Below are 57,671 nucleotides of genomic sequence, written 5' to 3'. Positions count from 1 at the left end.
GCGGAACGCATCCGCATGCACTGACACGAAAAGATCGGCGTTGTATTTACGGGCCAGAAGCGTGCGATTACGCAGGCCAATGTAGTAGTCGCCGGTACGGGTCAGCTTGGCGCTGTAACCCGGGCGGCTGTTGATAAGGTCGTGCAGGGTCTTGGCCATGTTCAGCACCACGTCTTTTTCACGAGTACCGCGGGGCCCGATAGCGCCCGGATCTTCACCGCCGTGGCCAGCGTCAATCACTATGACAATGTCTCGTTTACCCGCGGAGTTGTGGGTAATGGTCGGCTTTGCCGCCTTGGCCCTATCAACGCGGGTGCCGCCCTCGTCAATAAGGTCTACCACTAAACGGTGGCCGTATTGCTGGTTCGGTGTTAATAAAAAACTGCGAGGTTTCACGCTTTTTTTCAGGTCCAGCACAACCCTCAGATCTTTACCATTGCGCACCGCGCTGCGAATACGGCGGATAGGGCTGCCAGACAAGTCCAGCTTGTCCAGGCTCGCCTGCAACCGGGTGTCTTTCAAATCAATAACCAGCCGGTCTGGGCCCGCCAGCGCGAAAATAGTGTGATCTACTTCGCCGGCCGTATCGATGACCAAGCGAGTGTGATCCGGCGCCGGCCAGATTCGCAGGCCTTCCACACGGGTACCTGCCTGCGCCACCTGCATGAGAAGTAGCAGGTTGAGGGCCAGAAAAGCCAGCACGGTTTTACTGCAGATCCTGTTATAGAAATAAGCCATTGAACATCCCTTTGTCACGAATCGGTATGGTGCGCATCTTCCGGGCCAATTATTTCCAGCTCATTCAGCATATCGGCGCCTACCTGAGAGCCAGCGCGCAAGATGGCCGAGCGACCATTGCCCTGAGATTCCAGATGCACTGTCAGGTCCGCAGTGGGCAGTAACTCTTCGCCCCTTTCCGGCCACTCCATCAGGCATAAATTATGATCATTGAAATAATCACGTATGCCCATAAATTCCAGTTCTTCCGGGTCTTTCAGACGATACAGGTCAAAGTGATACACCGGCGGCTGCAAATTCTCGTAAGGCTCCACAATGGTGTAAGTCGGACTTTTTACCGCACCCTCGTGCCCTAACCCGCGCAGCAAGCCTCGGCTGAGTGTGGTTTTGCCCATACCCAGATCACCACCCAGATAAATCGCCAGCGCGTTTTCTGCACGCTGGACCAAGCGAGCCAGCTCCCGGCCCAAGCGTTCGGTTTCACTGTCATCCGCCAGGAACAGCCGGCGCTCATTGCCAAAAATTGTCATAGGTCCTCCGGTGTACCGCGAACTCGTTTACACAACGCTCCGTTCAATTACTGTTCAATTCAATGCCCTGAGCAGGCTAACACCCGGGGCAAAGCATCAATAACATCGGTTGGCTGCAGGCCCATATAGCCAAACTGCTGAGTTGCCATGTTAGCTGCCGCCAGGTGCAGGGCTGCAGCCGTCACGACTGCCTGGGTCGAATCCGTCAGCTGAGCCAATAAACTACCAGCAATACCCGCCAGTACATCCCCCATCCCCCCGGTAGCCAACCCCGGATTACTGCCGCTGACCACAAATATTCGACCGTGCAGGGTCGCAATCACGGTGCCGGCACCCTTAAGTAGAATGGTGCCTCCGTACCGCGACTGTAACTTGCGCGCTGCGCTTAACCGGTCAATCTCCACCTCCGCAACGGTGCAGCCCAAAAGGCGCGCAGCCTCCCCAGGGTGAGGGGTCAAAATACGATTGTCCGCGGCTACCGACGCTTTTTTCGCCATCAGGCCGCCCGCCATCAGATTCAAGGCGTCGGCATCCAGCACCTGCGGTTTGTTACATTCCAACACCTGCTGCAGCATCTGTTGACCCCAGGCCGACTGGCCAAGGCCTGGTCCACAAACCACCACGGTTGCCGCCGCTAGCAGAGGCGCCAACTCAGAGCCATGCACAACGCCGTGGCTCATTACCGCCGGGCACCGGCTCAGTGCTGCAGCCACATGCTCTTGCCGGGTCGCCAAGGAAACGAGCCCTGCACCGCTGCGCGCAGCGGCCTCGGCCACCAGCAACCCCGCACCACCAAAACCGCGATCGCCCGCAACCACTAACACATGGCCAAAATTGCCTTTGTGAGCGTTGGCAGCGCGCTTCGAAATACCCAAAGTAACGGAGGACCAGTCCGCCCGTGTGGCTAACACCGGCTCGGTACAGCCACCAAGCTGCTGGGCGACACCCAAATCTTCGAAAACCACCTCACCGCAAACAGCAGGACCGTGACCGGTGAACAGGCCGGCTTTCAAACCTATAAATGTTACCGTAGCATCCGCAGCAACGACATCACCCGCGGCTGCACCGGTGGTGGCATTGAGCCCTGAGGGTACGTCCAGCGCCAAAACGCCCGCGGCTGATTGATTGCAAAGCACAATAACTCGCGCGAATTCACCCCGTGGCGCGCCATTCAGGCCAGTGCCCAACATAGCGTCTACCGTAACATCGGCCTGTTCCAGAAAACTCGTCAAATCCGTGTCAGCCGACTGTGCTGCGGTCACCATACTGATCTTCTGGTCGCTCGCCCGCTGCCAGGCTTTACGGGCATCACCCTGCAGTTTGGCGGGATCTGACAGCACCAGGCAGGTTACGCCCAAACCGCGGCGCAGAGCGCAAGTCGCCAACAGATAACCATCGCCGCCATTATTACCCGCACCGCAGAGCACCAACACGCGGCGGCACTGGGGCCAGCGGCGCAGGAGCTGCCGAAAAGCACTGCGGGCAGCGGCCTGCATCAACTCAAAGCCATCGACTCCTTGTTCGTCAATCAAGTACCGGTCCAGATTGCGCACCGAACCGGCGCTGTACAAAGCCGGAGGCAGACCCGCACCTTGCCCTGCGGGCGCTGACAGATCAGGCTTTGATAGACTCGGCTCTGATAGACGGTACTCTGATAGACTGTGCCTTGCTGACCACGACATCGGACACTCCAAGCCAAAGAAACCGGTTTAAGACAAATTGCCAGCTATCTGTAAAGCATAGCAAAATCACAAAAAAGGTCACAACTTAATCAAATTAAATCTGCACGCCAACGCCAGCAAACCCCAGATTCGCCCCACACACACGGCCGGCCAATGACAGCATCACCTGCAACATCAACAACCTGCGCAAAAAACAGTCACCAGAAGGCGAATTTGCAGGCATTGGTGCAACAGATTCGCGACTGGGCCCAAGAGCTGGGTTTTGCCGACCTGGGCATCACCAGCGCCGATACAGGCGAGCACGCGCAACGCTTGCAACACTGGCTGGAACAGGGCTACCACGGCACCATGGATTACATGGCAAACCACGGCGACAAACGCTATACCCCGGCATCGCTGGTTCCGGGCACCGCGCGCGTCATTTCCGTGCGCATGGACTACCTGACGCTGCCCGACAATCCACAACAGGCGCTCCGCAATCGCGAAAACGCGTACATCAGCCGTTATACTCTGGGCCGCGATTACCACAAGCTTATGCGTAAGCGCCTGGCGCAGCTGGCCAAACGTATCGACAGCGCCCTCGAAGGCCACCAGCATCGCGCCTTTGTGGACAGTGCTCCTGTGCTCGAACGCGCTCTGGCCCAGCGTGCCGGGCTTGGCTGGATTGGCAAAAACAACATGGTGATACACCCCAAAGCGGGCTCGTTCTTTTTCCTCGGGGAGATTTATACCAGCGCGCCCTTGCCCGTAGACGCGCCCTTTACAACAGACCACTGCGGCAGCTGCTCGGCCTGCCTGCAGCTGTGCCCTACCAATGCATTTGTAGACGCACACATGCTGGATGCGCGGCGCTGCATAAGCTATCTGACCATTGAATTGAAAGAGAGTATTCCGGAAGAGCTGCGCCCGCTGATGGGCAACCGGGTGTTTGGCTGCGACGACTGCCAGTTGGTGTGCCCGTGGAACAAGTTCAGCAAACATTCAGAGGAAGACGACTTCAAACCCCGCCACGGTCTGGATAACACGTCTCTGGCAGCGCTGATGATGTGGAGCGAAGAACAGTTTTTGCAGCGTACAGAAGGCTCGGCTATTCGCCGCACCGGTTATCACGGCTGGTTGCGCAATCTGGCGGTCGGGCTGGGCAACGCCCCTACCACCATTCCGGTGTTAGAAGCGCTGCGTGCGCGTCAGGATTACCCGTCTGAGATGGTACGCGAGCATGTGGAGTGGGCGCTGGCCCAACACGGCCTGGCGCCTTGAGCGGCAGCAGTTGCACCCTGAGCGCTCGTATGGCTTGAGCGCATCAGAATTTAAACGATCTTACAGTTTGAAAAAGTGCTCGCGATAATGGCGCAGCTCGTTAATAGAATCGCGAATATCGTCCAGCGCCAAATGATTGCCCTGTTTCTTGACTCCGTCCAGCACATCCGGGCGCCAACGCCGCGCCAGCTCTTTGATGGTAGACACATCCAGATTGCGGTAATGGAAGAACTCTTCCAGCTGCGGCATGTACTTGACCAAAAAGCGCCGGTCTTGGCCGATACTGTTGCCGCACAGAGGAGAATCACCCGGCTCCAGGTGTTCGCGCAAAAACGCCAGGGTTTGCTGCTCGGCTTCGGCTTCGCTGATGCGACTGTCTGTTACTCGTTGGGTCAGACCACTTTCACCATGGGTACGGGTACACCATTCGTCCATCGCGCCCATCAGAGTGTCAGACTGATGTACCGCAAGCACCGGGCCTTCGGCAATCAGATTGAGTTCGGAATCGGTAATCAGGGTAGCCATTTCGATAATGCGCTCCTGCTCCGGATCCAGACCTGTCATTTCCAAGTCAATCCAGACCAGGCGATTGCCCTTTGCCATCGGTATTTCTCCTGCGTGGTGCTAACGGTAAAATCCGGAATTTATCAGCGCAACAGTCGGTAGTGCAGTCGCTAAACCGATAGTATGCCAAATAATATGCCAATATGATGACACAGCAGCTTTGAAACAACCCCGAAACTTTACCCGGTTAATGAAAACTTTATGGCAAAACGGCGACTCAACAAACAGCAACAATGGCGCATCGAAAAAATTCAGGGCGAACGGACAGCACGCGCCGCGCGCAAGGAAGAACAGGTAAAAGAGCAGGTCGATGCGGGTGAGTTAGGGCCGGAAGTTCAAGGTTTGATTATTGCGCACTACGGCCAGCAGCTGGACGTAGAAGCTCTTGAAGGCGAGCACCAAGGAGCCGTTGTGCGCTGCTTTGTGCGCGCCAATATCGACAGCTTGGTCACCGGCGACAAAGTCATCTGGCGCTCCGGTAAAAATCTGACCGGCGTAATCGTCGCTCGCTGCGAACGCATCAACCTGCTGCAACGGCCGGACAACTTCGGCGCGCTGAAACCGGTGGCGGCGAATATTGACTATATTATTCTGGTGGTTGCCCCCGAGCCCGAGCCCCACGACAACCTGATTGACCGCTATCTGGTGGCGTCAGAAACCACTGACATTCCAGCCATACTACTGCTGAATAAGACTGACCTTATCAACGACGACAACCGCAGCGCCATAGAAGCGCTACTGGCGCGCTATGAAGCACTGGGCTATCAGGTGGTTCGCACGTCTGCCGCCCTGGCCGGCAACCAGCCACCGCCAGAGCTGGAAGCCCTGGTGAAAGATCGTACGACGGTGTTTGTGGGCCAGTCTGGGGTGGGTAAATCGTCCATTATTCAAACCCTGTTGCCCGATGAAGAACTGCGGGTGGGCGCAGTGTCGCAGAGCACCGGCAAAGGCATTCACACCACTACCACCGCCAAGCTGTTTCATCTGCCCATCGGCGGCGACCTGATTGACTCGCCGGGCATTCGCGAGTTCGGCCTTTGGCACATGACACCGCAAGAAATCGAGTACGGCTTTCGCGAAATTCGCGACCTGATGGGCTACTGCAAGTTCCGCAACTGCCGCCACGCCGGCGACCCCGGTTGCGCCATTGATGCTGCCGCGGAAGACGGTCGTCTAAGCCCGGAACGCAAAAGGAGTTTCCACCGCATCTTACAGGCTATGGCAGAGCAGCAGGCTCGCGGCCTAAAACTGGACCAACCCGGAACACGGTAGCGCCGGAAATCTTGTGCGTTGGGGTATAAACCTTTTGATGAAATAGGCCGTTTGCTAAACTTCGCGCCATCGTAGCCAAAGGATTTTTCTGATGATGGAAAAGCTGTTTGTTCTGAGCCAGTATATTGCGCCCCAGCTCTCACTCTCCCGTCTAGCTGGGCGCATGGCTAACAGCACCGGTACGCCAGCCTTACGCCACCGCTTCATACGCTGGTTTATTAACCGCTATGGCGTAAACATGAGCGAAGCTGAAAACAGCGACCCCGATGCATACGACAGCTTCAATGATTTTTTTACCCGGGCACTCAAGCCTGGTTTGCGACCCATTGAGGGTAACGAAAGCACGCTGGTTAGCCCGGTAGACGGTTGCGTCAGCCAGTTGGGCAATATAAACGGGGGCCGCATCTTTCAGGCCAAAGGCCAATCGTTCAGCTTGCTGGAACTGTTAGGCGGTGATCAGCAACGGGCCGATATCTTTGCCGAAGGTGAATTCGCCACCATTTACCTGGCCCCCGGTGACTATCATCGGATTCACATGCCGATGGCCGGACAGCTGCGGGAAATGGTGCACGTGCCCGGCCGATTGTTCTCTGTAAATCCGGCTACCGCAGCCATCATACCCAACCTGTTTGCCCGCAATGAACGCGTCGTATGCATGTTTGATACCGCGACCGGCCCAATGGCGCTGGTATTGGTAGGCGCAATGATTGTCGGCAGCGTGGAAACACCCTGGGCCGGCGTCGTGAAACCCGGAGCGGCGCCAGGCGATGGCGGTGTCAGCCAGCAAAGCTACAGCGGCGAGCAGGCCCTCAAGTTTGCACGGGGTGAGGAAATGGGTCGCTTCCGCCTGGGCTCTACGGTCGTGATGGTGATGCCAAAAGGCCGAACTCAGTGGAGTAACGCCCAAAAACCCGGAAAAAAAGTGAAGTTAGGCGAAATTTTCGGCGAGGTCGAAGCCTGAAGTTTGAAGCTTGTATTTGGAGACGATCGCGCTCAGGCCCTGGCGAAGGGGAAGGCCAGCACCTCATCAATCGAGCTGGCACCCAGTTTCAGCATCAACAACCGGTCCAGCCCCAGGGCAACGCCGGCGCAATCGGGCAAACCGCTGTCCATCGCGGCCAAAAAAGCGTCGTCTTGCTCCATGGCTGCCTGGCCGCGTGCCTGACGCAGCCGGTTATCCGCTGCAAAACGCCGGCGCTGCTCATCCGCGTCCGTCAGTTCCCAGTAGCCGTTACACAACTCCAGTCCATTGATATACAGCTCAAAGCGATGAGCTACCGCGAAACCGCCAACTTGGCTGGTGCGCGCCAGCGAGGCCTGTGACGCCGGATACTGGTGGATAAACACCGGGCAATCCAGCCCTAACCGGGGCTCCACGGCAAAACTCATCAGCAAGTCCAGGCAGTCATCGCGACTCATTCCCACAAGCTGCTGCGGCTCCATCCATTGCCCGCAGCGAGCGTGCAGCTGCGCATCGGTGCAGGTGAACGGATCAATATGCGCCCAGCGGCGAAGCGCTTCGCGATAACTCAGGGTGTGCGGTCGCAAGCAGTCAAGCCAGGAACAGACCAAGTCCGCTACTTCGTTCATTAGGGTCTGGTCATCAAAGCCGCAGCGGTACCATTCCAGCATGGAAAATTCGGGGTTGTGCCGGCGCCCGCGTTCACCGTCGCGAAACACTTTTGTAACCTGGTAGATATCGCCACAGCCGGCCGCCAGCAAGCGCTTCATGTGATATTCCGGGGAAGTCTGCAACCACCCACCTTGACGGCCCGCTGCGCTCACCCGGGCAGCAATACTGCTCAGATTGGGATCGGTGACGCCGCAGCGGCCAAGCACCGGGGTTTCAACCTCCAGCACTTGGCGCTGCGCAAAAAAGCCGCGCACAAACGACAGTTGTTGTGCGCGGCTCTTCAGGGCTCGGCTGGCAGCGCTGGGCTGCCAGCTATCAGCGTTGCTCATCAACGCCCTAGCTTTTAACCCGGTTCATATATTCACCGGTGCGAGTGTCTACTTTTAACACTTCACCAATGGTGATAAACAGCGGCACGCTAACCACGGCGCCAGTGGACAGAGTGGCCGGTTTGGAGCCGCCCTGGGCGGTATCGCCTTTCATGCCCGGATCGGTTTCGACCACTTCCAGCTCGACAAAATTCGGCGGCGTAATCGTCAGCGGCGCACCGTTAAACAAGGTAACCGTGTAAACGTCCTGTTCTTTTAGCCATTTAAGGGTATCGCCCACGGCTTTTCCATCTGCCGCGTACTGCTCAAACGAACCATCGGTGAGCATGAAGTGCCAGAATTGGCCATCGGTGTAAAGGTATTCCATATCCTGATCCATCACGTCGGCACCTTCCAGGCTTTCGTTAGACTTGAAGGTACGGTCCCACACCCGGTTGGTCATCAGGTTACGCAGGCGCACCCGGCTGAAGCCCTGGCCTTTACCGGGTTTTACAAATTCGTTTTCCAGAATGATGCAGGGGTCGCCTTCAAACAAAACCTTAAGACCGCCGCGAAATTCGTTGGTAGAATATGAAGCCATGAAATGTCCACCTGCCAATAGGCTATTCAGAATTTTAAGGCCGCTATGATACAGCGAACCCCCGTACGTATAGAAGCCCGCGCTTACCCGGAGTGTGGGGAAAGTTCAGAGTCCGCCAGCTGGCAACAGATTTTAGCCAACTCCATCGACCGTCCGGTAGAGCTGCTGGAACGCCTGGGGCTCTGCCCTGAACAATGGATGGCCGGTGCCGATGCCGGGCACCTGCTGTTTTCGATACGGGTGCCCGAGCCTTTTTTGGCGCGCATGGAATATGGCAACCCCAACGACCCCTTGCTGCGTCAGGTACTGCCATTGGTCGACGAAACCCGCACCCTGGCCGGATTTGTCGCCGACCCACTGGCCGAAGCCGACGCCATGGCAACAACAGGGCTGATCCGCAAATACAAAAGCCGTGCCCTGCTCATGGTGACGGGGCAGTGCGCCATTAATTGCCGCTACTGTTTTCGTCGCCACTTCCCCTATGACGAGCAACGGCTAAAACCGCAGGACCGCCAAACCGTGCTGGACACACTGGCAAACAGTCCGGAAATTAACGAAGTGATTTTCAGCGGTGGCGACCCTCTGGCCGCCAACGACAAATTACTGGCGCAATGGGCCAAGGCCCTGGAGCAAATCCCTCACCTACGCCGACTGAGGATTCACACCCGGCTGCCGGTTGTAATTCCACAGCGGGTTTGCGATGCGCTTCTGCAATGGATTCGCGCTACCCGTTTGCGGGTGGTTGTGGTGCTGCACATCAACCATCCCGCGGAAATTGACCAAGCTACTGTTCAGGCCCTGCAAAGGTTAACCGAGGCCGGCGTGACCCTGCTGAATCAGAGTGTTATCCTTCGTGGTGTGAATGACAGCGTCGATGTACTGGAACAACTTAGCGAGCAGTTATTCGATGCCGGTGTGCTACCTTACTACTTACATGCGTTTGACCCTGTAGCGGGGGCTCACCATTTTGCAGTCCCGGACAGCGAGGCCAAAGCTCTGACACGAGAGTTGCTTGAGCGCCTGCCAGGTTTTCTGGTGCCGCGTTTGGTGCGCGAGTTACCCGGTGCTGGCAGCAAAACGCCTCTTGATCTGGAGTAAGGCAAAACCGCTTGTTTTGTAAAAAATTGTCAACTCGGTGATTTTCGCTTTCCGTATTTGCTTTGCTAGCTTACATTACGTAGTGAATCTACACACTTTTTCCCCTCCGCACTGGCGCTCACTATGGAAGGCACCTCTCTGAAACCAGATATCCGGGTACCGGAGCAAAAAACCGCGAGCCTTTCGTTCTGCGACACCGCACCCAAAGCCTTCAAACAATGGGTGGGGTTGCTGCCTATAGCCAACATTGGCGAAGTGTCGCGTCAACTCTATCACGCCATTATTGAACTGAATCAGCTTTTTTTGCCGCCACAGCAGCGTTTGCAACTGCTCGAACTTATTCGCGAAAAAATTCACTTTGTGTGCGCAGAACTGTCCCGCCACTTCATCGGCACCGCGGTATCACTGCCGGAAAAGCAGCGCAAAATCGCCAATCTGGCGCAGGCGCTGCAATTACACATGTCCGGAGGTTACAAACTCTGCGTGATGGAACTGCTGAATGCCGGCAATCCGGATAAAAACCGCAAAGTTCTGGTCATCGCCATGCACCGCAGCATTGCCGAGCTGTCCGGCACCATACTGCGGGCGTATCAGCTTTACTGCCCTACCCCCCCAAACAGCTGGCTGGATTGCCATAAGCTTTACAAATTTGCGCTCGCGCACCAGCTAACCGCTATTGAGGTCGACGATGCCACTCTTAGCCAGCGCAATTCAAGCAGCATTGACGATGCCTACAAACGCATTTTATTGTTGGGTTGCGCCCGCCCTAGCCAGTTGCGCCAAACGGAGCTGAGCCAGCTTTTTACGATGTTGGAACCCTGGACCGATCTGACAGATTTCGTGCCCGGCGCCCAAGGTGACAGCTTGTTTGTGGTAAATATGCGCGCAGACAAGTCGCCGGTATACCGCGGCCTGCTGGGCAGCGCCGAAGAAGGCGACTTTTTCAGTTTCGACAGCCGCCGCCTATCGGCCCAAATTAGCCAGGCCACTCAAACAGCTGATAACAAAGAAGCGAGCGAACTGACGCTGCCTCCACATACCAATGATGCCCTGCTGGCGCACCTCACCCAGGCGCTGGGCACGCTTGCCAAACGCAATTTCAACCGCGTAACCAACCATGGCAGCCTCGAACTGTGTGTCGGGCTAACCGCGGTGCACTATTTTATGGCGGGACGCAAAACCCTGAACGACTTCACTCGACAGCCCGAGGCGGAAGACACCGAAGACAACATGTTTATCCGCAGCTCCACTCGAAGAAACGACGCTTGGGCCGGCGCGCACGATGCCGGTAGCAGAGACAAGGGCATGTTGGCCGGCAATGCTCCTATCAACTTCACCAGCGCCAGGACCCGTGCCAGTGCGGCACTCAAAAACGCGCCCTGCGCCTGTCGCGCAAAGATGGTCAATACCAGCCCTGGCGGCTTTTGCATTGCCTGGGACAGCCAAATACCCAGCAGCCTGCAGACAGGCGAAATTCTCGGCGTACGCGAGCAGAGTTCACAACCCTGGAGTGTTGCCGTGGTTCGCTGGATTCGCCAGATTAAAAACGAGGGCACGCAGATTGGTATTGAACTACAGGCACCCAAGGCGACACCTTGCGCTGTGCGCCTGATTCAGAAACTGGGTAACAGTAGCGAGTACTTACGCGGGCTGATGCTGCCGGAAATCAGCGTCATCAACCAGCCTGCCACGCTGATCGTGCCGCGGCTGCCCTTTCAATCTGGAAACCGTATTACCCTGCTGATTGATGACCAGGAAGAACAAGGCCAGCTGCTGAAAAAAATGACAGCGACCGGCAGCATCAACCAATTTGAAATAAAACTTCAGAGTAGGCCTGACGCTAAAACCAGCACCAATAGACCCGGTTCTGCTACCAGCGAAGATGAATTTGATTCGCTCTGGCCCTCGCTGTAATACGCGCAAACGCTTGGACCTGATTGCGTAATCAGAGCTCCGTCTGTCTCAATTCAGCGCCACGCCCGTGCCGGACTTGTTATTACCCGGCAACCTCTTCATCATTCACACTCATCCAAGAGCCGGGCTTTGTCAGCGGCCCGGCTCCGTCAGTGTGCAGCACGAGATTGTCGAGTCATGCAGAAGAAAGCCTCCACCGTTCATATGCTTATTCTGGATCCGTCACTGAATGATGCGGAAAACCTGATCAGCCTGTTACGCAACTCCGGTCGCGCTACCCGGGCCCATCGCATTACCTCCGAGGAAGACCTCGAAGAGGCCCTCAAAAATGGCAACTGGGACATAATGCTGGCGCGTGACACTGAACAGGAATGCCCGGTAGACGCAGCCTTAGCCATGTTGCGGCGGCTTGGCAAAGACATTCCCTTCATATTGCTGACCGATGACTACGACGCGGCCCGCGCCACGGCCGTTCTTAAAGCCGGCGGACAAGATACAGTACCCTACACTGAACAGGCGCTGCTGGTGCTGGTCGTGAATCGCGAACTGATGGACCTTGACGAGCGCCGCCGCCGACGGCTTTTGGAATCTCACCTGCGCGAAGCCGAACAACGCTGCCAACGCCTGTTGGAAAGCTCAAAAGACGCCATTGCCTATGTCATTGAAGGCATGCACGTTTACGCCAACGAATCCTATCTGGAGTTTCTGGGTTACGACGACATCGACCAGCTGATGTGTATCCCGGTACTGGACACCCTCGGCAGCCAGAGCCAAGACGACTACCGCCAACTGATCAAGGGCTTTGCCGACCAAAGCAACGAACGGGTTAGCCTAAAAGTGACCGCGCGGCGCAGTGACAGCCACGAACTGACCGCCAATATGCAGGCATCAGCCGCTACCTTTGACGGCGAACGCTGTACCCAGATTGTGCTACGGCCGGAACACAACGGCGAAGAACTGGAAGAAAAGCTGAGGCAAATCAGTAATCAGGACCTGCTTACCGGCCTGTATAACCGTCCATTCTTCATGGCCTCGCTAGCGGAAGCTATTACCCAAGCCGGCGCCAGCAGCGAATCTGGCTCGCTGGCTTATATTTCATTGGATAACTTCGCGCCGCTGAAGCGGGACGTTGGCATTACAGGCGTCGATTTTCTGCTGCGCGATCTGGCCACTCTGCTGCGCGAGCAGGTAGGTGCAGACATGACCTTGGCGCGCCTGGGTGACGACTCGTTCGCACTGCTGTACCTGCCGTACAGCGAAAATGACATGGTCAGCCTGGCACAGAAAATCTGTACAGCCATTGAGGGTTCGCTGTTCGATGTCGACGGCCACTCGGTGCAGCTCACCGTGAGTATCGGCGTTGCGGCCGTCACCGAAAAGGCGCCCAAAGCCGAAGAGTTGATGGCCCGCGCGCACCGCGCTTCAGCCGAACTGAAAAAACAGAACGAGCAGACCCACGGCAACGGCGTGCGGGCACACAATGCCGCCGAACACCGAATACTCAACGATAGCACCGCCATAGACGGCATACATCGTGCGCTGGACAACGATCAGTTTCGCCTGCTATTCCAGCCTGTTATCAATCTGCGCGGGGAAAATGAAGAACACTACGAAGTTTACGTACGCATGCTGGACGACAAAGGCGAAGAGGTTTCGCCCTACGACTTCTTGCCACCCCTAGGGCCCACAGACACGGCTATGAAGGTCGACCGTTGGGTCTTTTTGCAAGCCATAAAAAAACTGGCTGCGCGCCGTGTGAAGGGCCAGAACACCCGGCTATTTCTGAACGTGACCGCCGAAACCCTGCACGACAAAACCTTCACACCCTGGCTCAGTGTGGCTCTGAAAGCTGCACGCCTGCCTGGTGACACGCTGATATTCCAGCTCCGCGAATGCGACGCCAATAATTTCACAAAACAGGCAAAGGACTTCGCAAAAACTCTGCACCAGCTGCATTGCAAGGTGTCCATCACCCAGTTTGGCTGCGCCTTGAACCCGTTTCATGCGCTCAACCATATCGACACCGACTACGTAAAAATAGACGGCTCGTTTACCGAGGAGCTGCAGAATGATCACAACGCCCGCGAACATCTCAAGGAAATGGTGCAGTCACTGCAAAGCGCCGGCAAGCTGTCGATTGTGCCGTTGGTAGAAAGCGCCGGCATACTGGCAACCCTGTGGCAGGCCGGGGTAAATTACATTCAGGGCTACTATTTACAACCGCCCACGCCCGAAATGACCTACGATTTCAGCGACAACTGATCCCCAGGCACTAGTTATAGCCCTGTGTCATGGTCCCGTGGCGGTTGCACCTGTTGATTGGTTTCGCTTTCACGAAAGCCAATCAGGTACAGAATGGCGTCTAGTCCGAGTGTTGAAATGGCGTGGCGGGCAGATTCCTTCACCACGGGTTTGGCACGAAACGCCACGCCCAATCCAGCTTCGCTGAGCATGGGCAAATCATTAGCGCCGTCACCCACTGCGATCACTTGTTCGTGGGAAATGCGTTCTTTTTTCGCAATTTCCAGCAATAGTTCGGCCTTGCGCGCACCGTCTACAATGGCGCCAGACACCCGGCCGGTTACCTTACCGTCCACAATCTCCAATTCGTTGGCGTAAACATAATCAATGCCCAGTTGGCGCTGAAGGTTGCGGGCGAAGTAGGTAAAGCCTCCCGACAGAATCGCAGTCCGGTAACCCAACGCCTTCAAGCTTCGAATAAGGTGCTCGGCGCCTTCTGTCATCTTCAAGCGCGCTGCAACCCGCTCCAGAACCGACTCATCCAGCCCCTTCAACAGCGCAAGACGCTCGGCAAAGCTCTGGCTGAAATCCAGTTCACCTTGCATGGCGCGCTCGGTGATGGCCGCCACCTGAGGCCCTACACCAGCCTCCAGCGCCAACTCGTCAATCACCTCGGCTTCAATCAGGGTGGAATCCATATCGAATACCACAAGGCGGCGGTTGCGGCGGAAAATAGAATCTTCCTGGAACGCAATATCCACGTTCATCTCGCTGGCCAGATGCAGAAAGTCGGCTCTCAACTGCGCCAGATTGTCTGGCGTACCACGCACGGAAAATTCTACACAGGCAGTGCGGTTTTCATCCACGTTCAGTGACGGCCGCGCCGATAGGCGCGTGATGTTGTCGATATTGAGCTGGTGGCGCGCGGTAATCGCCGACACCCGCGCAATCTGCTCGGCGGTTATGTCCCGCGCCAGCAACGTTACAATGTAGCAGGCGCGGTTGCGGCCCTGAGCCCACTGTTGGTATTCCTCGGGCGTAATCGGCGCAAACCGCACCTGCAAATCCAGGGCGTGCAAGCAAAATAAAAGATCACGGATCACCGGTGACGAGTGCGACGCATCAGGAATCTGGATCAGAATCCCCCACGTCAGGTAATCGTGAATCACCGCCTGGCCGATATCCAGAATGCGCACCTCGTACTGGCCCATGATACCGGTAATCTCGGAGGTCAGGCCGGGCTTGTCGCGCCCGGAAACGTTGATCAGAACCAGTTCACTCACTGTCTGCTTGCTCCTGTTGATGGGCCGCACCGGTTGCCGCCACCACCACAATACCGTCAACTCGCTGCAGGCCCCGTGGCAACTTGTGGCCTCGACGGCCACGCTCGCCCAGATAATGCTCAAGATCGCTGAACTGAAGGCTCATTTTGCGTTTTCCGGCGTGGATTTCGAGCTGGTCGCTGTGGGCGAATACCGCCACCGCTACCACAAACTCATCACGGGACTGCACCCGCGCCGAAGGAATACTGATCAACTTGTTGCCTTTGCCTTTGACCAGTTCCGGCAGTTCTGTGAGCGGAAACACCAACATCCGGCCTTCGTTAGACACCGCGGCCAAGTATAGGGTTTCGCGGCTTTCAGGCGCCATCACCGGCACCATCACCGGCGCCATAAGGTGGGCACCCTTAGGCACACTGACCAGAGTCTTACCGTTGCGATTCTTGCTCAGCATGTCACCCAGCGAGGTTGCAAAGCCATAACCTCCATCGGTCACCAGCACCACCTTGCGCTGGCTGTCGCCCATCAGCAAGCCGCAGAATTGAGCGCCCGGCGGCGGGTTGATGTGCCCGCTCAGCGGTTCGCCCTGACCTCTCGCTGACGGCAGGCTGTGAGCCATCAGGGCGTAGGCGCGCCCGGTCGAGTCAAGAAAAATAACCTGCTGGTTATTGCGCCCGTGTGCCTGCAAAGAAAACTTGTCACCGGCCTTGTAACTCAGACCCAGCGGATCGATATCGTGGCCTTTGGCCGCTCGCACCCAGCCTTTTTCAGACAGCACAACGGTGACCGGATCGTTGGACACCAGGTCAATATTACTAAACGCCCGCGATTCGCCACGTTCTACGATCGGTGAACGGCGGTCATCGCCGTAAGTTTCGGCATCTTGCTGTAATTCAGTTTTAATCAACTGGCGCAGCTTTTTCTCAGAACCCAGAATGGATTGCAAGTGGTCGCGCTCGATAGCCAATTCATCCTGTTCGCCACGAATTTTCATCTCTTCCAGCTTCGCCAGGTGGCGCAGCTTCAGCTCAAGAATTGCCTCGGCTTGGTCCGCCGACAACGAGAACCGAACCATCAACTCGGCTTTAGGCTTGTCCTCATAGCGGATAATTTCGATTACTTCGTCCAGATTCAGATAAGCAATCAGCAGCCCTTCCAGCAGGTGAAGTCGGGCCAGCACTTTATCCAGCCGGTATTGCAGGCGCCGGATAACCGTGGCACGGCGGAAGGTCAGCCATTCAGTCAGCAACTGCACCAAGCCTTTCACCCCTGGGCGGCCATCGTTACCAATCACATTAATATTCACCCGATAAGGCTTTTCCAAATCGGTACTGGCAAACAGATGCGCCATCAGGCCTTCGGCGTCTACCCGGTTTGAACGGGGCACAATCACCAGCCTGGTGGGGTTTTCGTGGTCTGACTCATCGCGCAAATCTGCCACCATTGGAAGCTTTTTGGCCTGCATCTGCTGGGCAATCTGCTCCAGCACCCGGTTACCGGATACCTGATGGGGCAAATCAGTGATCACCAAGTCGCCGCCTTCATTCACCCAGCGCGCACGCATGCGCAGCGAACCGCGACCGGTTTCGTACATTTGCAGCAGGTCTTTGCGCGGGGTAATAATTTCCGCTCGAGTGGGATAATCCGGGCCCTGGATGTATTCGCACAGCTGTTCTACCGTGGCATCGGGCGCGCTCAGCAGGTGAACACAGGCAGCCGTAACTTCGCGCACGTTGTGCGGCGGTATGTCGGTCGCCATGCCCACGGCAATGCCCGTGGTGCCGTTGAGCAACACATGGGGCAAGCGCGCCGGCAGTATCGAAGGTTCGTCCATGGTGCCATCAAAGTTGGGCACCCAATCAGCCGTACCCTGGCCCAGCTCGCTAAGCAGCACATCGGCAAATCGCGCCAGGCGGGATTCGGTGTAGCGCATGGCAGCGAACGACTTTGGATCATCTGGCGAGCCCCAGTTGCCCTGGCCATCCACCAGCGGGTAGCGGTATGAAAATGGCTGCGCCATCAACACCATGGCTTCGTAACAGGCGCTGTCGCCGTGGGGGTGGAATTTACCCAGCACGTCGCCCACGGTGCGAGCAGACTTTTTGTATTTGGACGTCGATTTCAGGCCCAGTTCCGACATGGCGTAAATAATGCGCCGCTGAACCGGCTTCAGCCCGTCCCCGACATTGGGAAGAGCACGATCAAGAATGACGTACATGGAGTAGTCAAGATAGGCTTTTTCCGTATAGTCCCTGAGCGCAACCCGCTCAAAGCCTTCATCCGTTGTCTGAAACTCTGGCATGGATGCCTCTTTTTTGCCCGTACTGCCTAATGTTTAAGGAGCCCGTGATGCTACCCTGTGCGCTCGGAATAATCACGACCCGTTAGCGCGAAACATTATATGGAGCAGCACGCGGATACACCAATAACCTGTGGCTCCGCGCATCAAAGCCTTTGGCCAGACGACGCCTGGCCAAAGGCCAAGCGCTCAAAAAATTGTATAGCCCTCTCCAAACAGGCGGCATTTCATCAATTTCCCAACGCACAATCAGAATTCTGCAGACAAAACGCATTTTTTGGCGCATTTTCCGCCCTTTCGGCAGAGTTTAGGCACACTGATACCGCTTCAGTCTCCGTGCCAGTAAAAGATTGGCCCAAGGCACAACGTGCTCCACTTCTGCAAGGAACCGCTCACGGCGAGTGGTCTTTCTTTTGGCAGAATATTTAGCTTGGGCGAAACTCGTTTGCTGCATGGCAGTTCCTGGTCAAGGTAGTGGCAGAAGCCCTTATTTTACTGGAAACTGTGTCAATGAGGAATTAATCAGCGTTTCCTTAAGTGACTGCTCTAGACTCACTGAGTACATTTAAACCCTTACAGAAAAAGATAAATAGCGGTTAAAAATATTACGTTTAGAAAACTCTCATTATAGTAAAACTCCGACGGAGTTATGCTCGGTCGATTGATCGTTAAGCCATCTCATAAAAAGTGAATGGTTGAATTATTCACCTGCATATAATGAGAAAGGCTTTAGAAAGAGTATAATATTGGACGCATCTTCGGTCATGAAGGCATCTTTTCGCTCAGCCCAACTGAGCAGCGCATCGTAGATGCTTGGCGCGATCATCGCGCTGATAATTAATCGGCAGATAAAGAGAGTTTTATTTTGAATATCAAGGCGTTAGAAACTTTTTTTTGGATTTCAAAACTAGGCAGTTTTCGAGCCGCAGCGAAAAAATTGTACGCGTCACAACCGGCTATTTCTGCACGCATTTCAGGCCTTGAGGATGAGCTTGGTATTGAGCTTTTTGACCGCTCGGGGCGCAATGTAGTACTGACGTCAAAAGGTCGGCAGGCTTTGTTTTACACCGAAAAAATTCTGCAACTCCACGCGGAATTACTGGAAGCCGTTGCAAGCTCTGACACCATTAAGGGCAGCATTCGTTTGGGTGCTGCGGAAACGATTGCATACACCTGGCTGCCTGAACTGATAGAGCGAATTAATGAAACCTACCCAGCTATTAACCTGGAATTGGATATTGATATTTCGGTCAATCTTGCGGAGAAGCTGATAAAACGAGAAATTGATATTGCCTTTCTGATTGGAGAAGTGAAACAGGAGGGCTTCTTTTGTACCCCGTTTTATAATTACCCGCTAATATGGGTTGTCAGCCCGAAACTGACGTTACCCCCTGAACCCGTAAGCCTTTTTGATTTGGCAAAACTGCCGATTATCACTTACCCCAGAATGAGCGAACCCCACGTAAACATTCGCGCTCTGGTCAATGAAATGAGCAATTCCGCTCAGATTCATTCTAGCTCGTCTTTATCCACCATCATCCGCATGGCTCTGGATGGGATCGGGGTGAGCGCATTGCCCAAAGAAATTATCAAAAGAGAGCTTGCGAGTGGGCAACTCCGCGAGTTTCAAGTTGAGGCCAGTATTCCCAATCTGATTTTCAATATGGCCTATTGCGCTGCTCCGGGTGCCAATGTTGTGCGGGCCGTGGCAGACCTTTCGCTCAAAATTGTGACGCAGAAATCGCTCTAAAAACCTCCCTCTTTCGCTAACTGATCAGTTTTTTCGATCAAAGTTGATATTAAAATTCGATTTGTACTTATCATTGTTTCTGCGCTAATTTAATGAAAAGTAAACTAGGGCAGAAAAATGGTTGCTACAGATCACCCTCAAATTTTTTCAAGACCAAATGACGTCAGGCTCGCTGCACGTAATGGTTCCTATGTTGGCCCGACCGCAGGTATGGCGAGCAGATTTGTGCAAGTTAACCTGGTCATACTACCGGAAGAACAAGCCAATGGTTTTCTGCGTTTCTGCCAGGCAAATCCCAAGCCCTGCCCGGTACTAGCGGTCAGTGAGCCGGGAAGCAGGCAATGCAATGCGCTAGGTGACGATCTGGACATTGCTCGTGATGTGCCTTCTTACCGGGTTTATCGCAATGGAAAATTCGCCAGTACGCAGAACGACGTTGCGGACGTGTGGCGCGATGATCTGGTTACCTTTGCCCTGGGTTGTTCATTCAGTTTCGAACATGCTTTGCTGCAAAATGGCGTGCCGGTGCGGCACATAGAGGAAGGCCGCAACATTCCCATGTACAAAACGTCGATTCCGCTGCAACCGGCTGGGGGGTTCAGTGGCAACATGGTTGTATCCATGCGCCCTTTCAAGGCTGCCGAGGCCATTCGAGCTATTCAAATTACCACGCGATTTCCTCAGACCCACGGCGCTCCGGTACACCTTGGCGATCCATCACTCATTGGTATCGCGAATCTGGGGTCACCGGAATACGGCGACGCGGTTTCGGTAGCAGATGATGAAATACCTGTGTTCTGGGCTTGTGGTGTTACGCCGCAGCAGATCCTTATGGACTCGGGCATCGAATTTGCGATCACTCACACCCCGGGTCACATGCTGGTTACGGATATCCCCGAAAGTCAGATAACTTTGTTTTAACCCTACAACAATGAAAAAAGGAACGTGGCAATGATTAAAAGAACCTATCTTGCATCTGCAATTACCGCCGCACTGATGGTAGCAGCGCCCCAGGCGATGGCTCAAAACCTGGACAAGACCAGCATTGCCTATGTTGGAAGTTGGAGCAGCCTCTCTTTGTATAAGAATTTTGAAAAACCCTTTTGGGAGACACATGTACCCGAAGCTTCCGCTGGAAACATCTCAACCCAAGTATCTACCTTTGACCAAATGGGCCTGGGTGGCGGTGAGGTGTACCGTTTGATGGCGCGCAACGTTATCGAAGTAACCTCCACTGTTGCGGATTACGCGGTTGCGGATGCCCCCGAGCTTGAAGGCCTCGATATGCCAATGATGGCTCCGGATGTGGAATCGGCGCGGAAAATAGCTAACGCCTATCGCCCCGTTCTGACCGATGCCTTTGCCGAGCGTTTTGACAATGCAAAGCTGCTTGCCATTGTGCCGTATCCGTCCCAGGTGGTGTTCTGCAATACAGAAATTAACGGGCTGCTGGATCTTAAAGGCAAGAAAGTTCGCGCCAGCGGGCGCACCACGGCAGAGTTTCTGCAAGCCATTGGCGCTGAAGGCATAACCCTGAATTTCAGCGAAGTGCCAGGTGCTTTGCAACGTGGTGTTATTGACTGTGCAGTGACCGGATCGCTCTCGGGTTACAGTTCAGGCTGGCATGAGGTGACCACGCATCTTTACCCGCTGCCTGTCGGCGGCTGGGATCATGTAATAACCGCGATGAACGGCAAAAAGTGGGCGTCCTTGTCTGAGGAAACTCAGGAATGGCTGCAGAATGAAATTCAGGTCAACTATGAAAACCCGGTTTGGGAGTCTGCCGTAGGTGAGACTCTCGAAGGCATCGCTTGCTTGACCGGCCAGGGCGAGTGTTCGCGCGGCGAGCCTGGAGACATGGTTCTGGTTAAAACCACTGATGCAGACTTCACCGAAGTATCTCGCCATCTTCAAGAAACATTGCTGCCCAACTGGGCAAACCGTGTTGATCAGCGCTGGGTTGATCGCTGGAATGAGACTATCGGCGAGGTAACTGGCCTTACTGCAAAAAAATAAGGCGTTGGTTAGCTGATGGAGCCAGGGCTGCCTAGTGCAGCCCTGGCTCGCCCTGGAGAATTCTATGTTGCAACAGATTAATAGCGGTCTTGATCGAATACTTGTCGGTGTAGACACAGGTTCGTTATGGATGGCGCGGGCAGGAGGCTTACTGATTCTTCTGACGGTCGGCCTGGTAACAACAGAAGTGCTTTCGCGTCAGTTTTTCGGTCGGTCTGGTGTTCACGCGACCGAGATAACCGGCTACATCATGGCCATCAGCTCAAGTTGGGCTTTCGCTTACACCTTGATGCGCAAAGCTCACATCCGCATCGATGCTCTGTACCTGACGCTTCCCACGAGTGTGCGTAGCGTGCTTGATCTCATTGCGCTGTTGTCTCTGGCGCTTTTTTGCATTCTGGTTGTTGGTGCGGCGTTTGAAGTGACCCAGCTGTCATTTACCGGGGGCGCCAGAGCGAATACGCCTCTTGGCACGCCTATTTGGATACCCCAACTGCTTTGGCTGATTGGCCTGGCCTGGTTTGGCCTTGCTGTTGTTCTGCTATCTCTTCGTGTGCTGTTTGGTTTGTTAAGCGGCAACATGGAAGACGTGCAAAGAATTGCCGGCAGCCCAACGCTGGATGAGCAGGTTGCTGAAGAGAATAGGGAAACGGCCTCATGATTCTTATTTCGCTGGTTGTTCTGTTGGTTCTGCTGATTTTGAGCGTTCCGGTTGCCGCCACATTGATTGTGCTGGGGCTGTTTCTGGATGAGTTCTTTTCTCCCTTCCCGCTGGTTAACGCGATGGGGGATGTGCTGTGGTCGGCTTCCGACAGCTTTCTGCTGATCGCAATCCCACTGTTTATATTGCTGGGCGAAATACTGGTTCGCACCGGCATCGCCAAGAGCACTTACCGGGCGCTTGAAAGCTGGCTGTCTTGGCTACCTGGCGGTTTGCTGCATGCCAATATTGCTACTGCCACGCTGTTTTCCGCAACGTCAGGCTCCAGTGTTGCGACTGCGGCCACCATTGGCACGGTTGCCATTCCGCAAGGCAAGGCGATGAATTACGACCCCAAGCTTTTCACCGGTTCGATTGCGGCTGGTGGCACTTTGGGAATCATGATCCCTCCGTCGATTAATCTGATTGTTTACGGCTTTTTGACCGAAACGTCGATTCCCAAATTGTTTGCGGCTGGGCTGGTGCCAGGCTTGCTGCTGGCATTGCTGTTTGCCGTAGGCACGGCGTTGATTTGCCTGTGGCGGCCATCGCTTGGCGGGCCTAGCACCTATCACAGCTGGCGCGAGCGTTTTGTCGGCCTTATCAGCCTGGTTCCGGTGTTGGGGCTGTTTGGTATTGTCGTCGGCTCGATTTATGCCGGTTGGGCAACGCCCACCGAGGCGGCCTCTCTGGGTGTTATAGGCGCGCTGCTGATTGCTTTATTCATGGGTAAGCTCAGCGGCCGTGTGGTTATGGAAGCTCTTGAGGGCACCATGCGCACAACCGGCATGATTGTGTTGATTATCATCGCTTCGTATTTTCTCAACTTCGTACTGGCCTCAGCGGGGATCACCCGGGAACTGAGTTCGTTTCTGGAGTCAGCCGGGCTTGGGCCTTATATGACGCTGCTTCTGATTATTGGCCTGTACATAGTGCTGGGCTTTTTCATCGAGACCCTGTCGTTGATGGTTATTACCATCCCGATTGTCGCACCGGTCATTATTGCCCTGGGTTTTGATCCGGTCTGGTTTGGCATCTTGCTGATTCTGCTGATTGAAATGGCTTTGATTACACCGCCGGTGGGTCTCAACCTGTATGTGGTACAGAGCGTTCGTAAGGGCGGCTCGTTCAACGATGTAATGATTGGCGCCATGCCCTACGTGGCCTTCATGATGATTATGGTCGTGCTGCTTGTCGCCTTCCCATCGCTGGCTTTGTATCTGCCCGAAATACTGAACTGATTATTCACCCATAAATAGCAATAACAGGATTCGTTCATGACAACATTTTATATGGTAGATACCGATGAAGCTCTTGAGGTCGACATCCAAGAGCTGATTATTGCCGGATGGGCCGGCCGTGAGCAGGCGGGAATTGATGAGCACATTGAAGAACTCAAGGCGATTGGTGTAACCCCGCCTTCCAGCACGCCTTTGTTCTACCGGGTAGCGGCGGATCAGCTAACCACGGCGGCGACCGTTCAGGTATTGGGTGGCGAATCCAGCGGTGAAGTAGAAGTTGTGTTGATAGGAGCCCCGCAGGGCACGCTCGTTAGCATTGGCTCTGACCATACCGACCGCGAAGCCGAAGCCTGGTCAGTGGCACATTCCAAGCAGGTCTGCGCCAAGCCGGTGAGCAGACAGGTATGGACGCTGGAAAGCGTGATTGATCATTGGGATCAGCTGACCATGGCCTCCTACGCAACGTTCAATGGCGAAGAAGTGCTTTATCAGCAAGGCGGCGTAACTGGGTTGTTACATCCCCAGGAGCTCCTACGCCGGTTTGGTCTGGACCAAACCCAGCTTGCTCCTGGCCAGGCCATGCTCTGTGGCACCTTGCCGGTCATTGGTGGTGTGCGCCCGTCCGAAGCCTTCCGTGTGGTGCTTGAGGACCCGGTAACCGGCCGCAAAATCGAGCATTTCTACAACACAAATACATTATCGGTGGTGAAATGATGCAGCAGCCGGGCCTCGCTCCTGTAGATTTGGGGAAAGCGACGGTGGCCTCTTTGCTGGCGGATATAGGTCAGAAAAAATGGCAGGCAAGCACTCTTCTGGAAGCTTGCCTGACCAATGCCGATCTGCACGATGACCCTCGCAATCAGGTGTATACAGCCCGTTTTGATCCTACCGCGAAAGCCGAAGCGGCGGCCATTGATGCTCTCCAAAAAGGTGGCGTGCCGCTGGGTGAGCTGGCCGGGTTGCCGATCGCACTCAAGGCTCTGTTTGATGTGGCTGGTGAAGTGACCCACTCGGGATCCAAGTGGTGGAAGCAGATAGCGCAAAGTGACGCGCTGATTGTGTCCCGCTTGCGCAGTGCGGGTGCGGTGGTTACCGGGCACACCAATATGACAGAATTCGCCTATTCCGGGCTGGGGCTTAACCCCCACTATGGATCGCCGGCAAACCCCCTGGCCCCCGGGCGCATCTGCGGTGGTTCGTCGTCGGGAGCGGCGTCGGCGGTGGCTCAGGGCATGGCGGTTGCGGCGATCGGCACCGATACCGGTGGGTCGGTGCGTATTCCGGCGGCGTTCTGCGGCTTGGTCGGGTTCAAACCGTCCCAGCAGCGCATACCCCGGCAGGGTGTATTTCCGTTATCTAACACTCTGGATTCCATCGGTCCAATTGCCCGCAGCGTTGAGTGTTGCGCTCGTATTGACGCGGTGCTTGCTGGCCAGCGCTGGCAACCCAGCGCGCCTGTGGGCCTTCGCGGTCGCCGCTTTGTGGTGCCCACCAATTTCATGTTGGACGATGTGTCAGTGGCGGTTTCGGCCGCTTTCTCCCGCAGCCTTCAGCAATTACGCGACTGCGGTGCCCAGATTGTAGAGGCGCCAGCGCCGGTGTTGGATGCACTTCCCGAACTGCTGGCTGGCGGCGGATTTACCGCGGCGGAAAGTTACCATATCCATCGGGACTGGTTGCAGCAGCATGGCGACGAATACGATCCCCGTGTGCGAATGCGTATGGAAAGGGGCGCGGGTATCAGTGCCGCGGACTATCTGGAACTGGTGCGCTGCCGGGCCGCGCGCATAAAACAGGCCGATGAGTGGCTTGCATCTTACGATGGGCTGCTTGCGCCTACTGTTCCTATTGAGCCGCCGCTGCTGACAGAGCTTGAGACCGACGAAGATTATGCGCGCCTGAACCTGTTGATTTTGCGTAATCCAACGGTGGCAAACCTGCTGGATTTGTGTGCGATCACCTTACCTAATCATCGCTCCGGTGATGTCCCCAGTGGGCTTATGCTGGTCGGTCGCAATGGTGCTGACACCGCATTGCTGAACACGGCTCAGGCAATGGAAAAGGGTCTAGAGCCATAATACTGGTGGTTATTGCAGTCAAACTGATTGCCAGGTCGGGGTGGTTTGACCTGCTTTTGCGTGGTTTATTGGCCGGGGTGCTGGTGAGTATAGCGACAACCGTTGCTGCCAAGTCTGGCCCGCTGCTGTCCGGAGTGCTGGTCGGCTTCCCCATAGGGCTATTTACAATTGGTTGGACTCTTCACGAGCGTTACGGCTCACATGTGGCACGGGCAACCGTGACCATTGCTCAAAAAGGCATGCTAAGCCTGGTTGCCTTCAGTGTGGTAGTTGCGCTTACGGTGGATAAGCTGGTGCCCATGACGACCTTCACAGTGGCACTGCTGGCTTCGCTGGCTGTCAGCGCCGCTCTGTTTCTGATCAGTCAGCGGCAGCATCGACGCGCTTTTGCCCGTGAGGCAGCCATAGACGCGCGTGCGGGATAGCAGCAACGCTCCCTTTGCCGCCGCCATCTACGACTATTAAAGATCAACCATTAGCCGCAGACCCGCTATACACAGTTCAATGCTCGAATCCGCCAGGCTGGACACCCGGCGGCTGGAACGATGTGAGCCTTTATAGCAAAGTGCCATTCATTGCCTTTTTTAGTTTGGCGCATCTCCGGATCCCGTGCCTTGACCCGGCTCTTCGTAGATGGCGGTGCGGCAATAATGATGGCGTCTACGATCGTGCCTTCGCGCGAGCATGCCGCACTCGGCCCGGGCATACCACTGCTGAACAAAATACATCCGCAGAATACGCTTCAAGGAAATTGGCGGACGTCCTCGCTTGCCGCGGGACGCGGGATAGTAATAGGGCGAGAGCGCTTTTAGCAGCCGCGACCAAGGCACCACCTGTTCCATCTCCGCCAGAAACCGCTCACGCCAGGTCTTCTTTTTCTTGGCGGCGAACTTGGCTTGGTCGCGCAGATGTCTTATGTCGATGCACGAATAAATTCCGAGGATGGCTCCCGTTTTCTTTTGGCATTCGAGGAAAACACCAATCAGGCCAGAGAGCTCTGTCTCTATACTGGTGACCATAGCTTTGGCACTCGGGGGCAGCATAGCGCTGTTTATCGTTTTTATGCGAATGATTATCTTTTCAACTTCATCCGCAGCCAGATCGGAAGAGATTAATGCGACCAGCCACGCGCTGAATGGTTATGCCCGCGAACTGGAGAAGCAGACGGGCAAGTTCCGGGTATAGGCTCGGAGCCTGAACATACCAATTCCAATAGCGGAATTCCCGAATGGAGCGGTTTCCGTAATCATCGTATGCTCCGCGGCAGTAATAGAAGACCGTTTTTTCTTTCACCTAAGCGGACCACTATGAAGCCAAACCTGAAAGCCTGCGGGCAAGCCATGATGACTGCGTTGGTTAATGCAGTGCTAGCGTTAGTGCTGATGTTGTTGGTGGAGTTTGCCATCAGCGGCAGCTTCCGCGTTCCGGCGGCGTATCTGTGGGCCGGTCTGGTGATTTGGCTGGTTATTTTTGTCGGTCAGTTCTGGCGTATGCGCTACCTGTGCCAATGCAGTGAACCGCGCCACAAAGAAGCCTGAGCCCGCTGACCAAAAGCCTAAACAAAAATGGCGGAGCCACACAGCTCCGCCATTTTTTTGCGCCGATTTATTGCACTCGCTATTTGGAGATTACTGGCGGATACCTTCCACCGAGATCTCCAGAGTAACAACCTCTGACGCCGGGCCCAAATTGGTGGGAATACCAAAGTCAGCAAGCCGAAACTCAGTTTCTGCCTCAAAACCCATGCGGTAACCACCCCAGGGATCGGCGCCGTGGCCAATCATTTCTACATCCAGGACGACTTCACGGGTAACACCGCGCAACGTCAGATCGCCCACAATATCAGCTTCTCCTTCTTCGTCCAGACGAATGCCGGTACTTTTGAACGTCGCTTGCGGGTATTCACCGGTGTAGAGAAAATCTTCGTCGCGGAGGTGTTTGTCGCGCTCGGCGTGGTTGCTGTCAACACTGGTGGTATCGATGGACACCGACACCGAGCTGTTCTGCGGATTTTCGGCGTCGTACACAAACTGACCGTCGAAATCGTTAAAGCGCCCGTACAGCCAGCTGTAACCCAAGTGTGAAATACGGAAGTTGATAAACTGGTGAGCACCCTTTTTATCAAAAGCGTAGGTGCCGGAGTGGTCTGCGGCCTGAGCGCCACCGACCAGAGCCAGAGACACAGCCGATGCCAAAAATAATCGTTTCATAAGAGACTCCTCATCCGGTAAATGTCAGTACCGGAAATTTTCAACGCCCAAACATACGGCGCAAAGTATTGTCCCGGTCAATAAAATGGTGTTTAAGCGCACCAAGCGCATGAATACCCGCTAATACGACGACACTCCAGGTTACCCAATAATGCACCACACCGGCGGTGTCTTCCATGCCCTTGATACGACCCGTGATGGAGGGCACATCAAACCAGCTAAACACACTTACCGACGAGCCGTCGGCGGTAGAAATCAGGTAACCGCTGACCATGGCAACAAATAGCAGGACATACAGCAAACCATGGGCCAGGTGCGCCGCGACAAGCTCCCAACGCCGATGACCCGGCATCGGTTCCGGCCGCGGATTCATCAGGCGCCACACAACCCGCAGCAGCATGGCAATAAATAACAACACGCCTACACTGCGATGAATATCCGGCCCCTGTTTGTACCAGGCGTCGTAATAAGTAAGCCCTACCATCCAATAACCCAAGCCAAACATGCCCACCACGGTTAAGGCCACCAACCAGTGCAGAAACACCGCCACCAGGCCATAAGTCGCCTGACTGTTACGCAGTTTCATAGCGCTTCACGCTCCTTTTCCGACATAAGTCATTTGCCGTATAGGGCATTTACGGATTGTTCAAAAATAACCCAGCGCTATGATGGTCATACTGCACCCCAATAAACAGAAAAAGACGCTTTATTATGGAACCTGAATTCGACGAACACGTAGTTGTACCCAGCAATAACTAAAGGCAACGCCAACACTTCAACGGCTCACGCCGGGTAAGTTGTTAAGACTTCGCTGATTTCCCTGAACCCTTCATAAAAGAAGCTGGCCCGGAAGGTCAGCGAAGTCGTTTTGCTTTTGGTGGGCCTATTTTCCCGAGTTTATACCGGAACATCCGCCATATTACCGTAGGCTTCCAGCCAGGCACGCCGATCGGGCGCCCGCTTTTTACCCAATAACATGTCCATACAGCTGTCGGTGTCGTCACCGTCTGCAATGGTCAGCATTACCAGCCTGCGGGTATCCGGCGCCATGGTGGTTTCGCGCAGCTGCAGCGGGTTCATCTCGCCCAGGCCCTTAAACCGCGTGACCGACACTTTTCCACGGCTGTTCTCTGCTGCCAGGCGGTCGATAATGCCCTGCTTTTCCGATTCATCCAGAGCGTAAAAGGTCTGCTTGCCAAGATCTACCCGGTACAGCGGCGGCATGGCCACAAACACGTGGCCGGCGGCAACCACCGGCCGGAAGTGCTTCACAAACAGCGCGCAAAGCAGCGTGGCGATGTGCAGCCCGTCGGAGTCGGCATCGGCCAGAATACAAACCTTGTTGTAGCGCAAACCGGCCAGCTCGTCCGAACCCGGGTCTACCCCGATGGCCACTGCAATGTCGTGAATTTCCTGCGACGCCAGCACTTCGCTGGAATCCACTTCCCAGGTATTCAGAATTTTGCCCTTCAAGGGCATAACGGCCTGAAATTCGCGGTCCCGGGCCTGCTTCGCCGAGCCACCGGCGGAATCGCCCTCCACCAGAAACAATTCCGACCGAGCGGTGTCACTGCCCGAGCAATCCGCCAGCTTGCCCGGTAGCGCAGGGCCCGAGGTAATTCGTTTACGGGCTACTTTTTTACTCGCTTTCAGGCGGCGCTGGGCGTTGCTGATAAAAAGCTCAGCCAGTATTTCGGCGACGTCGGTGTGCTGATTCAACCACAAACTGAAGGCGTCTTTCACCACACCGGAAATAAACGCGGCAGCCTGGCGCGATGACAGGCGCTCTTTCGTCTGGCCGGAAAACTGCGGCTCCTGCATCTTGAATGACAACACATAAACCACCCGCTCCCAGATATCCTCCGGTGACAACTTGATACCACGGGGCAGCAGGCTGCGAAACTCACAAAAGTCACGCATGGCTTCTAGCAGGCCCGTGCGCAGACCGTTGACATGGGTGCCGCCCTGGGCGGTTGGAATAAGGTTAACGTAGCTTTCGGCAACGGCGTCACCGCCGTCAGGCAACCACTGGATGGCCCAGTCCACGATTTCTGTGTTGCCAGAAAAACTGCCAGTAAACGGCTCAAGAGGCACCACTTCGCTGCCCGCCAAGGAAATACGCAAATAGTCCCGCAGGCCATCTTGATAACACCACTCGTCTTTCTCGCCGGTTTTTTCCTGGCTAAAAGTCACCGTTAACCCAGGACACAAAACCGCCTTGGCGCGTAAATTGTGGCGCAGGCGGCTGACCGAGAAATTGGCCGAGTCGAAATATTTAGTGTCCGGTGTGAATTTGAGCCGGGTACCGGTATTGCGCTTGCCGCAGCTGTCGACGACCTCCAGCTCAGTCACTTTATCGCCGTTGGCGAACGTCATCCGGTGTACTTGACCGTTGCGCCGAATCAGCACTTCCAGATGCGTCGACAGCGCGTTGACCACCGACACGCCTACCCCGTGCAAGCCACCGGAAAAACTGTAGTTACCCTCGGAAAACTTACCGCCGGCGTGCAGCCGCGACAGAATCAGCTCTACCCCCGGCACGCCCTCTTCCTTGTGCATATCCACCGGCATGCCCCGGCCATCGTCTTCACACTCAGTGAGCCGTCGCTGTAAAGCACGACATCAATGCGCTTTGCGTGGCCGGCCAGAGCCTCGTCACGCTGTTATCGACCACTTCCTGGGCAAGATGATTGGGGCGGCTGGTGTCGGTGTACATCCCCGGCCTTTTTCGCACCGGGTCCAAACCGCTTAAAACTTCAATGGCATCGGCGTTGTAAGTTTGCTCGCTCATGGGCGGGATAAAGCTCCGAATGGGAAATAGTGGACCGCGGCCTAGCTTAGAGAATCAGCAGCAAAGTTCAACGGCTGTTTAACAACGCCAGGCTACAAGGACTCAGAACCCAACTTTAAGGACCACCTTACCAGTAGCACGGCGCTCAGTCAGGGCACCGAGGGCCTTGGCGTAATCCTCAAACTCGAAAACCTCGCTGATTTTCGGATCAATTTTACCCTCGGCGTAGAGCTTCATCAGCTCTATCATGTTCTGGGCACTCGCTTCCGGTTCTCGCTGGGTAAAGCTGCCCCAGAACACACCGACGACAGAGCAGCCTTTCAAGAGCATCAAGTTCGCTGGAATTTTCGGGATATCGCCCGCGGCAAAACCAATAATGAGATGGCGGCCGTTCCAGGCCATGGCTCGCAGTGCCTGCTCCGTGTAATCACCACCCACGGGGTCGTAAATTACATCGACGCCCTTGCTGTTGGTCAGGCGCTTTACGGCGTCTTTAAGGGGCTCTTCCGTGTAATTGATCAACTCATCCGCACCCGCGGCTTCGGCAACTGCAAGCTTCTGTGCCGAGCTTGCGGCAGCAATCACACGGGCACCCATGGCCTTGCCCAATTCAACCGTTGCCCGCCCTACACCACCACTGGCGCCCAGAACCAGAAGACTTTCCCCAGTCTGAATGTTCGCGCGCTGCTTCAGAGCGTAATAGGACGTGCCGTAAACCATCATAAATGCAGCGGCTTTTTCGTCGCTCATGCCGTCTGGCAAGAGCAACAAATTACGCTCAGGCACAATCACTTCTTCAGCAAAAGCGCCATAACCGGTCAAGCCCGCAACCCGATCGCCGACTTTAAAACGAGTGACTTTTTCTCCCACTGCAATCACTTCACCGGACATTTCGCCGCCAGGAGAAAACGGCAAGGGCGGCTTGAGCTGATATTTGCCTTCGATAATAAGCGTATCAGGAAAGTTCAGGCCCGCTGCTTTTACGCGCACTTTAACACCACGGCCTTTCGCTGTAGGGCTCGGCACATCTTCAATTACGAGCTTGTCAGCAGGGCCGTATTCTTTACAGAGAATGGCTTTCACAGAAACTCCCATACGATGTCGTTGCTTGATTCTGACAGGGCAAATTTTTACCCCCCTTTTGGTTGCCCTCAAGCTAAACACAGTCAATCCATGAAGCAAATAAATCTTTCTTATTCAACTAAATAAACACGATCTATAGCCTGTTCTATTACTCAATAGCTGTATAAATTAAGGCTCTATACGTTAAAGCGCAATTAATTAAAGACGATTTTTAAAGACTCATTTGTTAAAGACAATTTCTAAAGAATGGTACCGAAAAAAATCAACGCACCCAGAAGGCAGGCAGCCGCTGGGAGAAACTCAACGCACCGCCCGGGAGCATTCACCTGCGGCTTTTGTCTGGTTAACCACGCCTCACAGCGAATAATAGGTTCTTGGTTTTTACTGGAACTGCGGGCAAGATCAATCACCCCTTGGCCTGAGAGCCCCCAGGCGTTAACATTGCCGTTTTTTAAGCAGCCCGATTTTTCCAATCAGACCGACTCCCGAAATCCCAGCATCTGTGAGGCAGACCCCCGTCATGCTCGAACGATTGTTTAAACTCCAGGCCCACGGCACCAACGTCCGCAAAGAAGTCGTTGCCGGTATTACCACCTTTTTGACCATGGCCTATGTGATCGTGGTTAACCCCAGCATTCTGTCATCCACCGGTATGGATTTTGGTGCGGTGTTTGTAGCCACCTGCCTGGCGGCCGTTGTCGGCACGCTGATTATGGGCCTGTGGGCCAACTACCCGATTGCCCTGGCGCCGGGCATGGGCCTGAACGCGTTTTTCTCTTTCACCGTGGTTGGCAGCATGGGTTACACCTGGCAAGTGGCTCTTGGCGCCGTTTTTCTGTCGGGTTTGATATTCTTTACGCTGAGTATCTTCAAAGTGCGGGAATGGATCATCAACTCGATACCATTGTCTTTGCGCTTTGGCATTTCTGCCGGTATCGGTTTCTTTTTGGCGTTAATTGCCCTGAAAAACGCCGGCATTGTGGTCGACAACCCAGCCACCCTGGTGGGTATGGGCGACGTCAAAGCGGCCGAGAGCCTGCTGTTTTTTGGCGGTTTTATTTTAATTTGCGCGCTGTCGTTCCGCCGCGTTACTGGCGCGGTGATGATCGGCATTATTGCCGTAACCCTGGTGGCGTTGGCCACCGGAATGGTTGAATATAAAGGCCTGTTTTCAGCACCGCCCAGCATGGCCCCCACCTTTATGCAGCTAGACCTGGCCGGCGCGTTTAACGTCGGCATGATCAGCGTTATTTTTGCCTTTCTGTTTGTTGACCTGTTTGACACCTCTGGCACCTTGATCGGCGCCGCCCAACGTGGCGGCCTGCTGGACGAAAATGGCAAACTGCCACGCCTGGGCCGCGCGCTCATGTCAGACTCCGTAGCCACCATGTCGGGTGCTGTTCTGGGCACATCTACCACCACCAGCTACGTGGAATCCACTGCCGGTATAGCCGCGGGTGGTCGCACCGGCTTGACGGCGGTGGTTGTCGCCGGCCTGTTTGCCGCGTGCCTGGTGCTGGCACCCATTGCCAGCATTATCCCCGCCTACGCCACCGCTCCAGCGCTGTTGTACGTCGCCGTGCTAATGGCCAGTGGGCTGAAGTTGATCGACTGGGACGATGTGACCGATGCCGCACCGGCGGTCGTCACCGCGCTGATGATGCCGCTGACGTTCTCGATTGCTAACGGCATCGCCCTGGGCTTTGTCACCTACGCGGTACTGAAAGCCCTAAGCGGTCGTTGGTCTGATCTCAATCTGAGCGTGGTCGTTATCGCTCTGGTGTTTATTCTTAAATTCATTTTCCTGGATGTCGCGTAAGCGGCGCCCGGGCGTAAGGCAGGGGTTTCATGGATTACTTTTCCCAGAGCATCAAGCAGGCTATCCGCACGGTTCCGGACTGGCCGAAACCCGGTGTCACTTTCCGCGACATCACGACGGTGCTGCAGAACAAAACCGCGTTTCGCAAACTGATTGATGCCTTTGTACACCGCTACCACGACCAGCATATAGACGCGATTGCTGCGGTAGATGCCCGTGGCTTTATCATTGGCTCTGCTCTGGCGTATGAACTGAACGCCTCGTTGGTGTTGATTCGCAAGAAAGGCAAGCTGCCGTTTGATACCTTAGTGGAAGACTACGAACTGGAATACGGCACCGCCTCGGTGGAGCTGCACAAAGACGCCCTCAAACCCGGCGACAAAGTGGTGCTGGTCGATGATCTGATCGCCACCGGTGGCACGATGCTGGCCGCCTCCCGGCTGATTCGCAGGATTGGCGCCGAAATTGTAGAAGTCGCAGCGATGATTGATCTGCCCGACCTGGGCGGTTCTGACAAGCTGCGAGCCGAAGGCTTAACGGTTTATACTGTATGCTCATTCGAGGGAGAATAAGCCGCCCTCAAGGAGGATACTATCGTGAATTATCAGCACCATTGGCACGATGCAACCCCTATTCATTTGCCCCTGGGCAAAATTGTCTGCATCGGCCGTAACTATGCCGAACACGCCAAAGAACTGAACAACCCGGTCCCGACCGAGCCCCTGCTGTTCATAAAACCCGCCACCGCCGCGGTACACCTGACCAGACCTCTGGACTTCCCGCGGGATCAAGGCGCCGTGCACTTTGAAACCGAATTAGCAGTGCTGATTGGCAAACCCCTGACGAACGCCTCCGCCAGCGATGCAGAAGCGGCGATACTGGGTTATGGCCTGGCGCTGGATTTAACCCTCCGTGACCTGCAAAGCCGTCTTAAAAAGCAGGGGCACCCATGGGAGCGGGCTAAAGGTTTTGATCGCGCCTGCCCACTCACGCCGTTTGTCCCAGCCAGCGATCTGGACAAGCGCCGCCTACACTTCAGTCTGGATATAGACGGCGAGCGCCAGCAAAGCGGCGACACCGCCGACATGCTGTTTCCGGTGGTGGCCCTGATTGCCCACATCAGTACACAGTTCTCTCTGTTACCCGGGGATGTAATACTGACTGGCACGCCCAAAGGTGTCGGACCACTGCAATCCGGACAAATCCTGCAACTGACGCTGGAAGATCGCCTGTCGGTATCGACCAGAGTGGTTTAGAAAAAGATTTAGAAAGAGATTTAAAGAGTGATATAAAACGAGCTTTAGACAACACCCTCAGCGTGGTCTAACGTAGCGACGCTGAATCGTTTTTTGGTTAGGAGCGTATATCTGGCATGGCAAAAAAACCGGTTACCACCCGCAGTGGTCGTTTTTTCAAACTCGCAGGTATGACTGCCTCCGTGGCCGGACAATTTGCTGGCCAAAAGGCGCGCAGTTTCTTCAGTAGTGAAAATGATGAAGGGGCCCGCAGCGAAAGCTATAGCCGCATGGCGGCGCGTATTACCGACACTTTGGGGGAAATGAAAGGCGCCGCCATGAAGGTGGGCCAAATAGCCTCGCAAACCCAAGATTTTCTACCTCGTGAATTTTCTGACGCCCTGCAAAAGCTTCAAAAAGAAGCGCCGCCCATGCCCTTCGAGGTGATTCGCCAGCAAATTGAAACCGCCTTGGGCAAACCAGTACACGAGCTTTACGAGTACCTGCAGGAAGCACCTTACGCGGCAGCTTCTATCGGCCAGGTACATCGGGCGCGGATGCACGATGGCACCGATGTTATCGTGAAGGTGCAATACCCGGGTGTTGATGAATCCTGTGACTCCGACCTCAAGCAGCTCCGCCTGGCTCTAAAGCTGGGCGGCCTGCTGAAAATGCCCAAGGAATCGGTAGATCAGCTGTTCGGTGAAATCCGCGAGCGCCTGCACGAAGAGCTGGATTACGACAACGAAGCCCGCAATCTTGATGTGTTCCGCGAGTTTCATCGCAACGATCGCTGGGTGGTTATTCCAGCGGTGGTGCGCAGCCATTCAACCCGCCACGTGATGACTCTGGAGCTGGAGGAAGGTGACCACGTAGGTGATATCACCCCAGAGCGTTACGACCAGGACACCATCAATCTGATCGGCCACCGCATTTTTACCGCGATGGCTGATCAATTGTTTCGTTTTCAGTGCATTCACGGTGACCCACACGCCGGTAACTTTGCTTACCGGCCAGATGGCACCATTGTGATGTACGATTTTGGCTGTGTGAAAAAGCTGAAGCCGGAGATTGTGCGGGCTTACCGCAATGCGGTGACGGCTGCTTTAGATCAGGATTATAAGGCGCTGGACCAGTATTTGATCGATTTGGGTGCGCGGGTCGAAAGCCAACCGGCGATTGATGAGGCCTATTACGCCATGTGGCGGGATATTTTGGTTGTGCCGTTTGAGTCTGAGCAACCCTACGATTTTGGTGAGGCGCGACTGCATAAGGATGTGGCAGCCAAGACGAGTACGGTGTTTAAGTATCTGGATTCTTTCAAACCGCCGGTGGAGAGTATTTTTATTGACCGGATGATTGCGGGGCATTACTGGATGTTGAAGCGGCTGGGAGTTCAGGCGGCTTTTGGTAATGAGTTGCGGGCGTATTTGGCGGAGTTTCGTTAATTTCTAGCTCTGAGTAATCGGCACAGGTCTTTCTGGTTCTTGCCCGTTGGTTCTTCTATTATCGCTTAAAACTGTTTACCCATTCTGCTACGCCTTCCACTGCGCTTTTTTGAATAAACCGGGCGCGGGAGAATCTTCCTGTCGGGGTGACCGGGTCGATGAAGGTGATGGGCACGTCGCGCTCTACTTCGTGGACCAGGCCGGCGGCCGGGTAGACTTGTAGGGAGGTGCCGACTATGAGCAGGTCGTCGGCGCTGCGGACTATGTCGATAGCGACTTCCAGCATCGGGACGTCTTCGCCGAACCAGACGATGTGGGGGCGCAGTTGGCTGCAGTCTTGGCTGCGTTCACCCAAGCTGATATCGCGGTAGCCGATGGTGTGAATGGCTCGGGGGTTTTTGCTGCTGCGGGCCTTGGTGAGTTCGCCGTGCAGGTGTAACACTTGGGTAGAGCCGCCGCGTTCGTGTAAGTCATTTACGTTCTGGGTGACTATGGTCACCCGATAACTGCGCTCCAGCTCCGCCAGCAAGCGGTGAGCGCGGTTGGGTTGGGTGTTCGCCAGTTGGCGACGGCGTTCGTTGTAGAAGCGAAGCACCAACGCCGGGTCGCGCTGAAAGGCTTCGGGGGTGGCTACATCGGATACGTTATGTTTTTCCCACAGCCCATCGTTGTCACGGAAGGTGGCCAAGCCACTTTCGGCGCTGATGCCAGCGCCGCTGAGTACTACGATGTGTCGCTTCATGTCCGCGCTAGCCACCTTATCAGTCGAAGATTTTACCCGGGTTGATAATGCCGTTGGGGTCAAAAACCTGCTTAATGCCTCTCAGATACGCAATTTCAGTTTCGCTTCGGGTGTACTGCAGGTAGGCTTTTTTGGTCATGCCCACGCCGTGCTCGGCGGACACGCTGCCCTGGTATCTTTCGACGATTTCAAACACCCACTTGTTTACCTTCTGGCACTTTTCGAAGAAATCTTCTTTCGCCATGTCCTCAGGTTTGAGGATGTTCAGGTGCAGGTTGCCGTCGCCGATGTGACCAAACCAGATAATTTCGAAATCCGGATAGTGGTCGCTGACCACTTGATTGATTTCTTCCAGAAAGCCCGGCACCCGGGACACCACCACAGAAATGTCGTTTTTATAGGGGATGCGCGGAGCGATGGATTCAGAGATGCGCTCGCGCAGCAGCCACAAGTTCTGAGCCTGGGTTTCGCTTTGGCTGATCACGCCGTCGAGCACCCAGCCGTTTTCCATGCACTGCTCGAACAGTTCCATGGCTTGTTCCATCACCTGTTCAGACACCGCTTCAAATTCGAGCAGCGCGTAGTAAGGCGCTTCGGTGTCAAAAGGCGCTTTTACCTGGCCGTGGGCCAGCACGTGATTCATCGCCTGGTGAGAGAAAAACTCGTAAGCCGTTAAGTCCAGCTTACTGCGGAAGGTGTTCAGCACGTCCATGGTGCTGCCCAGGTCGTTCAGGCCCAGTACCAACACGGTAAGGTTGTCGGGCTGGCGTGACAGCTTCATTGTGGCTTCGGTAATAAAACCCAGGGTCCCTTCGGCACCGATAAACAAGTGGCGAAGGTCGTAGCCGGTGTTGTTCTTTTCCAGGTCTTTGTTCAGATCCAGAACATCGCCTTTACCGGTGACGACTTTTAGGCCGGCAACCCAGTCGCGGCTCATGCCATAGCGGATAACTTTGATGCCACCGGCGTTGGTGGACAGGTTGCCGCCCAGCTGGCTGGAGCCGGCGGACGCAAAGTCCACCGGGTAATAAAGGCCGTTTTCTTCGGCAAAATTCTGCAGCTGTTCAGTGATAACACCGGCCTGGCAACGCACGGTGCGGTCACTGGCGTTGAAGTCCAGAATTTGGTTCATATTGTCAAACGCCACCACCACTTCACCGTTGGCGGCTACGGCGCCGGCGCTCAAGCCAGTTCGACCGCCAGACGGCACCAAAGCAACGTTGTTTTGGTTGGCGAACTGAACCAGCGTCTGCACGTGTTCGGTGGTTTTCGGCAGCACAATAGCGACTGGGTTTGGGGTGTATATCCGAGTCCAGTCGGTGCCGTAAGTGGCAAGATCAGACGGATCTGTCAGCACTTTGCCTGGGGCGTCGCCCTTGGCCATCAGTTGCTTCAGGGCGGCTATGATCTGTTCATGTGTCATCAGGCTGGGCTCTCGCTCAAGTGTGTCTCGAAATAGGACGGCACGGTCAAAAAAAGACCGGCTGGCAGCGCCAGGTCCGTATAAAAATGGGGATGTTCGGCACGCTGCCAACGCCAAAGATTATGTTATCATACCGCTCCTGTTCTGTGCGTCAGCCCATGCGATGTAAATCTGAAATGACTGGCCACGGGTGGTTAAACGCGACAAAAAGTTGGAAAGTAAGCCCATGTCCAATACGTCTCTGCAAAAAAGAAAAATTCGAATTCTGTTGCTGGAAGGCGTGCACCAGTCTGCACTCGATTCTCTGCACGCCGCCGGTTACACCAACATTGAGTCCCTGTCGCACTCGTTGGCTGAAGACGAGCTGATCAAGAAAATTGCCGACGCGCATTTTGTCGGCCTTCGGTCGCGCACACAGCTGACAGAGGCCGTATTCGAAGCGGCCAAGAAATTGGTGGCGGTGGGTTGCTTCTGTATTGGCACCAACCAAGTAGACCTGCAGGCTGCCACGCGCCGCGGTGTGGCGGTGTTTAATGCGCCCTTCTCCAACACTCGCTCAGTAGCCGAGCTGGTGTTGGCGCAAGCCATTTTGTTGCTGCGCGGCGTGCCGGAAAAGAACGCCAAGGCCCACCGTGGCGAGTGGATTAAGTCGGCCAAAAACAGCTATGAAATCCGCGGCAAGAAGCTGGGCATTATTGGCTATGGCAACATTGGTACCCAGTTCAGTGTGCTGGCCGAAGGCTTGGGCATGGAAGTGTACTTTTACGATGTGGTATCCAAACTCTCCATCGGTAACGCCACGCAAGTGGGTTCCATGCAGGAACTGCTAAACCTGTGTGATGTGGTGAGCCTGCACGTACCGGAGACCGCAGCCACCAAATACATGTTCAAAGCCGAGCAGCTCGCGCAAATGAAGCCGGGTTCTATTCTGATGAACGCCTCGCGCGGCACCGTGGTCGATATTGAGGCCCTGGCTGACTCCTTGCGCAGCGGAAAGTTGCTGGGCGCTGCCGTTGACGTTTTCCCGGTTGAACCAAAATCCAACAGCGAAGAGTTTGTCTCACCGCTGCGCGAATTCGATAACGTCATCCTGACCCCACACGTGGGTGGCTCCACCATCGAAGCCCAGGAAAATATCGGCCGTGAAGTCGCTGAAAAACTGTCCATGTACAGCGACAACGGTACATCTGTATCGTCAGTGAACTTCCCCGAAGTGGCCCTGCCCTCGCACCCGAACCAGCATCGGCTGCTGCACATTCACGAAAACGTGCCGGGCGTGATGTCAGAGATCAACCAAGTCTTTTCCGCTAACGGTATCAACGTCTGCGGTCAGTACCTGCAAACCAAGGACGACATTGGCTACGTGGTAATCGACGTCGACAAGGCCTACGGTGAGCTGGCGCTGGAAAAATTGCTGGAAGTGAAAGGCACCATTCGCTGCCGCGTGCTGTTTTAAGCCCGCAAGGCTGCTTAGAAAAAACCGGGGCCCTGAGCCCCGGTTTTTTTGCTCTTAGGGGACAGATTTCAAATCTGTCCCCGGCTTGCCTAGGCCCCGGTTTTCTTACTCAAAGAGGACGGATTTGAAATTCGTCACCGATCTTTTTGAGCAGTCCTCTCACTCAACGAGCCTTTGATTCCACCATAATCTGACGATGATAGCGTGCGGAAGTGTTAACGCGGCCAGCGCCCAGAACATGACTCTGACTGCGTCAACCAGCAAACTCGTGGAGGGCCCGATAAGTACGATCACCCCCCAGGCGACACACGCCATTGCGATCGCCCCCAGCGTTGCAGGCAAGATTTTACGGACCGGAAACGCCTGGAATAGGCTTTTTTGATTCGACAACAAGCGGTGTTCGGCAATCGAAAGGAAATGACGCACGCTGTGAATCGCACAAAAATAGAACGCGAATCCCAGAAGCGGTGGCAATGCAGTCAAGGCCGCGCCCACCAGGCATAACTCGACCAACACTCTTGGGTCAGGTCGGTTAAGGCGCCCGAACAACAGGCATCCGAAACCAAAAAGCCAAACCACCGCCAAACAAGGCCCAAGCCATACCACGATGTCCAAAACCACCTGTGGTTCAATCTTAATCAGCCAGGCAAACAACTCGCTCGTTTGCTGCGGATGCCCGAGCATCGGACCCAAGATGGGCGTGCTGCCGAATAGCCAACGCAACAGAGGGTTTTTCGCCGAGCTTAGAAAAGCTTCGTCGGTATAGCCAAAGTGCCAGATCGACAAACCCAGAAACAACAGCAGCGCCCCCACCGGCAGCACCCAGATTAGCGCAACAAAAGCCAACGAGGCCATCAAATAGGCGCACAGAACAACGAACAAACCGGTTGGCGACGTCGCAGTCAGTTGCTTGAGAATCATGGGATCCGCGCCCCCGTGGGACAGACCAAACACACCAATAGGCAGCAATACAATCCAGAACTGTTGTTCAATAGACAGAACCGGCAACATAACGCCGACGATCAGCGCGAGACTGGCAATCATTAATATAACAAACTGGTGACGGCGTCCGCCTGAACTCCGATAAAGCACATTTTCAGTGGTAGCGGCCTCGTTTATCACCATGGCAATGCGGCTCGCACAAAGGGCCCTGGCGGTAGCGCGCTGGCCACTGCCAGAGCATCACGCCAGCGTGGCTGGTCGTTCATAAACCGGCTCATTTGTGCGGCACTCGTGGCAGCAAACAGCCCCACGAACCATTGCGGTGCTTTGTCCGGGTGCCGCTTCAATGCCCGCAGAAACACGCTGTCCATCCAGTCCAGCCAGCCAGCCCGCACCGTTGGGCCCTGAAGCACCCAGTCGCCACTGGCGTGAGCCGCAAGAATCTGCCGGGCAAGCGCCGCGCTGCCTCTTTGGCAACTAACAAAATGATAACCGGTGGCGGCCCTCATCCAGCCTGCACCGACGCCTGCCCTGATCACCCGACCAAGGCTCTGAACATTCGGCATGCGCAGCATAGGCAGGCTACCAGACTCCTCTCTTGTGACCTCGTAATACCCCAGATCCTGTCGCTGCAGCCATGAATCAAGGTCTGAGCGATAGTCCGGCGCAGGCTCCTTCTCCGGTTGAAAGGCGGTCCATTCAATCAGAAAGTGATCCTCGTCGAGAGGCAACAGGTACAAAAAACAAGGGTGCGGATAGCCGGGCTGAAAATCCATCAGTGTGGCCGTAGAGGTATCAAAACCGTGCTTGGGACAGGTAATCTCAAGGCCTGAGAAAACCTGCCAAAACCCAACGCCGGATATCAGCTGACCCTTGTCGGGAGGGCGTGTGTCTATGACTGCCTTTGCCTGCCAACGGCGTTGATCCGCTGACACCAGAGCGCCATCATCGGTGTGTTCAACGCCGCTAACGGTCACACCAAGGTGCAAATCAAAGGCCGGACTATCGTCTATTTTGGCCAATGCATACCGATACAGAACATCTGCCGGCAGCATTGCGTAAGCAGCGTCCCTGTCAGACTGACAGGCTGTTTGTTTACCTTGGCTGACCTGCCAGCGAAACCAGCGATGGGTGATAAGATCGCGAAAAGGATGTGGTTCAAGGTCCCAGAAACACCATGTTCGGTCGTTACTGTAGGATGTTCGTGGTTCTAGGAAACAGACTCTGGGTAATGTTGCCTGCCCATCTTCTGCCAACTGCAGGAGCCAGCAGGCCAGGCTGAGCCCGGCTAACCCGGCTCCGATAATGACAAGATCATACTCACCGTGTGGCCCAGCGCGCTGGCTTGTGGGCTTTGGTCCAGATTCAGGTTCGGATTCAAGACGACGGTTCATCGCTTTTCAGGCTGGCGCAGTTTAAGGCTGGTTGTCAGGCCTTGATGCAGTGCGCGATCGTGACGAATAGGCTGCCGGTTGATTGCACCTGCCGCCAGTTGAACAACGGCTCCCACCGACACCCTCAGTTTCTCGGCTGAACCAACCACACATCGGCTCTGCCAATAACGTTGTTCGCCCCTTTGCAGAATCTGTCGGCCAATTTGCCGATAGATCTTTGCAGCAACGGCAATGGCCAGACGTGCCCTGAACGGCAGATAACCCAAACCCTGCCACCCACTGCAATAATAGGCCTCGGACATGCCCAGCAGATCGCGCACGCCCAACCAGGCACTGTGCCGGGCAACTCGATTTCCAGCCACAATATCTTCTGGCGCGATCGCGCCCGTTGCCCCATCGGCCGGTAAGTACAAGCGGTTTAAGTGGGCGTCCTCCAGAACATCTCGAGAGATGTTGGTCAGTTGCATGGCAATTCCTAAATCAATGGCGTACGGTAGGGCTTTTTCCCGCTCACGCGCGTTTAACAGGCACGTCATCATAACCCCTACCGTTCCCGCCACACCGTAGCAATAACGAAGGAGCTCGGCCTGATCCGCCACTCTGACAAGGTCAAGATCACTACGCACCGTGTCAACAAGATCACCCAATGCACTCAGCGCCATCGGATAGTCTCCCAGCAGCGATTCCGCCTGCTGGTAAAGGTTGGGGTTTTCATCAGCCAATGTTGGCCGGGATATCAGCGCCTGGTGAAACTCGCCAAGCTGTCGCTCAGCTGCCATCGCTTGGGCGGGTGTTGATGCCTCGTCCGCCAAGTCGTCTATGCTTCGGCATATCTGATACAGGTCTGCGGCGCTCTCAAGCTGTTCTGCGGTCAATAACTGACCAGCCCAATAAAAGCTTTTCCCTTTGCGCCGAAGGACATCGGCGCCGGTTGCGGATAGATTGGCTTCGGCAACCGACTCAGTCATTTCACGCCTCTGATGGCGATGCCTGCTAACGCTCCCGCTTCGATATCGGCCTGCGATTCAAAGGCTCTGACCACTAAGCGCTCAACCACACCAGCAGAGCACACCACACCTGGCACGCCTGCACCCGGATGAACGCCTGCACCGACAAAAAACAGGTTTCGGTACCGCGGCGACTGGTTATGAAAGCGCAGCCCGGCCGATTGCGTGAGCGTAGGCGCAATGGAGAACCCGCTGCCAAAGGGACTGTTCAGCTCAGTGTGAAAATAGGTGGGCGAAATACTGTGCTTAGCGCGGATTTGCTGCGGAAGGTCCGGCATGAGGCGCTGAGTCAAAATGCTGATAATTTGATCTTCAACGTCACTAGAAATCTGACCCCAATCCTGATTGCCCTGAAGATTAGGAACCGGGGCCAGCACGTAAAAGGCGTCGCCATTTTTTGGCGCCATGGTCGGGTCTGTCGCGCCGGGCCGGTGCAAATACAGACTCAAATCTTCCGGAATCTGGCGCTGCTCAAAAATCTCGGTCAAAATTTCCCGGAAGGTTTCACCGAACACAATCGTGTGGTGCTCAATGTCGGAGTAAACCCGCTCGGTGGTGAAGTAAAGCACAAACAACCCCATAGACTGCTTTAACCGTGCCCTGTGGCTGTCGGCAAGCCGCTGGCGAGTGGTTCTTTCAATCCAGTGATCGTAAACGTAGAGCGGGTCCGCGTTACTCACCACCAAGTCGGCATCGAAACGACGGCCCTGGTCGGTCACAGCGGCGCGCACGTTCAGGCCGTCCATTTCCAGATGCTGAACTGACTGGCCGACGTGCAAGCGACCGCCGTGTCGCTGAAACAGCTCCGCCAATGCCTTAATGAGCGCACCGGTTCCGCCTTGCACATACCAAACACCGCTTTTACGCTCCAAAGCATGAATCAGGGCGTAAAGTGACGATGTCTGAAACGGATTGCCCCCCACCAGCAGGGAAGGCACAGAGAAAGCTCTGCGCAAACGCTCGTCGCTGAAAAACTGGGAAACAAATTGGTAAATACTCCGGTCAGCCCTGAGTTTAATGAGGTCTGGCAAAACCTCCAGCATGTCCGCAACCCGGGTAAAAGGCCGTTGTGCCAGTTCGGTAAAGCCGCGATCGTACATTGCTTCGGCGGCTCGCAGGAATTGCGGGTAGTGTTCGCCTTCGCCCGGCGATAGCCGGTCAATCTCTGCGACCAGCGCCTCTGTTGTGCCGTGATAGTCAAAGTGGCTGCCATCGGCAAAGTCCATGCGGTAAAAAGGCGACACCGGTAACAGTGTCACCTGATCTTCCAGAACTTCACCAAAACGTTCGAACAATTCAGCAAAAAGAAAAGGCGCGGTTATGACGGTTGGCCCGGCATCGAAGCTGTGGCCATCCAGCTCGAAGGTTCTGGCTCGTCCCCCCAAATCAGCGTGCTTTTCCAGAAGATCAACCCTATAACCTCGAGCCAACAAACGTAAGGCAACAGCAAGTCCGCCAAAACCTGCTCCGACAACCACCGCTGTTTTCGCCGCACTAACCCCACGTATTTGTCGTGTCATGACATCCCTCCCCATTCGATCCAAAGGAGTAGCGATGTGCTTGTGCTCTGCATTCCAATTTCATGAGTAACGGACCTAGCGTAGGCGTAATCGGCGTAGACATCTGTTTTTCAAGACACATAAGCTGGCGTCGGCCACGCTGCAATGCAGCCAGCGCGTGGCGGGTCGCCCTTTGAACTCTACGTTCCGGACTGTCGCTCAATCTGCCACGATGATGGTGCCAGGCATGAAAAGGATGAAGCGATTTCACTTTGCTTTTCAAATCAGCCTTTGGCTCCACCAGATCGTCCAGATCGTCGATGATCTGATAGGCCAGACCAACCGCCTCGGCGAACCGCTTTATAGAATCCAAAACCGACAGCTCAGCCTTCGCCGCTATCGCACCAGTCATCAGCGGAAGCTGAATCAGTGGGACAGTTTTGGCTTGCGCAGCTTCTATATAAGCCCTGAACCGGGGCTGAACGCCGGGTTCTACCGGTGCAATCTCAATGCTTTGCCCGACAATAACCCGACCGGTCATCGCCGCCAAATATTGGGTCAAAAGACGGGATTGCTGGGCATCGTCCAAACCAGCGGACACAGCAAAAGCCGTACAAAGAAGCAAGTCGCCGGCGCACAAAGCAACACCTCTGCCGTGTCTTTTCCATACCGTCGCCTGCCCTCTTCGAAGCTGATCGCCGTCGAGGAGGTCATCGTGTACTAAAGACGCGTTGTGGATGAGTTCGCAGCATGCCGCCGCAACAACCGCATATTCTTGGGAACATTCAAAACTTCTGCAACTGGCCAGCGCCAGACGAGCTCTCAACAAACTCCCCCTGGTACTGATTTGGTATTGGCTAGCATTGTTTGCTGGCCCTTCCATTACACCTTGCAAAGCGTCGAGCATCAACGCCCTAACCTGCTCCAACGCTCGCGTATGATCAGCCTTGTCGGCTGATTGGACCGCCACTACGTTAGCACTGGCGTTTTTTCTCAAAGGTACTTCGGCGCCTAAGACGGAAACAGTCATTGTTATTCTCCCTACGCGGGGATGAGTACTGAAAGCCGTTTATTGAGACCACTTGATCTTAAAAGGAAAAGGCGGAACCGGCACGGACCTGATCCGTGCCGGTTTGATCACAATGGCTGACAATCAGCAGTCAAGTTCCGACAGATCTTACGACTGCTTTCAAGCGCCTTTTTTCACCGGAGTCTTCTGCTCTGCTTGCGTGGCTGTTTCTACTGGTACTTCCACATGTTCGCGTTCATCTGCTTTACCCTTGCGCACTGCAATTGTAAAGATCAACAGCCCGAACACGGCTTTCGAAACAATGTCAGCAATGGTGTAGCCGGTTTCAACAGCAACAATCGCTGAACCGCCGGTTATGCCGAGCAGTGGTAGCAAATAGACGATTGGGTAAAACGCCCAGGAAGCGACCACCAAAGTAGCTGCTGCGCTTATCAGGCCTTTCACTTCGTCCGGCTGCTGCGAGATAGATTCTTTAAGACCGATTACCAGCTCACGCACGATGTACAGGAACGGAATCATCGACAGAATCCAGAAAAGTGCCCGGGTTCCGACTTCACCCGATACTTCGCCAGGATAGCCAAGAATAATCATTAGCGCGGCTGCGCCACCAAGCTTGACAGACCGGCTCACAGTCTCACTATTGCTGAGTTTCATCACCAAAATCAGCTCAACCAGCAGCAAAGGCACTGTTAACAGCCAGTCTACGTAGCGGTACGCGCGGTTAAAGCCTTCACCCGAAGTCAATACTTCACCCGTAGTCACCGACGCCGCCCCGTGCCAAGAGAGCATGATTTGGAGGTAATGATAGGCTGCAATAGCCGTTACCAAACCGCTGATCGTAATGGCCATTCGATAGGCCGGCGCAACCGACGACTTCATCAACCACAAAAACAGCGTAGCCGACGCCATGACGGCCAAACCGAAAGAGAACACATTGCTTATAAAGCCATATTGACCCACTGATAAACTTTCGAGCTCTAGCATGTCCTTAACCCTCTCACCTATTGTACTTAGAAATCAGCCATCGGCATGTCCTCGAAACTTTTTTTAACCGACCACCGACCTTGGGGACAAGATAAACGCAACCTTGCGGAGAGTACTTACGTTTCATCGATTTTTTGGATCAGGCTCATACCGCTATTCATAAAAGTTTTCCGTAAAAATTGCAGGCAACCTAGGGAATTGCGCTTTCGCTGCAGTCAGCGACAATCTGTCGTAGGTAGTCACATACGGTAGACCCGAAACGCTGCTAGACGAGACAAACCTCATCACCAACGTTCATCAACCCTGCACTCTGGATATTGCCGTAAATTCCAAGGTTCTGGTCCGCTTCCCGGACAATGCTGCGCAGCAGGCTGGCGTCTGCGCCAAAGCCGCTTTGCTTCCTTGTGACAGCACCGCAGCGTGGCGCAGACTCACTACATTCAATAACGAGTTCACCCATTTTCAGGACCTTACCAATCCAGTCCTGCTCGGCTAACCCCGTCACCCCTGGCAGTGTGTCGATTACGAGGTTGGGGCGAAAGCGTTCCACATGCCAATCCGACTCTGGATTCTGCTGTTTCATGTGGTTCAGGCTAGACGTTGTCAGAATATAAAAAGGCGACACCAGAAAAAACGTGCCCGGAACGGACACAAAGTCCTGAATGGATGGCGGCAAGTTATCGAAATCGGGCAATGGTTCGCCTTCTTCTCGCGCAAATGTGGCTTTTAGCTCCTGAAGCCAAGTGTGCTCATCGGTTTTATAACGGCGATAAAAGTTATCATCTGCCTCAGGACGCAAGGGTTGCAACACGCTTTCGTGACCCACCAGGGCTGACACCTCGCATACGCTCACCCGACATTCCTTTCACCGGATAACGCCAAATCGATTTGATCGTACCAATCTTCATCACAGTCACCTCTAACGACAGCTCTTTCAGGTATTTCAGGGGGTTTTGGGTGTCCATACGTCAGAGAGCGTAGAGGCGCGCTGGTGCGGTGATTTGCTCTCACAAAAATAAGCCATAAGGAAAAATCTCAGAGAGGCTGTAGCTCATGAGTGGGCAATGGCCGCCCACTCATATACTGGCGACCAATAAAAAGCCTGTCCGAGCACAAACTCGGACAGGCTTTTCAGACGCTTTCGCTAGCCAATGACAACGCTCAGGAAACGTTCAATGTCGTCCGCGCCTCTCTAACCGCAGCCGAAAGTTCCCGCGTAAGTGACAAAACATCATCGCGGCCCTGGGCTTCGGTATCTGCATTGGCTATGCACTCCACCAGAGCCGAACCCACCACTACGGCATCCGCAAAACGCGCAATGCGCTCAGCTTGGGGTGCGGTACGAATACCGAAGCCCACGGCCACCGGCAAGTTTGTATGCTCTCGAATCCGCGCCAGTTCTTTTTCCACTTTTTCAGCGGTAGGTGCCGCAGAGCCAGTAACACCGGTGCTGGAAACGTAGTACAAAAAGCCGGAGGTATTTACCAGCACACCGGGCAGCCGGGCGGCATCGGTGGTGGGCGTTGCCAGGCGAATAAAGTGAATACCGGCTTCGCGGGCCGGCACGCACAGTTCGTTGTCATGCTCTGGCGGCAAATCCACCACGATCATGCCGTCTACACCGGATGCTGCGGCATCGTCCAGAAAACGCTCTACGCCGTAGCAGTAAATTGGGTTGTAATAGCCCATCAGTACAATCGGTGTGTGCTGATTATGCTCGCGAAATTCACGCACCATCTGCAGGGTTTTGATGGTGTTGTGACCACCGGCCAAAGCCCGCTGGCTAGCAAGCTGAATGGGCGCACCATCGGCCATAGGGTCGGTGAACGGCATTCCCAGTTCGATGATATCGGCACCGGCTTCAGGCAACCCTTTTAAAATCTCCGCGCTGTGCTGATAGTCCGGATAGCCTGCGGTTACAAACGTAACCAGGGCAGCACGGTCTTGCTGGCGCAAGGCTTCAAAACAACGATCAATACGACTTGCGCTCATATCAGGCTTCCCCTTTAACGTCTTTACCAGCGTCTTTCTCAGCGTTTTCCGCACTGGCGTCCATCGCGGCAAGGACGGTAGACATGTCTTTATCACCGCGGCCGCTCAGGTTGATAACAATCAAATGATCCTGCGGCAATGTCGGAGCCACTTTCATCACGTAGGCAATAGCATGGGCTGTTTCCAGCGCCGGAATAATACCTTCAATGCGGCACAGAGTGTGGAAGGCTTCCAGAGCTTCGTCATCGGTAATGGCAGCGTAGCTGACCCGGCCAATATCATTTAACCAGGCGTGCTCTGGGCCAATGCCCGGATAATCCAGACCCGCCGAAATCGAATGGGCATCCTGAATCTGCCCGTCAGCTGATTGCAGCAGGAAGGTACGGTTGCCGTGCAATACGCCAGGGGTGCCGCCTTTCAGGCTGGCCGCGTGGCGCTTGTCCAAGCCTTCACCGGCGGCTTCAACACCCACCATAGCGACGCTATTATCATCCAGAAACGGATGGAACAGGCCCATGGCGTTTGAGCCGCCACCGACACAGGCTACCAACGTGTCGGGCAGGCGCCCTTCGCGCTCGAGAATCTGCTCGCGGGTTTCTTCACCAATAATCGATTGGAAATCACGCACCATAGCCGGATAGGGATGCGGGCCTGCTACTGTGCCGATGATATAAAAAGTATCGGCTACGTTGGTAACCCAGTCACGCAGGGCTTCATTCATAGCGTCTTTCAGAGTGCCTGCACCGCTGGTGACCGGGATTACTTTGGCACCCAGCAAACGCATGCGCTGCACGTTGGGCTGCTGACGGTGAATGTCGACGCTGCCCATGTACACCACGCACTCCATACCAAAGCGCGCAGCCACGGTGGCGGTTGCCACACCGTGCATGCCCGCCCCGGTTTCCGCGATGATGCGGGTTTTACCCATGCGTTTGGCCAGCAAAATCTGGCCCAGGCAATTGTTGATCTTGTGAGCGCCGGTGTGCAGAAGATCTTCACGCTTAAGGTACACCTTGGCGCCGCCGAGCTGTTCGGTTAACCGTTCAGCCAGATACAGCGGGCTCTTGCGGCCGACAAAGTCACGGCGCAAAGCGTCCATCTCATCAATAAAGTCTTTTGAATTACGCGCCCTTGCGTATTCTTTTTGCAGCTCAAGAACGAGCGGCATCAGGGTCTCGGCCACAAAACGACCACCAAAATGACCAAAAAAACCGTTGACATCCGGGCCCTGTCGTAGCGTGGTTGCTGTACTCATGCGATTGACTCCATTACGCTAATTTGACTTCTAATTAATATCCAGTGTAAAGCAGGACAGCACAGGGGGAAATCGATAAAATCGCACCAACCTGTGAGAAAAAGTAATCGATTTATGAAACATGCCAACCTACCTTTACCGTCGCTGAATGCGCTGCGCGCCTTTAATGCCGCGGCGCGCCTACTAAGCATGAGCCGTGCCGCTGAAACCCTCAGCGTGACTCACGGTGCCATCAGCCGGCAAATTGGCCAGCTTGAACAACAACTCGGCATAGCGTTATTCGAGCGCCAGGGCCGGGGCATTGCTTTAACCACCGCAGGCCATCAGCTGTTCACCACCACGGATTCGGTTTTCTCACAGCTGGAACAGGCATGCGAGCGCCTGCGGCGAGAAGCCCGTGATGCGCCCCTGGTGTTGAGCTGCTCGGGTAGCTTTCTGGCGCGCTGGTTTATTCCGCGCTTGGGCCGGTTACGCCAGGACTGCCCGGGCCTGGACATTCACCTAACCACCACCGACGAAGAGCTGCACCTGCCCGCGGGGGTAGACGCTGCTCTGGGCTTTACCTCAGCGCCGGCGCCCTCAGGCCAGAACCTGATTGTTCTGGGCCCTGAACGAATCGGACCGGTGATGGCCCCCGGGCTGGCCCCTGCCAACCCAGACATGCCGGCGAGTGCCCTGCTGGAGTTGCCGCTACTGGAAACCCTGTCACGGCCGCAAGCCTGGCCGCAATGGTGTAAGCATCAGCAATTAGATACGCAGAGTTTGCCGATCCGGCAATCATTCGAGCATTTAAATTACATGCTAGAGGCAGCATTGGTAGGGTTGGGCGTGGCAATAGCGCCGCAATATCTGGTGGAGGAAGACCTGCGCAGCGGGCGACTGCTGGCGCCTTGGGGCTTTATAGAAACCCGCGACACCCTGTGCCTGCGGCTTCCCGGTGATACGGTGTCGCCGCGGGCTCAGCGCCTTGCCGACTGGTTGGCCAAGGCACTGGCACGCTGATACTAGTGCCTTAGCGCATGGGCACCAGTGTTAGTTCAACGCGCCGATTCTGCTCGCGCCCGCCTGAGGTATCGTTAGAAGCCACCGGATAACGCTCGCCATAACCCACAGCGCGGGTGCGCCTGGACTCAATGCCTTGGTTCAGCAGGAAGTCACGAACAGAAGACGCGCGTCGCTCACTCAACAACTGGTTATAGCTGTCTCCGCCCTGGCTGTCGGTGTGCCCTTCTATCTGAATAATAGTTTGATCAAACTCTTTCAGTACTAAGGCAACAGACTCCAGAGTTCCGGCAAACTGCGAGCGGATGCTGGTCTGGTTGAGGTCAAAAGTAATGTTGCCCGGCATTACCAGCGAGATTTCGTCGCCATTACGCACGACACGTACGCCAGTGCCTTCAAGCTGCTGGCGCAGTTGCACTTCCTGGCGATCCATATACACACCAATACCGCCACCTATAACCGCACCGCCAGCAGCGCCGATCAGCGCACCTTTGCCGCGGTCACTTTTACTGGAAGTGGCCGCACCGATTGCCGCGCCGCCAAGTGCACCAATCACGCTACCCTTAGTGGCGTTCGATGTTTTCTGTTCGCCGGTGTATGGGTCGTATGTCATACAGCCGCCAAGCGTCAGGCTGGCCAGTGTTACCGCAAGTATGGTTTTTTTCACAGCGTGTTCCTTATTTCCGTGGGTCTGCGACAGCGTGTTCACACGTCTGCCGTAAAAGTATCGATAATGGTATTAAACACCGTTGCCTGCAAGTCATGGGCCTCGTTGACCAGATGGTGCCGGCCCTGTGGCAACTTAACTTCATGAACCCGGGCAAACTTATTACGAATAATCCGCAAATTATGGGGCCAATCTACGGTCAGGTCTTTTTCACCCTGTACCACGGTTATATCGAACTCAACCGGACGCGCCGACTCAATATGGGGCACCCATTGACGCAATGCCGAAACCCAGTCAACGTGAATAGCGCGGGCCTGCAGCGGGTCGACCTTACGGAGAAATTTCAAAAACTCCGAGTTGCCACTGTTGGCACTGAATACCCGCCGCCAACGGCTGACAAAGGGCTTAAGCACCGTGTGCAACACACGGGCCTTAACCCAACCAGCAGGGCGTATCAGTGGCGCCAGTAAAACCACTTTACGAAACTCTGATGTGGCCCGGGTATGATGATTCGACAGCAAATAGTCAATTAGTATGGCGCCGCCCGTGCTCTGCCCCACTGCATACCAGGGCCCGCGAATTTTCTGTCGCACCTTTGCCGTCACATCGCTGAGCACCTGCTGGTACTCCAAAAAGCTGCCTATGGCCGCCGGAGTGCCACTGGAAAGCCCGTGGCCCGGCTGGTCATACGCCAGCACATCAAAGCCTTCCCCCAAGCAGCGGTCTATCAGCTGAGTGTAAAGCCCAACGTGATCGAAATAACCGTGCATTACAAAAACCGTTCCGCGGCAATGTGTTGCGGCTGTACTGCGGTAATAGTGCACCATGACCTGATGCTTGCCGGAGTTCACATAGCCTTGGTGGTGTGCCACATGCGAATGCTCTACCCAAAGGTCCAGCCCATAAAAATGACAGTAAGCCACCATTTCACGGCTCAGCTCTCGCTCGTTTTCTGGCTCGAACGCTTCCAACCTGTCCAGCAACGAGTTACGGTCCCAGTCGGGTATTTTTATAGTATCTGTTTTCCAGTACACGAGGGGCTAAACACCTGTGGTGAATAAGAAACATTCGTTGAGGGCGTCATGTTCTGCGCCTTTGAGCTCACGAAACCCTACTGGTCGGGGGGCCAGTCGTCCAGCGTAAGCTGGCCATTGCACAGCGCCTCTTTACGGTTTTTGGGCCAGCGTTTGATTTTCCACTCCAGCTGCATGGCCTGGCCGCGGCCACCAACACAGCTCTGAAACGCCAGAACCAGCGGGCCCTTGCCGCGAAGGCTGCGGGCACCTTTGGCGCCGCCCTGATGCTCCTTAAAACGCCGCTCCACATCGTTAGACACACCGGTGTACAAGGCGCCAGCGGCGGTTCGCACCAGGTAAACCGACCACTCAGCCGCCACCGCTCACGACTCCTGCGGCGGCATCCTGTTTCTGCGCGGTTTTTTTCTGCTGCAACCACAAGCCGGCCATAATCAGTACCAGCCCTACGTAAGTAGACGGCAAAATTCGCTCACCCAAAATAAACCAGATAAACACCAACGACAAAAACGGCGATATAAAAATAAGATTGCTAACTTTCGCTGTATTTTCGGCTTTTTTCATGGCGTAGGACCAGAGCACGAACGCAATGCCCATTTCAAACACGCCGACATAACCGGCCGCCAACAGTGAACCCGTCAGCGAAAAATGCAGGCTGTCGGTGGCTACAGCCGCTGCAACAATTACCGGCAAACCAAATAGAAAATTCAGGAACAAACCCACCACCGGGTCGCGGGTATCGCGGGTGGCAATAATCCAATAGCTGGCCCATACCAACGTACTGCCAACGGCAAAGGCCACTCCCACCGGATCTGAAAAGCTCAGGTCGGTTACCGCGCCACGAGTGGCAATCACGAATACGCCGGCGTAACACACCAGCCCGGCCGCGATGTCGCGCCCGCGCAGACGTTGGCCTAGAAAGGGAACAGACAGGTAAGCCAACACCAGCGCCCAAGTGTAATTGATGGGTTGGGCCTCCTGAGCAGGCAGGCGGTCAAAAGCGCCAAACAGGAGGAAATAGTAAAGGCACGGGTTAATAAGGCCCATCATAAATGACTGCGCATACTGCCCGCTGCGCAGCTGGAAAACCAGGCGCCAGCGGCCCTGAAGCACCAGAATTGTGCCCATCACCAAAATAGAGGCCACACAGGCAATTAACAGCAACTGCAGCGGAGATAGATCCGCCAGTGCCAACTTGAACGCGGTGGCCACGGTGGACCACAGTAATACCGTGGCGAGGCCGAACATCATGGCCTGCTTTTGATTGGTCATAGTTTAAACTCTCACCGCGGCTTTGATGCCGAACTCTAGGCCACGCAGTATACCCATCCTTACCGGCCTTATACAGGTCGTTAATTTGCTAACGATATCACCTTGTGACAGCCTAACGCCTGACTTTGTATCATTACCGGAAGCTATCGCCATGAACAAACGGATTCAAAGCGTTCTCACCACCACAGTGCTCGTCAGCCTTTTCAGCGCTGCCAGCGCGATGGCTCAACAGACTCCGGCGATTGAGCAGATTACTGAAGGTTTCAGCGCTCCGGCAGAGGCCGGAACGCACACGGCGTTTTACAGCGATGCGCAGTTACACAAGTTCGTCGATGCACAGCAACAAATAAACACGCTACGGGAAGATTACAAAGACCGCATTGACAGCGCAGAGTCTGAAGCCGATGCAACAGGCCTGCGCGATGAGATGAATGCGCGCATGGCAGAGATTATTGAAAACCAGAATCTGGATATTGACACCTATAACGCCATAGCCATCGCCTACAATAGCGAACCGCGCGTTCGCAACCGAATTGACGCTTTAATGCCCTGATGCAGTATTGGCACCTCTGGGACAGTCGGGGAAACAACGCAGCGTTCGCGACACTCCGGAAAAAGGTGGCGCGACCGGTAACACCGGATTGTCATTACCGCTGACGTGTTTGCCGTTGTCGCCATCTCCCTGCTCCGGCTTGTGTTTGGCCTCTCGCCCTCCAATACCTTAATAATTGTTAAAGACCTGATAACCCACAGCATAACCCGAAAGCACAGCGCTGCGGTGCTACTCGGGAGCCAACCAGTCCATCTGTTGGCCCAGGCCCAGACGTGCGGCCGGCTCCAAATCCCTCATCATCGCCGATAGCCGTTCATCCATACCCCAGGGTGGATTGATGACCAGCATCCCGGAACCGACCATGCCGCGCTCCGGTGGCGTATGCAGTCGCACTTCACTACGCAGTATTTTGCGAATCGGGCCGGCCCTGAGGCCCTCCAGCAAAGTCTGCTCAAGGCCAGAGGTCAAAATGGGATACCACACCAGAAACACCCCGTGGCGGCATTTTTGCCACGCACGACTGAGTGTTTCGGCTACGGCGGTATAGTCGGTTTTTACTTCGTAAGACGGGTCAATAAGCACGAGCAAGCGCGGCTGACGGGGTGGAAGCACTTTCAGCAGCCCCGCCAGACCGTCCTGCTGGGTTACTCGCAACCGTTTGCCAGAAGCCCACTGGTTCAAACTGCTGGTTTCTGAAGGATGCAGTTCGAACACACCTAAGCTGTCCTGCGCGCGTAGATAGTGCCCAAACCATGCAGGCGATCCAGGATATTGGCGCAGGTTCGCGCCGGAGTTTAGTTGCTGCAAATACGGCCGCAACAGCTGCCAATCGGCTGCCGCCAGACTGTCCAACTGAGGCCAGAGTTTGCGGATACCCGCATCAGCTTCGGCGGTTTTGCGGGCGCGTTCATCATCAAGATCGTAAAGCGCACTGCCGGCGTGGGTGTCAGTGCAGGCTATGCCCGACGCTTTTGCTTGCATCATATTCAGTGCCAGCACCAGCGCCGCGTGCTTGTGTACATCGGCGAAATTGCCTGCATGAAAGGCATGGAGATAACTCAGCATAAATGGCTCCCAATAAATGGGAGCCATTAAGCCCGACCACGGCTGGTGCGCGCAAGCGCATCACAGCTGAACAACGCCCCCCATAGTCGCCCCGGTGTATCAGGACGTATCAGCAACCGCTTTGCCAGTCGGTTATTGCGGGTTTACCGGCGTTCAGTACTGCCCTTTGAACCAGTAGATTCGGCAGATTCTGACGATAGAGAGACACTCTTTTTGATTTTTTGCCAAGCGGTAAAAATGCTGGCGGGCGTTCCTGCAAGCTGGATAACTGAGCTGCTCATGATCCCATTCTCCACAGTGTTTAATCGACGAAGGCGCATTAGAGGCCTGCTAGGCACTCTCTTGACGTCAATGTAACAGTACGAACAGTTATTGCAAATCATTCTCATTGTTATTTTTTATTGATATAAATTATTATTTGCACAGGCGCGTCGTCGTACTTCATAATGCGAACGCTAACAAGTATCATTAAAAACAACTATTTTATCGGAGTTTATTATGATTTTTTTAGTCCGCCCAGCGCCGCTGGCGATTGCCGTTTCTGCTGTACTTGTCGTCGGCTGCGGCACCAACGGTTCCGTTGCAAAAAACCAGCCCGCTAATCAGAATGTTGACCAGATTGTTAACCAGAATACGGTGGTAGCCCATTACGCAGACGTTGCCCACGCCACCTTTGAAGATTCGTTGATAACCGCACGCGCCCTGAACGCAGCCACTGACCGCCTGATTGCCAGCCCTAGCGACGCCAATCTGAAAGCCGCTAAAGAAGCCTGGTACGCTGCACGTGTTCCTTACCAGCAAAGCGAAGCCTTCCGTTTTGGCAACACCCTGATTGACGACTGGGAAGGCCAGGTAAACGCCTGGCCACTGGACGAAGGCCTGATCGACTACGTCACATCCGATGACTACCAGTACGAACTGGGCAACGCCGGCGCAACCGCCAATATCATTGCCAGCACCAGCATCAACGTGGGTGGCGAGCAGCTGGACGTAAGCACCCTGACGGCTGAATTGCTGGCCAATTTGAACGAAATCGGCGGCTCCGAAGCCAACGTTGCCTCTGGCTACCACGCCATCGAATTTCTGCTGTGGGGCCAGGATCTGAATGGTTTTGACGCCGGTAATGGCGAACGGCCAGTCAGCGACTACCAGCAAGGTGAAGATTGCACCAACGGCAACTGCGATCGCCGTGGCCAATACCTGGACGCCGTGACCGACCTGTTGGTTGACGATCTGGAATGGATGACAGTGCAGTGGGCTCGGGGCTCCTCCGACAACTACCGCGCTCAACTGACGTCTGCTGATGCTGGCGAAGGCGTTCAGAAAATGCTGTTTGGTATGGGCTCTCTATCGCTGGGCGAACTGGCCGGTGAACGTATGAAGGTCGCACTAGAGGCAAACTCCTACGAAGATGAACACGACTGTTTCAGTGATAACACCCACAACTCCCACTATTACAACGGCCAGGGCATTCAAAACGTTTACACCGGAACCTATCGCCGGGTCGACAACTCCGTGGTCACCGGCCCGTCATTGGCCGACCTGGTTGAACAAACCAATCCACAGCTGAACGCGGAACTGAACAAACAACTGGACAAAACCATGCAGGCGCTAGCCTTTATGAAAGCCAAAGCCGAATCCTCACAGACCCCCATGGCGTTCGATATGATGATTGCACCGGGCAACGGTGACGGCGCGAAAATTGTTAACGACGCAATCATGGCGCTGGTTGTTCAGACTGGTTCTATTGAACAGGCCGCCCGCGAACTGGGAATCCAAGCCCTCTCGCCGGACGACGCCGGCCACGCATTCTGAGGCAAAATGAAAACACTTTTGTTAACCGGAGCACTGGTTTTTGCCAATGTGCCCCTGTTCGCCGGCGCTTCAACCACCACTGAAGCCAGCGCCGACGGTTCCAGCGAACACGCCGGCTACGCGCTGCAAACCACCCCGATGACCGGTGGCATTGGCACTGTAAACCAACCCGATACCAATGCATTTTCCCGGCCTCAGGGCAATTTGTCGATGACCAAACGGCTTGACTTCAGCGTTGGTAACAGTTTTTTCCGCAACCCTTGGGTAGAAGCACCTGCCAGCACCCAGGCCCGTGACGGCCTTGGACCGCTGTTCAACACCAACGCCTGCCAGGGCTGCCACCTTAAAGACGGCCGTGGCCACCCACCAGCGGTTGATACGCCCTCGGTCTCTTTGTTTCTGCGCCTGGCCGTGCCCCACGACCCTATTGAAGACGCCGACATTTTGCGCACCAACGGTTTCAAGCCCCATCCGGTCTACGGAGCGCAGCTGCAAACCTCTGCCCTGCCCGGCGCCAAGCCCGAAGCCGACATGGTTTTGAGCTGGGCCAAGCGCGTTGACGTGCTTGCTGACGGTACCGAGGTGGAATTACACGAGCCCGTGTACACCATAGAGAATGCTAACTATGGGCCTTTGGGAGACGACCTGTTGATTTCACCGCGAGTAGCACCCCCAATGATTGGCATGGGGCTGCTGGAAGCCATTCCCGCCGAAACGGTGGCGGCCATAGCCGACCCGAATGACGCCA

Annotated in this window: 51 protein-coding genes and 3 pseudogenes (2 of these 54 running past the window's edge); 24 read left to right on the top strand and 30 right to left on the bottom strand. The window is 55.1% G+C overall.

Annotation, left to right across the window (positions count from 1 at the left end; genetic code table 11):
• The 3 genes in view from MELB17_RS12600 to MELB17_RS12590 are tightly spaced (at most 59 nt apart) and all read right to left on the bottom strand, a layout consistent with a single transcriptional unit that may run on beyond the window.
• On the bottom strand, positions 1-738 hold the 5' portion of the coding sequence (locus MELB17_RS12600; RefSeq protein WP_007350632.1) for an N-acetylmuramoyl-L-alanine amidase. It extends 633 nt beyond the left edge of the window; 738 of the gene's 1,371 nt are visible here — the first part of the coding sequence; it begins with the start codon at positions 736-738; its stop codon lies beyond the left edge, outside the window.
• A gap of 14 nt (positions 739-752) precedes the next feature.
• Complete coding sequence (gene tsaE / locus MELB17_RS12595) at positions 753-1,268, bottom strand: tRNA (adenosine(37)-N6)-threonylcarbamoyltransferase complex ATPase subunit type 1 TsaE (RefSeq protein WP_007350631.1); 516 nt, start codon at positions 1,266-1,268, stop codon at positions 753-755.
• A gap of 59 nt (positions 1,269-1,327) precedes the next feature.
• Positions 1,328-2,839 carry a bifunctional ADP-dependent NAD(P)H-hydrate dehydratase/NAD(P)H-hydrate epimerase gene (locus tag MELB17_RS12590; RefSeq protein WP_007350630.1) on the bottom strand — a complete coding sequence of 504 codons (1,512 nt, stop codon included), beginning with the start codon at positions 2,837-2,839 and terminating at the stop codon, positions 1,328-1,330.
• Positions 2,840-3,103: 264 nt separating this feature from the next.
• Here MELB17_RS12590 and queG point away from each other — a divergent pair, with 264 nt between their 5' ends.
• Complete coding sequence (gene queG / locus MELB17_RS12585; RefSeq protein WP_036184678.1) at positions 3,104-4,210, top strand: tRNA epoxyqueuosine(34) reductase QueG; 1,107 nt, start codon at positions 3,104-3,106, stop codon at positions 4,208-4,210.
• 60 nt (positions 4,211-4,270) lie between these two features.
• On the opposite strand, the gene orn is transcribed toward queG, so the two are convergent.
• Positions 4,271-4,813, bottom strand: a complete 543-nt coding sequence (gene orn / locus MELB17_RS12580; RefSeq protein ID WP_007350627.1) for an oligoribonuclease — start codon at positions 4,811-4,813, stop codon at positions 4,271-4,273.
• Between the two features lie 162 nt (positions 4,814-4,975).
• On the opposite strand from orn, the gene rsgA reads away from it, so the two are divergent.
• Together rsgA and asd are read left to right on the top strand one after the other, a co-directional pair.
• Entirely contained in the window at positions 4,976-6,046 is a 1,071-nt protein-coding gene (gene rsgA, locus MELB17_RS12575; protein WP_007350626.1) for a small ribosomal subunit biogenesis GTPase RsgA, read from the top strand.
• Positions 6,047-6,137: 91 nt separating this feature from the next.
• Positions 6,138-7,007, top strand: a complete 870-nt coding sequence (asd, locus tag MELB17_RS12570) for an archaetidylserine decarboxylase (RefSeq protein WP_007350625.1) — start codon at positions 6,138-6,140, stop codon at positions 7,005-7,007.
• A gap of 32 nt (positions 7,008-7,039) precedes the next feature.
• On the opposite strand, the gene epmA is transcribed toward asd, so the two are convergent.
• Complete coding sequence (epmA, locus tag MELB17_RS12565; protein WP_007350624.1) at positions 7,040-8,008, bottom strand: EF-P lysine aminoacylase EpmA; 969 nt, start codon at positions 8,006-8,008, stop codon at positions 7,040-7,042.
• 7 nt (positions 8,009-8,015) lie between these two features.
• The gene (efp, locus tag MELB17_RS12560) at positions 8,016-8,588 is read right to left on the bottom strand and encodes an elongation factor P (RefSeq protein WP_007350623.1); all 573 of its coding nucleotides are present in this window, start codon (positions 8,586-8,588) and stop codon (positions 8,016-8,018) included.
• A gap of 45 nt (positions 8,589-8,633) precedes the next feature.
• On the opposite strand from efp, the gene epmB reads away from it, so the two are divergent.
• From epmB to MELB17_RS12545, 3 genes are all read left to right on the top strand, one after another.
• On the top strand, positions 8,634-9,686 hold the full coding sequence (gene epmB, locus MELB17_RS12555; RefSeq protein ID WP_007350622.1) for an EF-P beta-lysylation protein EpmB: 1,053 nt from the start codon (positions 8,634-8,636) through the stop codon (positions 9,684-9,686).
• Positions 9,687-9,809: 123 nt separating this feature from the next.
• Positions 9,810-11,600: a hypothetical protein gene (locus tag MELB17_RS12550; protein WP_007350621.1), complete on the top strand. Its 1,791-nt coding sequence runs from the start codon at positions 9,810-9,812 to the stop codon at positions 11,598-11,600.
• 177 nt (positions 11,601-11,777) lie between these two features.
• Positions 11,778-13,862, top strand: a complete 2,085-nt coding sequence (locus MELB17_RS12545; protein ID WP_007350620.1) for an EAL domain-containing protein — start codon at positions 11,778-11,780, stop codon at positions 13,860-13,862.
• 14 nt (positions 13,863-13,876) lie between these two features.
• Here MELB17_RS12545 and serB read toward each other — a convergent pair whose 3' ends face one another.
• From serB to MELB17_RS25635, 3 genes and pseudogenes are all read right to left on the bottom strand, one after another.
• Complete coding sequence (gene serB, locus MELB17_RS12540; protein WP_007350619.1) at positions 13,877-15,124, bottom strand: phosphoserine phosphatase SerB; 1,248 nt, start codon at positions 15,122-15,124, stop codon at positions 13,877-13,879.
• Positions 15,117-17,423 (bottom strand): DNA topoisomerase IV subunit A, encoded by a 2,307-nt coding sequence (gene parC, locus MELB17_RS12535; protein ID WP_007350618.1) that lies wholly within the window; start codon positions 17,421-17,423, stop codon positions 15,117-15,119. The genes serB and parC overlap by 8 nt, the downstream gene beginning before the upstream one ends.
• Before the next feature lie 340 nt (positions 17,424-17,763).
• Positions 17,764-17,874: pseudogene (locus MELB17_RS25635) on the bottom strand (IS5/IS1182 family transposase); the annotation flags it as partial.
• A gap of 411 nt (positions 17,875-18,285) precedes the next feature.
• Here MELB17_RS25635 and MELB17_RS12525 point away from each other — a divergent pair.
• The 8 genes from MELB17_RS12525 to MELB17_RS12490 all read left to right on the top strand — a co-directional run bounded on the left by MELB17_RS12525 (position 18,286) and on the right by MELB17_RS12490 (position 25,630).
• The gene (locus MELB17_RS12525) at positions 18,286-19,170 is read left to right on the top strand and encodes a LysR family transcriptional regulator (RefSeq protein ID WP_007350617.1); all 885 of its coding nucleotides are present in this window, start codon (positions 18,286-18,288) and stop codon (positions 19,168-19,170) included.
• A gap of 117 nt (positions 19,171-19,287) precedes the next feature.
• A complete protein-coding gene (locus MELB17_RS12520; RefSeq protein ID WP_036184670.1) occupies positions 19,288-20,091 on the top strand; it encodes a putative hydro-lyase in 804 nt (267 codons plus the stop codon).
• Between the two features lie 30 nt (positions 20,092-20,121).
• Positions 20,122-21,186: a TRAP transporter substrate-binding protein gene (locus tag MELB17_RS12515; protein ID WP_007350615.1), complete on the top strand. Its 1,065-nt coding sequence runs from the start codon at positions 20,122-20,124 to the stop codon at positions 21,184-21,186.
• Positions 21,187-21,250: 64 nt separating this feature from the next.
• Positions 21,251-21,847, top strand: a complete 597-nt coding sequence (locus tag MELB17_RS12510) for a TRAP transporter small permease subunit (RefSeq protein ID WP_007350614.1) — start codon at positions 21,251-21,253, stop codon at positions 21,845-21,847.
• A complete protein-coding gene (locus MELB17_RS12505) occupies positions 21,844-23,127 on the top strand; it encodes a TRAP transporter large permease (protein ID WP_007350613.1) in 1,284 nt (427 codons plus the stop codon). Before MELB17_RS12510 ends, MELB17_RS12505 begins: the two co-directional genes overlap by 4 nt.
• 36 nt (positions 23,128-23,163) lie before the next feature.
• Positions 23,164-23,841: a DUF2848 domain-containing protein gene (locus MELB17_RS12500; RefSeq protein ID WP_007350612.1), complete on the top strand. Its 678-nt coding sequence runs from the start codon at positions 23,164-23,166 to the stop codon at positions 23,839-23,841.
• Positions 23,838-25,205 (top strand): amidase, encoded by a 1,368-nt coding sequence (locus MELB17_RS12495; protein ID WP_007350611.1) that lies wholly within the window; start codon positions 23,838-23,840, stop codon positions 25,203-25,205. Before MELB17_RS12500 ends, MELB17_RS12495 begins: the two co-directional genes overlap by 4 nt.
• A gap of 83 nt (positions 25,206-25,288) precedes the next feature.
• Complete coding sequence (locus MELB17_RS12490; RefSeq protein WP_157133291.1) at positions 25,289-25,630, top strand: hypothetical protein; 342 nt, start codon at positions 25,289-25,291, stop codon at positions 25,628-25,630.
• 119 nt (positions 25,631-25,749) lie between these two features.
• Here the strand turns inward: MELB17_RS12490 and MELB17_RS12485 are convergent.
• Positions 25,750-26,128: pseudogene (locus MELB17_RS12485) on the bottom strand (IS5/IS1182 family transposase); the annotation flags it as partial.
• Positions 26,129-26,512: 384 nt separating this feature from the next.
• On the opposite strand from MELB17_RS12485, the gene MELB17_RS12480 reads away from it, so the two are divergent.
• Positions 26,513-26,743, top strand: coding sequence for a hypothetical protein (locus MELB17_RS12480; protein WP_007350607.1), 231 nt, complete (start codon positions 26,513-26,515; stop codon positions 26,741-26,743).
• A 90-nt stretch (positions 26,744-26,833) separates the two neighbouring features.
• Here the strand turns inward: MELB17_RS12480 and MELB17_RS12475 are convergent, their stop codons facing one another.
• From MELB17_RS12475 to MELB17_RS12460, 4 genes and pseudogenes are all read right to left on the bottom strand, one after another.
• Complete coding sequence (locus tag MELB17_RS12475) at positions 26,834-27,415, bottom strand: YceI family protein (protein WP_007350606.1); 582 nt, start codon at positions 27,413-27,415, stop codon at positions 26,834-26,836.
• Between the two features lie 40 nt (positions 27,416-27,455).
• Entirely contained in the window at positions 27,456-28,001 is a 546-nt protein-coding gene (locus MELB17_RS12470; protein ID WP_007350605.1) for a cytochrome b, read from the bottom strand.
• A gap of 311 nt (positions 28,002-28,312) precedes the next feature.
• Positions 28,313-30,206 (bottom strand): annotated as a pseudogene (gene parE, locus MELB17_RS12465) (DNA topoisomerase IV subunit B).
• Positions 30,207-30,308: 102 nt separating this feature from the next.
• Positions 30,309-31,289, bottom strand: coding sequence for an NADPH:quinone oxidoreductase family protein (locus MELB17_RS12460; protein WP_198136486.1), 981 nt, complete (start codon positions 31,287-31,289; stop codon positions 30,309-30,311).
• 520 nt (positions 31,290-31,809) lie between these two features.
• Between MELB17_RS12460 and MELB17_RS12450 the strand changes: the two genes are divergently transcribed.
• The 4 genes from MELB17_RS12450 to MELB17_RS12435 all read left to right on the top strand — a co-directional run bounded on the left by MELB17_RS12450 (position 31,810) and on the right by MELB17_RS12435 (position 35,791).
• Positions 31,810-33,108, top strand: a complete 1,299-nt coding sequence (locus MELB17_RS12450; RefSeq protein WP_007350600.1) for an NCS2 family permease — start codon at positions 31,810-31,812, stop codon at positions 33,106-33,108.
• Positions 33,109-33,137: 29 nt separating this feature from the next.
• A complete protein-coding gene (locus MELB17_RS12445; protein ID WP_007350599.1) occupies positions 33,138-33,680 on the top strand; it encodes an adenine phosphoribosyltransferase in 543 nt (180 codons plus the stop codon).
• Positions 33,681-33,704: 24 nt separating this feature from the next.
• Positions 33,705-34,364, top strand: coding sequence for a fumarylacetoacetate hydrolase family protein (locus MELB17_RS12440; RefSeq protein WP_007350598.1), 660 nt, complete (start codon positions 33,705-33,707; stop codon positions 34,362-34,364).
• A gap of 116 nt (positions 34,365-34,480) precedes the next feature.
• Positions 34,481-35,791 carry an ABC1 kinase family protein gene (locus tag MELB17_RS12435; protein ID WP_007350597.1) on the top strand — a complete coding sequence of 437 codons (1,311 nt, stop codon included), beginning with the start codon at positions 34,481-34,483 and terminating at the stop codon, positions 35,789-35,791.
• 58 nt (positions 35,792-35,849) lie between these two features.
• Here MELB17_RS12435 and MELB17_RS12430 read toward each other — a convergent pair whose 3' ends face one another.
• Both MELB17_RS12430 and MELB17_RS12425 read right to left on the bottom strand, forming a co-directional pair.
• On the bottom strand, positions 35,850-36,533 hold the full coding sequence (locus MELB17_RS12430; protein ID WP_007350596.1) for an SIR2 family NAD-dependent protein deacylase: 684 nt from the start codon (positions 36,531-36,533) through the stop codon (positions 35,850-35,852).
• Between the two features lie 19 nt (positions 36,534-36,552).
• A complete protein-coding gene (locus tag MELB17_RS12425; protein ID WP_007350595.1) occupies positions 36,553-37,956 on the bottom strand; it encodes an FAD-binding oxidoreductase in 1,404 nt (467 codons plus the stop codon).
• A gap of 226 nt (positions 37,957-38,182) precedes the next feature.
• On the opposite strand from MELB17_RS12425, the gene serA reads away from it, so the two are divergent.
• Entirely contained in the window at positions 38,183-39,412 is a 1,230-nt protein-coding gene (gene serA / locus MELB17_RS12420) for a phosphoglycerate dehydrogenase (protein ID WP_007350594.1), read from the top strand.
• Between the two features lie 159 nt (positions 39,413-39,571).
• Here serA and MELB17_RS12415 read toward each other — a convergent pair whose 3' ends face one another.
• The 9 genes from MELB17_RS12415 to trpB form a co-directional block, all read right to left on the bottom strand.
• Complete coding sequence (locus MELB17_RS12415; RefSeq protein ID WP_007350593.1) at positions 39,572-40,537, bottom strand: Brp/Blh family beta-carotene 15,15'-dioxygenase; 966 nt, start codon at positions 40,535-40,537, stop codon at positions 39,572-39,574.
• Positions 40,531-41,748 (bottom strand): lycopene cyclase family protein, encoded by a 1,218-nt coding sequence (locus tag MELB17_RS12410; RefSeq protein WP_007350592.1) that lies wholly within the window; start codon positions 41,746-41,748, stop codon positions 40,531-40,533. The genes MELB17_RS12415 and MELB17_RS12410 overlap by 7 nt, the downstream gene beginning before the upstream one ends.
• A complete protein-coding gene (locus MELB17_RS12405) occupies positions 41,745-42,716 on the bottom strand; it encodes a phytoene/squalene synthase family protein (protein ID WP_007350591.1) in 972 nt (323 codons plus the stop codon). Before MELB17_RS12405 ends, MELB17_RS12410 begins: the two co-directional genes overlap by 4 nt.
• The gene (gene crtI / locus MELB17_RS12400; protein ID WP_007350590.1) at positions 42,713-44,275 is read right to left on the bottom strand and encodes a phytoene desaturase family protein; all 1,563 of its coding nucleotides are present in this window, start codon (positions 44,273-44,275) and stop codon (positions 42,713-42,715) included. The genes MELB17_RS12405 and crtI overlap by 4 nt, the downstream gene beginning before the upstream one ends.
• The gene (locus tag MELB17_RS12395) at positions 44,250-45,284 is read right to left on the bottom strand and encodes a polyprenyl synthetase family protein (protein WP_007350589.1); all 1,035 of its coding nucleotides are present in this window, start codon (positions 45,282-45,284) and stop codon (positions 44,250-44,252) included. The genes crtI and MELB17_RS12395 overlap by 26 nt, the downstream gene beginning before the upstream one ends.
• Before the next feature lie 159 nt (positions 45,285-45,443).
• On the bottom strand, positions 45,444-46,268 hold the full coding sequence (locus MELB17_RS12390) for a bacteriorhodopsin-like (RefSeq protein WP_007350588.1): 825 nt from the start codon (positions 46,266-46,268) through the stop codon (positions 45,444-45,446).
• 265 nt (positions 46,269-46,533) lie between these two features.
• Positions 46,534-47,121 carry an MOSC domain-containing protein gene (locus MELB17_RS12385; protein ID WP_007350587.1) on the bottom strand — a complete coding sequence of 196 codons (588 nt, stop codon included), beginning with the start codon at positions 47,119-47,121 and terminating at the stop codon, positions 46,534-46,536.
• Between the two features lie 308 nt (positions 47,122-47,429).
• Positions 47,430-48,260 carry a tryptophan synthase subunit alpha gene (gene trpA / locus MELB17_RS12380; RefSeq protein ID WP_007350586.1) on the bottom strand — a complete coding sequence of 277 codons (831 nt, stop codon included), beginning with the start codon at positions 48,258-48,260 and terminating at the stop codon, positions 47,430-47,432.
• 1 nt (position 48,261) lies between these two features.
• Positions 48,262-49,515 (bottom strand): tryptophan synthase subunit beta, encoded by a 1,254-nt coding sequence (trpB, locus tag MELB17_RS12375; RefSeq protein ID WP_007350585.1) that lies wholly within the window; start codon positions 49,513-49,515, stop codon positions 48,262-48,264.
• Between the two features lie 114 nt (positions 49,516-49,629).
• On the opposite strand from trpB, the gene MELB17_RS12370 reads away from it, so the two are divergent.
• Positions 49,630-50,517 carry a LysR family transcriptional regulator gene (locus MELB17_RS12370; protein WP_007350584.1) on the top strand — a complete coding sequence of 296 codons (888 nt, stop codon included), beginning with the start codon at positions 49,630-49,632 and terminating at the stop codon, positions 50,515-50,517.
• Positions 50,518-50,527: 10 nt separating this feature from the next.
• On the opposite strand, the gene MELB17_RS12365 is transcribed toward MELB17_RS12370, so the two are convergent.
• From MELB17_RS12365 to MELB17_RS12350, 4 genes are all read right to left on the bottom strand, one after another.
• Positions 50,528-51,184, bottom strand: a complete 657-nt coding sequence (locus tag MELB17_RS12365) for an OmpA family protein (RefSeq protein WP_036184694.1) — start codon at positions 51,182-51,184, stop codon at positions 50,528-50,530.
• A gap of 38 nt (positions 51,185-51,222) precedes the next feature.
• Entirely contained in the window at positions 51,223-52,218 is a 996-nt protein-coding gene (locus MELB17_RS12360; protein ID WP_007350582.1) for an alpha/beta hydrolase, read from the bottom strand.
• Between the two features lie 77 nt (positions 52,219-52,295).
• Entirely contained in the window at positions 52,296-52,580 is a 285-nt protein-coding gene (locus MELB17_RS12355; RefSeq protein WP_007350581.1) for a GIY-YIG nuclease family protein, read from the bottom strand.
• Positions 52,570-53,490, bottom strand: a complete 921-nt coding sequence (locus MELB17_RS12350) for a DMT family transporter (RefSeq protein ID WP_007350580.1) — start codon at positions 53,488-53,490, stop codon at positions 52,570-52,572. The genes MELB17_RS12355 and MELB17_RS12350 overlap by 11 nt, the downstream gene beginning before the upstream one ends.
• A 151-nt stretch (positions 53,491-53,641) precedes the next feature.
• On the opposite strand from MELB17_RS12350, the gene MELB17_RS12345 reads away from it, so the two are divergent.
• A complete protein-coding gene (locus tag MELB17_RS12345; RefSeq protein WP_007350579.1) occupies positions 53,642-54,043 on the top strand; it encodes a DUF4168 domain-containing protein in 402 nt (133 codons plus the stop codon).
• 228 nt (positions 54,044-54,271) lie between these two features.
• On the opposite strand, the gene MELB17_RS12340 is transcribed toward MELB17_RS12345, so the two are convergent.
• Positions 54,272-55,108, bottom strand: coding sequence for a 23S rRNA (adenine(2030)-N(6))-methyltransferase RlmJ (locus MELB17_RS12340; protein ID WP_036184664.1), 837 nt, complete (start codon positions 55,106-55,108; stop codon positions 54,272-54,274).
• A gap of 498 nt (positions 55,109-55,606) precedes the next feature.
• Here MELB17_RS12340 and MELB17_RS12335 point away from each other — a divergent pair, with 498 nt between their 5' ends.
• Both MELB17_RS12335 and MELB17_RS12330 read left to right on the top strand, forming a co-directional pair.
• The gene (locus MELB17_RS12335; RefSeq protein WP_007350577.1) at positions 55,607-56,923 is read left to right on the top strand and encodes an imelysin family protein; all 1,317 of its coding nucleotides are present in this window, start codon (positions 55,607-55,609) and stop codon (positions 56,921-56,923) included.
• Between the two features lie 6 nt (positions 56,924-56,929).
• Positions 56,930-57,671, top strand: the 5' portion of a protein-coding gene (locus tag MELB17_RS12330) for a di-heme oxidoredictase family protein (protein ID WP_007350576.1). The gene runs 701 nt beyond the window's last position; the window shows 742 of its 1,443 coding nt (coding positions 1-742); it begins with the start codon at positions 56,930-56,932; the stop codon falls past the right edge of the window.

Origin of the sequence: Marinobacter sp. ELB17, assembly GCF_000169375.1 — a bacterium.
GTDB lineage: Bacteria > Pseudomonadota > Gammaproteobacteria > Pseudomonadales > Oleiphilaceae > Marinobacter.
Note: the sequence above shows the minus strand (reverse complement) of the source record. Positions and strands in the feature narration are given on the sequence as shown.

What these genes read in the sequence shown, in the direction of transcription:
- tsaE (WP_007350631.1), bottom strand. Translation starts at nt 1,268, where the DNA reads ATGACAATTTTTGGCAATGAGCGCCGGCTGTTCCTGGCGGATGACAGT.
- queG (WP_036184678.1), top strand. Translation starts at nt 3,104, where the DNA reads ATGACAGCATCACCTGCAACATCAACAACCTGCGCAAAAAACAGTCAC.
- orn (WP_007350627.1), bottom strand. Translation starts at nt 4,813, where the DNA reads ATGGCAAAGGGCAATCGCCTGGTCTGGATTGACTTGGAAATGACAGGT.
- rsgA (WP_007350626.1), top strand. Translation starts at nt 4,976, where the DNA reads ATGGCAAAACGGCGACTCAACAAACAGCAACAATGGCGCATCGAAAAA.
- asd (WP_007350625.1), top strand. Translation starts at nt 6,138, where the DNA reads ATGATGGAAAAGCTGTTTGTTCTGAGCCAGTATATTGCGCCCCAGCTC.
- epmA (WP_007350624.1), bottom strand. Translation starts at nt 8,008, where the DNA reads ATGAGCAACGCTGATAGCTGGCAGCCCAGCGCTGCCAGCCGAGCCCTG.
- efp (WP_007350623.1), bottom strand. Translation starts at nt 8,588, where the DNA reads ATGGCTTCATATTCTACCAACGAATTTCGCGGCGGTCTTAAGGTTTTG.
- epmB (WP_007350622.1), top strand. Translation starts at nt 8,634, where the DNA reads ATGATACAGCGAACCCCCGTACGTATAGAAGCCCGCGCTTACCCGGAG.
- MELB17_RS12550 (WP_007350621.1), top strand. Translation starts at nt 9,810, where the DNA reads ATGGAAGGCACCTCTCTGAAACCAGATATCCGGGTACCGGAGCAAAAA.
- MELB17_RS12545 (WP_007350620.1), top strand. Translation starts at nt 11,778, where the DNA reads ATGCAGAAGAAAGCCTCCACCGTTCATATGCTTATTCTGGATCCGTCA.
- parC (WP_007350618.1), bottom strand. Translation starts at nt 17,423, where the DNA reads ATGCCAGAGTTTCAGACAACGGATGAAGGCTTTGAGCGGGTTGCGCTC.
- MELB17_RS12520 (WP_036184670.1), top strand. Translation starts at nt 19,288, where the DNA reads ATGGTTGCTACAGATCACCCTCAAATTTTTTCAAGACCAAATGACGTC.
- MELB17_RS12515 (WP_007350615.1), top strand. Translation starts at nt 20,122, where the DNA reads ATGATTAAAAGAACCTATCTTGCATCTGCAATTACCGCCGCACTGATG.
- MELB17_RS12510 (WP_007350614.1), top strand. Translation starts at nt 21,251, where the DNA reads ATGTTGCAACAGATTAATAGCGGTCTTGATCGAATACTTGTCGGTGTA.
- MELB17_RS12505 (WP_007350613.1), top strand. Translation starts at nt 21,844, where the DNA reads ATGATTCTTATTTCGCTGGTTGTTCTGTTGGTTCTGCTGATTTTGAGC.
- MELB17_RS12500 (WP_007350612.1), top strand. Translation starts at nt 23,164, where the DNA reads ATGACAACATTTTATATGGTAGATACCGATGAAGCTCTTGAGGTCGAC.
- MELB17_RS12495 (WP_007350611.1), top strand. Translation starts at nt 23,838, where the DNA reads ATGATGCAGCAGCCGGGCCTCGCTCCTGTAGATTTGGGGAAAGCGACG.
- MELB17_RS12480 (WP_007350607.1), top strand. Translation starts at nt 26,513, where the DNA reads ATGAAGCCAAACCTGAAAGCCTGCGGGCAAGCCATGATGACTGCGTTG.
- MELB17_RS12475 (WP_007350606.1), bottom strand. Translation starts at nt 27,415, where the DNA reads ATGAAACGATTATTTTTGGCATCGGCTGTGTCTCTGGCTCTGGTCGGT.
- MELB17_RS12470 (WP_007350605.1), bottom strand. Translation starts at nt 28,001, where the DNA reads ATGAAACTGCGTAACAGTCAGGCGACTTATGGCCTGGTGGCGGTGTTT.
- MELB17_RS12450 (WP_007350600.1), top strand. Translation starts at nt 31,810, where the DNA reads ATGCTCGAACGATTGTTTAAACTCCAGGCCCACGGCACCAACGTCCGC.
- MELB17_RS12445 (WP_007350599.1), top strand. Translation starts at nt 33,138, where the DNA reads ATGGATTACTTTTCCCAGAGCATCAAGCAGGCTATCCGCACGGTTCCG.
- MELB17_RS12435 (WP_007350597.1), top strand. Translation starts at nt 34,481, where the DNA reads ATGGCAAAAAAACCGGTTACCACCCGCAGTGGTCGTTTTTTCAAACTC.
- MELB17_RS12430 (WP_007350596.1), bottom strand. Translation starts at nt 36,533, where the DNA reads ATGAAGCGACACATCGTAGTACTCAGCGGCGCTGGCATCAGCGCCGAA.
- MELB17_RS12425 (WP_007350595.1), bottom strand. Translation starts at nt 37,956, where the DNA reads ATGACACATGAACAGATCATAGCCGCCCTGAAGCAACTGATGGCCAAG.
- serA (WP_007350594.1), top strand. Translation starts at nt 38,183, where the DNA reads ATGTCCAATACGTCTCTGCAAAAAAGAAAAATTCGAATTCTGTTGCTG.
- MELB17_RS12415 (WP_007350593.1), bottom strand. Translation starts at nt 40,537, where the DNA reads ATGGTGATAAACGAGGCCGCTACCACTGAAAATGTGCTTTATCGGAGT.
- MELB17_RS12410 (WP_007350592.1), bottom strand. Translation starts at nt 41,748, where the DNA reads ATGAACCGTCGTCTTGAATCCGAACCTGAATCTGGACCAAAGCCCACA.
- MELB17_RS12405 (WP_007350591.1), bottom strand. Translation starts at nt 42,716, where the DNA reads ATGACTGAGTCGGTTGCCGAAGCCAATCTATCCGCAACCGGCGCCGAT.
- crtI (WP_007350590.1), bottom strand. Translation starts at nt 44,275, where the DNA reads ATGACACGACAAATACGTGGGGTTAGTGCGGCGAAAACAGCGGTGGTT.
- MELB17_RS12395 (WP_007350589.1), bottom strand. Translation starts at nt 45,284, where the DNA reads ATGACTGTTTCCGTCTTAGGCGCCGAAGTACCTTTGAGAAAAAACGCC.
- MELB17_RS12390 (WP_007350588.1), bottom strand. Translation starts at nt 46,268, where the DNA reads ATGCTAGAGCTCGAAAGTTTATCAGTGGGTCAATATGGCTTTATAAGC.
- trpA (WP_007350586.1), bottom strand. Translation starts at nt 48,260, where the DNA reads ATGAGCGCAAGTCGTATTGATCGTTGTTTTGAAGCCTTGCGCCAGCAA.
- trpB (WP_007350585.1), bottom strand. Translation starts at nt 49,515, where the DNA reads ATGAGTACAGCAACCACGCTACGACAGGGCCCGGATGTCAACGGTTTT.
- MELB17_RS12370 (WP_007350584.1), top strand. Translation starts at nt 49,630, where the DNA reads ATGAAACATGCCAACCTACCTTTACCGTCGCTGAATGCGCTGCGCGCC.
- MELB17_RS12350 (WP_007350580.1), bottom strand. Translation starts at nt 53,490, where the DNA reads ATGACCAATCAAAAGCAGGCCATGATGTTCGGCCTCGCCACGGTATTA.
- MELB17_RS12345 (WP_007350579.1), top strand. Translation starts at nt 53,642, where the DNA reads ATGAACAAACGGATTCAAAGCGTTCTCACCACCACAGTGCTCGTCAGC.
- MELB17_RS12340 (WP_036184664.1), bottom strand. Translation starts at nt 55,108, where the DNA reads ATGCTGAGTTATCTCCATGCCTTTCATGCAGGCAATTTCGCCGATGTA.
- MELB17_RS12335 (WP_007350577.1), top strand. Translation starts at nt 55,607, where the DNA reads ATGATTTTTTTAGTCCGCCCAGCGCCGCTGGCGATTGCCGTTTCTGCT.